Genomic DNA, 57,671 nt, shown 5'->3' on the forward strand with positions numbered 1-57,671 from the left:
CGTACGACCCGCAAATGAGCGCACTGTTCGACAAGAAGGATACGCTGCCCTCTGGCGATTATTTAAGTCAGAACCAGGCACTCAAGCTGGAAAAGGACCAGGCTGAAGACGTGCTGTTCAAGAGCCTGACGGAAGACGCGATACGGCTGATGGATCTGGGCATCTGCGAAATGCCCGATACGTGAAATTCACTTGCCGCGAATCAACTGCCTTAACGCGAAACGGTTGGGATGACAGGCTTCGGCTACGCTGCGCGGCAACGGCAGCGGCTCGTTGTCCAGCCACGCGGCGAGCAGCTCGCCGGACAGCGGCGCGGTGATCAGTCCGCGAGAACCGTGGCCGCTGTTGACGTACAGACCGTCGAGCCACGGGCAGGCGAGGTCCGGCACTTGCCGGGCGTCTTTGCTCAACGCTGCGTAGGTTTGATTGAAGGTTTGCAGATCAGCGAGCGGACCGACAATCGGCAGGTAATCGGGGCTGGTGCAGCGGAAGGCGGCGCGGCCCTCAAGATTCTCCAGTGGCTGCTCGTTGGTGTTGAGGCGGGTCAGCAGGTCGCTGGAAATTTCTTCGAGCATCGCCAGATTGCCTTGGTGCTCGGCACTCGTGGGCGTCAGGTCGTCGCTGTTGAAGTCGAAACTGGCGCCCAGCGTGTGCTCGCCCAGACGCGCCGGGGCGACGTAGCCCTCGGCGCACACCACGGTGGCCAGCGCACGACTGTCTGCAGTCTCAGCCAGACGCGTGATCTGCCCGCGAATACGCTTGAGCGGCAATTCTGCACTCTGGGCAAAACGTTTGATTTCGGCGGCTCCGGCCAGGATCACCACCGGCGCACTGGCGAGCAAACGTTCGCCGTCGAAGGCTTGCCACAGGTCTGCGACTTTGCGCAGTTCCAAAGCTTCGTGATGGCTGAGCAACTCAATGTTGGTGTGGGTCGCCTGGGCCTGACACAACGCCGGCGGATGCACCCAGCCGCCTTCGGGGTAGAACAAGCCGCCGTGGGCCACGCGGACACCGGCGCGGGCCTGGGCTTCAGGTTGCTCCAGCCACTGCAAAAGATCTTCAGGAAACGCCGCCGCCAGTTGCCCGTGGCGCTCGGCTTCCTTGGCATTGAACGCCAGTTGCAGCACGCCGCAGTCATCCCAGTCGCTGCCGCGTTGCAGGCTTTCCAGCAGGCGCCGGGTGTAACCGAAGCCGCTGACGATCAACTGCGACAAGGCAGTGCCATGGGCGGACAGCTTGAGATAGAGCACGCCCTGCGGGTTGCCCGAGGCTTCTTGCGCGACGGCCGCGTGACGCTCCAGCAGACTCACTTGCCAGCCGCGCGCCGCCAGACTCGACGCCGTCGCGCAGCCGGCCAGGCCGGCGCCGATCACCAGCGCCCGGCGCTCACCGCGCAACGGAGCAGGGCGGGCGAACCAGGGTTTCGCCGGCACTGGCGCAGCCACCTCGGCGGGCCAGCCGAGGAACTCGCCACGCAGGATTTCCCACTTGTGGCCGATGCCCGGTGTGCGCTTCATCTTGAACCCGGCAGCGTTGAGCAGACGGCGGACCCAACCGGTGCTGGTGAAGGTGCTGATGGTCGAGCCCGGCGCAGCCAGGCGCGCCAGTTCGACGAACAGCTCGGCAGTCCACATGTCCGGGTTTTTCGCCGGAGCGAAACCATCGAGGAACCATGCGTCGATCTGTGCATCGAGTTGCGGCAGTTGCTCCAGCGCATCGCCGATCAGCAAGGTCAGCGTCACTCGACCTTCGGCCAAAGTAATGCGCTGAAAGCCTTGATGAATCGCCACGTAATGCCTCAGCAACTGATCCGCCAACGGCTTGAGTTCCGGCCACAGCGCCAAGGCCCGACGCAGATCCGCAGGCGCCAGCGGGTACTTCTCGACGCTGACAAAATGCAAGCGCGCGCCGGCCACTGCGTGTTGTTCGAACAGCTGCCAGGCACAGAGAAAATTCAGTCCGGTGCCGAAGCCGGTTTCGCCAATGACCAGACGTCCATCCGCCGGCAGCGCAGCGAAGCGTTCGGCCAAACGGTTCTGCTCAAGAAACACGTAACGGGTTTCCTCCAGCCCCGATTGGTCGGAAAAGTACACGTCATCGAACACCCGCGATCGTGGGCGTCCCTGATCGTCCCAGTCGAGTTGGGCGTGGGGCATTTCGGCTTTCATGGCAGGCTCGGCAAACACAAGGCGGCCATTCTAGCCGATCACGCGCGAGCTGCCTGATCCAGCACAAGACGGGATTTGGGCGTGTCAGGGAAAATTTCAAAAGATCGCAGCCTTCGGCAGCTCCTACAGGGAAACGCATTTGGAGCTGCCGAAGACTGCGATCTGTTCAGGTGCTGCAATCATCCGCTAGTCTTGCTGAACCCTGGAAGGAGCCGTCCCATGTTTGAATCCGCTGAAATCGGTCACGCCATCGACAAAGACACTTATGAGGCGGCGGTCCCTGCGCTGCGTGAAGCCTTGCTGGAAGCGCAGTTCGAGTTGCAGCAGCAGAAGCGCTTTCCGGTGATCATCCTGATCAACGGCATCGAAGGGGCGGGCAAGGGCGAGACGGTCAAGCTGCTCAATGAATGGATGGACCCGCGCCTGATCGAAGTGCGCACCTTCGACCAGCAGACCGATGAAGAACTCGCGCGGCCACCGGCGTGGCGCTACTGGCGCATGCTGCCGGCCAAGGGGCGGATGGGCGTTTTCTTCGGCAACTGGTACAGCCAGATGCTCCAGGGCCGGGTGCACGGACTGTTCAAGGATCCGCGTCTGGATCAGGCCATCGCCGGCGCCGAGCGTCTGGAAAAAATGCTCTGCGATGAAGGCGCACTGATCTTCAAGTTCTGGTTTCACCTGTCCAAGAAGCAGATGAAAGCGCGGCTCAAATCGCTGGCCGACGACCCGTTGCACAGCTGGCGCATCAGTCCGCTGGACTGGCAGCAGTCGCAGACCTACGACAAGTTCGTCAAATACGGCGAGCGGGTGTTGCGCCGCACCAGCCGCGATTACGCGCCGTGGCATGTCATCGAAGGCGTCGATGCCAATTACCGCAGCCTGGCGGTGGGCAAGATTCTCCTCGAAGGCCTGCAAAGTGCGCTCAAGCGCGCCGACGTCAATCCCCACGAAGTCAGTGCCGCGCCGCTGGGCACGCCGGTCGATCAGTTGAACCTGCTCGACAGCCTTGACCTGACCCAGCGTCTGGACAAGAAAGACTATGAAGAACAACTGATCACCGAACAGGCGCGTCTGTCCGGGCTGATGCGCGACAAACGCATGCGCCGCCATGCGCTGGTGGCGGTGTTCGAGGGTAACGACGCGGCGGGCAAGGGCGGGGCGATTCGCCGCGTGGCAGCCGCGCTCGATCCGCGTCAGTACAGCATCGTGCCGATCGCCGCGCCCACCGAAGAAGAGCGCGCGCAACCCTACCTGTGGCGGTTCTGGCGACACCTTCCGGCGCGGGGCAAATTCACCGTATTCGACCGCTCCTGGTACGGGCGGGTGCTGGTCGAGCGGATCGAAGGCTTCTGCACCCCGGCCGACTGGCTGCGCGCCTATGGCGAAATCAATGACTTCGAAGAGCAACTGGCCGATGCCGGCGTCATCGTCGTCAAGTTCTGGCTGGCTATCGACAAGGACACGCAGATGGAGCGCTTTCAGGAGCGCGAAGAGATTTCCTTCAAGCGCTTCAAGATTACCGAGGACGACTGGCGCAATCGGGAAAAGTGGGACGACTATCGCCGGGCGGTCGGCGACATGGTCGATCGCACCAGCACCGAGATCGCGCCGTGGACGCTGGTCGAGGCCAACGACAAACGCTGGGCGCGGGTGAAAGTGTTGCGCACCATCAACCGCGCGCTGGAAGACGCGTTCGAGAAATCCGACAAGAAGGCCAAGAAGCACAAGGACTGAGGCGATGGCCGCGCATACGCCGGGTGAATGATCCTCGCGGTCGGCAAGAAGGTGGACTTATGCTCAGGTCCACTCTCAACCGACAACAACAATGAGGTATGCCATGCGTGAAGTGGTGATCGTCGACAGCGTGCGGACCGGCCTGGCCAAATCCTTTCGCGGCAAGTTCAACCAGACCCGCCCCGATGACATGGCGGCCCACTGCGTCAATGCCCTGCTGACCCGCAACGATATCGACCCGGCCAGCGTCGAGGACTGCATCGTTGGCGCCGGCTCCAACGAGGGCGCGCAGGGCTACAATATCGGCCGCAACGTCGCGGTGCTGTCGCGCCTGGGCACCGGCACCGCCGGCATGACCCTCAACCGTTTCTGCTCCTCGGGCTTGCAGGCCATTGCGATTGCCGCCAACCAGATCGCCTCCGGTTGCAGCGACATCATCGTTGCCGGCGGCGTCGAGTCGATCAGCCTGACCCTGAAAAGCGTCAACACCGATCACCTGATCAACCCGCTGCTCAAGCAACAGACTCCCGGCATCTACTACACCATGGGCCAGACCGCCGAAGTGGTGGCGCGCCGTTACGGCGTCAGCCGCGAGGCCCAGGATCGTTATGCGCTGCAAAGCCAGATGCGTACGGCCCAGGCCCAGGCTGCCGGTCTGTTCGATGATGAAATCGTGCCGATGGCGGTGAAATACCGCGTCGAGGACAAGAACAGCGGTGAAGTGCAGATTGTCGACGGCGTCGTCGAGCGCGACGACTGCAACCGCCCGGACACCACCTACGAAAGCCTTGCCGGTTTGAAACCGGTGTTCGCCGACGACGGTTCGGTGACGGCGGGCAATTCCTCGCAGCTGTCCGACGGTGCCTCGATGACACTGGTGATGAGTCTGGATAAAGCGCTGGAGTTGGGGCTCAAACCGAAAGCGTTTTTCCGTGGTTTCACCGTCGCCGGCTGCGAGCCGGACGAAATGGGCATCGGCCCGGTGTTCTCGGTGCCGAAACTGCTCAAGGCCAAGGGTTTGCAAGTGGCGGATATCGATCTGTGGGAATTGAACGAGGCGTTCGCTTCGCAGTGCCTGTACAGCCGCGACCGGCTGGAGATCGACAACGACAAATACAACGTCAACGGCGGCTCGATTTCCTTCGGCCACCCGTTCGGCATGACCGGCTCGCGTCAGGTCGGGCATCTGATTCGGGAATTGCAGCGGCGCAATTTGCGTTACGGCATCGTCACCATGTGCGTGGGTGGCGGGATGGGGGCGAGCGGGTTGTTTGAGGCGGTGCGCTAAAGGATTGGTTGCCTGTTCAGGCCCCTTCGCGAGCAGGCTCGCTCCCACAGGTGATCGCATTCCCCTGTGGGAGCGAGCCTGCTCGCGAAGGCGCGCCACGGTTCAGCGGCTGGAACCCTGCCGCTGCATCCGCGCTATATAAGCCTGAATCTCCCGCTCGATCACCTGACTGTCATACGGCCCTTCGAGGGTATTTTCCCGGGTGCTGAAATACAGCTCGCCATTGACCCGACACACGCGGTCGCTGCGAAAACGGGTGGCGGGGGCGCTGTCCTCGGCGCGCATGGCGTACATGTCGGTCTCCCTGATCAATGCGTTGAAAAGTCTGCAATCAGCTTATGCCTGAAGCACTTGGCGCGCCTGCCCGGCCGATCAACGGCGGCGTGCCGGTTTACTGCTGCGACCTGCACAGTTTCATTCGCGGCCTGCCGGCAACTGTCCCTGTGTTGTGCGCAGCCGGACGCCTAGAATGAGTGCTCTTGTCAGCAGGCTTTTGGGGTTCGCATGCACATTTCATCGGGGCGCTGGGTGTACGGACTGTTCCTGGCGCTGCTGACCGCGTTTCTGTGGGGCATCCTGCCGATCAAGCTCAAACAGGTATTGCAGGTGATGGACCCGGTCACGGTGACCTGGTTTCGCCTGATGGTGTCCGGTGGCTGCCTGTTCATCTATCTGGCGTCGGTCAAGCGCCTGCCAAGTCGCAAGGTGCTCGGGCCGAAGGGTGGCTGGCTGGTGCTGATGGCGGTACTGGGGCTGGTCGGCAATTACGTGTTGTACCTGATGGGCCTCAACCTGCTCAGCCCCGGCACCGCGCAATTGGTGGTGCAAATGGGCCCGATCATGCTGCTGATCGCCAGTCTGTTCGTGTTCAAGGAGCGCTTCAGCATCGGCCAGGGCATCGGCTTGCTGGTGTTGCTGATCGGCTTTGGCCTGTTCTTCAATCAGCGCCTGGCCGAGCTGCTGACTTCGCTGTCCGACTACACCGCCGGCGTGCTCTTGGTGCTGCTGGCGTCGACGGTCTGGACCTTCTATGCGCTGGGCCAGAAGCAATTGCTGACGGTGTGGAATTCGTTGCAGGTGATGATGGTGATCTATCTGTTCTGCGGGCTATTGCTGACGCCGTGGGTGCATCCGCTTGAAGCGCTGAACCTGAGCCCGTTGCAGGGCTGGCTGTTGCTGGCGTGCTGCATGAACACCTTGATCGCCTACGGCGCATTCGCCGAGGCACTGGCGCACTGGGAAGCATCGCGGGTCAGCGCAACATTGGCGATCACGCCGCTGGTGACATTTGTTGCGGTGGCGATTGCGGCGCGGATCTGGCCGGACTACGTGCATGCCGAGCAGATCAATGCGCTGGGCTATGGCGGGGCGGTGCTGGTGGTGCTGGGCTCGGCGCTGGTAGCGCTGGGGCCATCGTTGATTGCCGGGCTCAGGGCGCGACGGGCCAGGACTGTGCCTGGCTGAAGATCGGCGGCGCCTGAATTCGCGAGCAGGCTCGCTCCCACTTTGCAATGCAATTTTCCTGTGGGAGCGAGCCTGCTCGCGAAGACGGATTTTCAGGCGCTAAATGACTCAGCCCTTGGCGCCAGCCTCGATCATGTTCTCCGGCCGCACCCAGGCATCGAACTCTTCATCAGTCAGATAACCCAGCTGCAACGCAGCCTCACGCAAAGTCAGCCCTTCGCTGTAGGCCTTCTTGGCGATCTCCGCCGACTTGTCATAACCGATGTGCGGGTTCAGCGCGGTCACCAGCATAAGCCCACGTTCCAGATGCTTGGCCATGACCTCGGCATCCGGTTCGAGCCCGGCGATGCAGTGCTGCTGGAAGTTGCTGCAGCCATCACCAAGCAGACGGATCGATTGCAGCAGGTTGTGGATGATCACCGGTTTGAACACGTTCAGCTGCAAGTGCCCCTGACTGGCGGCAAAACCGATGGCCACGTCGTTGCCGAGCACCTGACAGGCGAGCATCGACAGCGCTTCGCACTGGGTCGGGTTGACCTTGCCGGGCATGATCGAGCTGCCCGGTTCGTTGGCCGGCAGCTTCACTTCAGCGAAACCAGCGCGAGGACCTGAGCCCAGCAGACGCAGGTCGTTGGCGATTTTCATCAGCGCCACGGCGAGGGTTTTCAGCGCACCTGACAGCGTTACCAGCGGCTCATGACCGGCCAGCGCGGCGAACTTGTTCGGCGCGGTGACGAACGGCAGACCGGACAGTGCAGCGAGCTCGGCGGCAATCGCCTCACCGAAACCGTGCGGCGAATTCAGCCCCGTGCCGACGGCGGTACCGCCCTGAGCGAGTTCGCAGACCGCCGGCAGCGCGGCACGAATCGCGCGCTCGGCGTAATCCAGTTGCGCTATGAAACCGGACAGTTCCTGACCGAAGGTGATCGGCGTCGCGTCCATCATGTGCGTGCGTCCGGTCTTCACCAGCTTCATATGGCGCGCCGCCAGTTCAGCGAGGCCGCCGGACAGCTCGGCGATCGCCGGCAGCAGTTGTTCCTGCACCGCTTTGGCGGTGGCGATGCTCATGGCAGTGGGGAAGCAGTCGTTGGAACTTTGCGAGCGGTTGACGTGATCGTTCGGGTGCACCGGCGACTTGCCGCCGCGCGGGTTGCCGGCCAGTTCGTTGGCGCGACCGGCGATCACTTCGTTGACGTTCATGTTGCTCTGGGTGCCGCTGCCGGTCTGCCAGACCACCAGCGGGAACTGCTCGTCATGCTCGCCGGCGAGCACTTCATCGGCGGCCTGTTCGATCAGGCGGGCGATGTCGGCAGGCAGGTCGCCGTTGCGGTCGTTGACCCGTGCGGCGGCTTTCTTGATCAGCGCCAGGGCGTGCAGCACCGGTAGCGGCATGCGTTCCTGACCAATGGCGAAGTTGATCAGCGAGCGTTGCGTCTGAGCACCCCAGTAAGCGTCGTCCGGGACCTCGATCTGGCCCAGGCTGTCGGTTTCGATACGGCTCATCGTGCACACTCCTGTTGGTCTGTTGGCGCAATTTAGGCCGGCGTCGGCCCGGGTGGTTCCATCGGCTCGATTGTTGACCGCAAAACCCCGCCAATCAAGCGCGGCAAGGGCCGGGGGTTGAGCCATAGCGATTGTTAGGCGCAGAATGGTCGCCCTTGGGGTTCGACCTCGCTTTGCTTAAAGGAAACTCGATGACTCGTCTTCGCGCCATCTGTACCGCGGTTGCACTGGTTTGCGCCAGCGGCCAGGTGCTTGCCGATACCGCCAGCCACAACGCCAGTGCCGAAGCTTTCCTGACGCTGGCTCACGCTGACAAGCTGGGTACCCCGGTGTACATGCAAGTGCAGCAAATGTTCGCCCAGCGCTTTGAACAGACCAAAGCGCCTGAGTCGAAGAAAGCCGTGCTCGAAACCTACCAGGCCAAGGCCAACGCTGCGCTGGACCAGGCCATCGGCTGGAACAAGCTCAAGCCCGACATGGTCAAGCTCTACACCAGCAACTTCAGCGAATCCGAGCTGAAAGATCTGGTTGCCTTCTACCAGTCGCCACTGGGCAAGAAAGTCCTGGAAAAAATGCCGCAGCTGACCCAGCAGTCGGCGCAGATGACCCAGGGCAAACTGGAAAGCGCGGTGCCAGTGGTCAACAAGCTGCTCGACGACATGACCAAAGAGCTGACCCCGGCCGCGGCGCCAGCCAAGAAGAAGTAAGCGGAGTTCGTGATGACCATGCAACAACGCATCGAATCGACGCTGGCCCTGTTACAGCCTGAGCACCTGCAAGTGCTCGACGAAAGCCACATGCACAGTCGCGGGTCACAGACCCACTACAAGGCGGTGGTGGTCAGCGCGCAGTTCGAAGGCCTGAACCGGGTCAAGCGCCACCAGAAAGTCTACGGCACGCTCGGCGAGCTGATGGGCGAGTTCCATGCGTTGGCGCTGCACACCTACACCCCGCAGGAATGGGCAGAGATCGACGGCGCCCCGGCGTCGCCGACCTGTGCTGGCGGTAGCAAGCACTGATTTTGGATGTGGCGGGATTTTTGTGGTGAGGGGATTTAGCGAAACGTCGCACCGCCCCGTTCGGCTGCGCAGCAGTCGTAAACCCTGTAACCACGGTCCTGGCAGAAGGAACGGGGCTGAATGGGTTTAGGGTTGCTTCGCCACCCAACGGGGATAAATCCCCTCGCCACAGGTTTTGTGTTGTCACAGAAGACTGAGCAAATCCAAAACACATCATGTTTTTGCTAGAATCCGCAACGCGCCGCTTAGCCGGCGCGTTTTTTTTGAATCCGGTTCACCCTTTGCGAGGGTAGCCACCTGGAGAAATACCCATGACACAACCGATTGTCGTGGCGGCACTGTACAAGTTCGTCACCCTCGAAGATTACGTTGACCTGCGCGAGCCACTGCTGCAAGCGATGGTCGACAACGGCATCAAAGGCACGCTGCTGATCGCCGAAGAAGGCATCAACGGCACGGTTTCCGGCAGCCGCGAAGGCATCGACGGCCTGCTCGCCTGGCTCAAGAACGATCCGCGCATGGTCGACATCGACCACAAGGAATCGTACTGCGACGAACAGCCGTTCTATCGCACCAAGGTCAAGCTGAAGAAAGAGATCGTCACCCTTGGCGTCGAAGGCGTCGACCCGAACAAGAAGGTCGGCACCTACGTCGAACCGCAGGACTGGAACGCGCTGATCAGCGACCCGGAAGTGCTGCTGATCGACACGCGCAACGATTACGAAGTGTCGATCGGCACCTTCGAAGGCGCCATCGATCCGAAAACCACCAGTTTTCGCGAGTTTCCCGACTACATCAAAGAACACTTCGACCCGGCCGTGCACAAGAAGGTCGCGATGTTCTGCACCGGCGGCATCCGTTGCGAGAAAGCCTCGAGCTACATGCTCGGCGAAGGTTTCGAAGAGGTTTACCACCTCAAGGGTGGCATCCTGAAGTACCTCGAAGAGGTGCCGCAGGAAGAAACCAAGTGGCGCGGCGACTGCTTCGTCTTCGACAACCGCGTCACCGTGCGTCACGACCTGACGGAAGGCGACTACGATCAATGTCATGCCTGCCGCACGCCGGTCAGCGTTGAAGATCGCGCCTCCGAGCACTACGTCGCCGGCATCAGTTGCCCGCACTGCTGGGACAAGCTCAGCGAGAAAACCCGGCGCAGCGCCATCGATCGGCAAAAGCAGATCGAACTGGCCAAGGCGCGCAACCAGCCGCACCCGATCGGCTACAACTATAAGCAAGCATCCACCGAGGCTTAACCATGTCTGCGCGCCTGCTCTATGTGATGGATCCGATGTGTTCATGGTGCTGGGGTTTTGCTCCGGTGGCCAAGGCACTGGTCGAGCAAGCGCAGGCAGCCGGGGTCGAGCTGCATCTGGTGGTTGGCGGCTTGCGCACCGGCAGCGGCTCGGCGCTGGAGCCGACCACGCGGCGCTATATTCTCGAGCACTGGCAAGCGGTCACCGAGGCCACCGGCCAGCCGTTCAAGTTCGATGGCGCGTTGCCCGACGGTTTTGTCTACGACACCGAGCCTGCCTGTCGCGCGATTGTCACCGCGCGCAGTCTGGCGCCGGATTGCGCGTGGAAACTGGTCGGGATGATCCAGCAGGCGTTTTACGCCGAAGGTCGCGATGTCACCCAGGCCAGCGTGCTGGTCGAACTGGCGGAGCAGGCCGGCGTGCCGCGTATTGAATTCGCGGCGTTGTTCGATCATGCCGATCAGCACAAGGCGACCCAAGCCGATTTCACCTGGGTACAGGATCTGGGCATCGCCGGTTTTCCGACCCTGCTGGCCGAGCGCAACGGGCAACTGGCGCTGCTGACCAACGGCTATCAACCGCTCAGCGAGCTGTCGCCGTTGCTCGGCCGCTGGCTGGAGCGCGCGGCCTGTGTCTGACCGCGTCGATGACACGCCAGCCGTAGAGCGTGTCGACCGGCTGAGCTGGGCTGAAGTCCGGCGTCTGGCACTGCATCACAAGAAATCCCTGTGGATCGCCAACGGCGTAGCCGTGCTGGCGACGCTGTGCAGCGTGCCGATCCCGTTGCTGCTGCCGTTGCTGGTCGACGAAGTGCTGCTCGGCCACGGCGATGCCGCACTGAAAGTCATGAACCATTTTCTGCCGAGCATGTGGCAGCAGGCGGCGGGTTATATCGGCCTGATGCTGGTGGTGACCCTGACCTTGCGTTGCAGCGCCCTGTGTTTTGGCGTGTTGCAGTCGCGGCTGTTCGCGCGCCTGGCCAAGGACATCGTCTACCGCATTCGCGTGCGCCTGATCGAGCGGCTCAAACGCATTTCCCTCGGCGAATACGAAAGCCTCGGCAGCGGCACGGTGACCACGCACCTGGTCACCGATCTGGACACCCTCGACAAATTCGTCGGTGAAACCCTCAGCCGCTTCCTCGTCGCGATGCTGACCCTGGTCGGCACCGCCAGCATCCTCATGTGGATGCACTGGAAGCTGGCGCTGCTGATTCTGCTGTTCAACCCGTTGGTGATATACGCCACGGTGCAGTTGGGCAAGCGCGTCAAACACCTGAAAAAACTCGAGAACGACAGCACCTCGCGCTTCACCCAGGCACTGAGCGAAACTCTCGATGCGATTCAGGAAGTGCGCGCCGGCAACCGCCAGGGCTATTTCCTCGGGCGCCTCGGTTTGCGCGCGCAGGAAGTGCGCAACTACGCAGTCAACTCGCAGTGGAAAACCGACGCCTCGAACCGCGCCAGTGGTTTGCTGTTCCAGTTCGGCATCGACATCTTCCGCGCGGCGGCGATGCTCACCGTGCTGTTTTCCGACCTGTCGATCGGGCAGATGCTCGCGGTGTTCAGTTACCTCTGGTTCATGATTGGCCCGGTCGAACAGCTGCTCAATCTGCAATACGCCTATTACGCAGCGGGCGGCGCGCTGACGCGGATCAATGAACTGCTGGCGCGCGCCGACGAGCCGCAGTATCCCGGCGGCGTCGATCCGTTCAAGGGGCGCGACACCGTCGGCATCGAGGTACAAGGCCTGAGTTTCGGTTATGGCGACGAGTTGGTGCTGGACCAGATGAACCTGTCGATCCTGCCCGGCGAAAAAGTCGCGATCGTCGGCGCCAGCGGCGGCGGCAAAAGTACCTTGGTGCAGTTGCTGCTGGGTCTGTACACGCCAGCGGCCGGGACCATTCGCTTCGGCGGATCGACCCAGCAGGAGATCGGTCTGGAGACCGTGCGCGAGAACGTCGCGGTGGTGCTGCAGCATCCGGCGCTGTTCAACGACAGCGTGCGCGCCAACCTGACCATGGGCCGCATGCGCAGCGACGAAGCCTGCTGGCAGGCGCTGGAAATTGCGCAAATGGCCGCGACCATCCGAGCGCTGCCCGCTGGCCTCGATAGCATCGTTGGTCGCTCCGGCGTGCGTTTGTCCGGAGGTCAGCGCCAGCGTCTGGCGATTGCGCGGATGATTCTCGCTGAGCCGAAAGTAGTCATTCTCGACGAAGCCACTTCGGCCCTCGATGCCGCCACCGAGTACAACCTGCACCAGGCGATGGCGAAATTTCTCCATGGCCGCACCACGCTGATCATTGCCCATCGCCTGTCGGCGGTGAAACAGGCGGACCGCGTGCTGGTGTTCGACGGCGGGCAGATCGCCGAGGACGGCGACCATCGCCAACTGATCGCCGACGGCGGTCTGTACGCCAAGCTCTACGGCAACTTGCAACAGCACTGATCGAAACCCTCGCCGACCTGTCAGAGGTTCTGCGCGCGGTGTAACGCCGCGCCTTGCCTTGAACGAGAACCCCACCTAGTCTCGTCATAGCGAATTCGCCCGGAAGGCGAGCGGGCAGTGCTCATGCAAGGACTCTCATGAAGCAAAAGCAGACTCTGGGAACACCACGGTTGTTGGGTATCGTCTGGCCCTTTATTGCTGTCGTGGTGTTCCAGGCATTACTGGGGGGCGTGAGCCTTTACGTGCTTTCGGCCGTGCGTGGCTACGTCGCTGGCGAAAGCCTGTGGTCCAAGGGCCAGAAAGACGCCATCTATTACCTCAACCTCTACGCCGACAGCCGTGACGAGGCGATCTATCGCAAATACCTGACGGCGATCGCCGTGCCCCAGGGCGGGCACCAATTGCGCCTGGCGCTGGATCGTCAGCCGCCGGATCTGCAAGCGGCGCGCGAAGGCATTCTCAAGGGTGGCAATCATCCAGACGATGTCTCCAGCGTCATCTGGCTGTACCTCAATTTCCGCCACTACAGTTATCTGGAAACCGCGATCGATCGCTGGACGATTGGCGATGCCTATCTCGACCGACTGCACGAAGTCGCGCAGGAGATGCACCAAGGCATTGCGCAGAACCAGGCCAGCCCGGGCGATGTGCAGCGCTGGAAGTTACAGATCTTCGCCATCAACGATGCAGTCACCCCAGCGGCCAAGGCTTTCAGCGATGCCTTGGGCGAAGGCTCGCGGGTGATCATGCGCCTGTTGTTGTTCACCAACCTGGCCACCGCGCTGGGTCTGATCGCGCTGGCGCTGTGGCGCACGCACAAACTGCTCAAGCAGCGCCATGAGTTTGCCCAGGCGCTGCAACTGGAAAAGGATCGCGCGCATATCACTCTGCAGTCGATTGGTGATGGCGTGATCACCACCGACGTCAACGGCGCGATCGATTACATGAACCCGGCCGCCGAGGCCATGACGCACTGGAAGGCCGAGCAGGCGGCAGGGCTGCCGTTGTCGGCGCTGTTCAACCTGCTTGACGACAACGCCCAGACCGAAGGGCTGACGTTGATCGAGCACATTCTCAGTGGCCAGCTCAGCGGCGGCAGCGAACATTCCAAGCTGATCCAGCGTCTGGACGGCAGCACCCTGTCGGTGACCCTGGTCGGCGCGCCGATCCGCAATGCCGGGAATGTCAGCGGCACGGTGCTGGTGCTGCACGACATGACCCAGGAGCGGCAATACATCGCCAATCTGTCCTGGCAAGCGACCCACGATGCCCTGACCGGGCTGGCCAACCGCCGCGAATTCGAATATCGCCTCGAACAGGCCTTGCACAAACTGACGCGCCAGCCCGGGCGGCACGCGCTGATGTTCCTCGATCTCGACCAGTTCAAACTGGTCAACGACACCTGCGGGCACGCGGCGGGCGATGAACTGCTGCGGCACATCTGCACGCTGCTTCAATCAGACTTGCGCGAGGGCGATACCCTGGCGCGACTGGGCGGCGATGAATTCGGGATTTTGCTCGAGAACTGCCCGCCGGACATCGCCGAGAAGATTGCCGAAAGCCTGCGCCAGACCGTGCAGAACCTGCATTTTGTCTGGAAGGGGCGGCCGTTCCTGACCACGGTCAGTATCGGCCTGGTGCATGTCGCGCAGAATCCGACCACCCTCGAAGCCTCCCTGCGTGCGGCGGACATGGCTTGCTACATGGCCAAGGAAAAGGGCCGCAACCGCGTGCAGGTCTACCATGCCGATGATTCCGAACTGTCCATGCGCTTCGGTGAAATGGCTTGGGTGCAACGGCTGCACATGGCGCTGGAAGAAAACCGCTTTTGCCTTTATGCCCAGCAGATCGCGCCACTCAAGCCGCAACCCGGCCAGGCTGGACACATCGAAATTCTCCTGCGTTTGCATGATGAATCCGGGCGGATGATTTTGCCTGACAGCTTCATTCCGGCAGCGGAGCGATATGGTTTGATGACTCAGTTAGATCGCTGGGTAGTTGAAAATGTTTTCAAGGTTATTGCCCAGTGTATTGAACAGGAACATGAACTTCCTTTGGCGATGTGTGCGATTAATCTGTCAGGCATTACTATAGGAGATGACGCGTTTTTGCACTTCCTGCGGGAACAGTTTGTTAACTACGCTATACCGCCTGAAATGATTTGTTTTGAAATTACTGAAACCAGTGCAATCGCAAATCTTGGCAGTGCAATTCGTTTTATCAATGAACTCAAAGGCTTAGGTTGTCACTTTTCTCTGGATGACTTTTGTGCCGGAATGTCTTCATTCGCTTACTTGAAACATTTGCCTGTAGACTTCCTGAAGATCGACGGGAGTTTCGTCAAGGATATGCTGGACGACCCGATTAATCGGGCAATGGTCGAAGTGATCAATCACATCGGCCATGTTATGGGTAAGCAGACAATTGCCGAGTTTGTTGAAACTAACCAGATCGAACAGGCATTGCTTGAAATAGGTGTGGATTACGCTCAGGGGTATGTCATCGAGCGTCCGCAATTATTTACCTGTGACAGTTTGCAAAGTCGCCCTGCCAGACCGCAGCCGTTGTTGTTCAAAGCGCCTGGCACGTTCCGTTGAAGTCTCTCGCCGATCCTTGCCATCACAACTCAAAAGGAGCCGAACAGTGATCGACACATTCAACCGAACCGGACCCCTCATGGAAGCTGCAAGTTATCCTGCCTGGGCGCAACAGCTCATCAAGGATTGCAGCGAGAGCAAGCGCCGGGTTGTCGAACATGAACTTTATCAGCGCATGCGCGACAACAGACTCAGCGCGAAAACCATGCGCCAGTACCTGATCGGCGGCTGGCCGGTGGTCGAGCAGTTTGCCTTGTACATGGCGCAGAACCTCACCAAGACCCGCTTTGCCCGCCATCCCGGCGAAGACATGGCGCGGCGCTGGCTGATGCGCAACATCCGCGTCGAACTCAACCATGCCGACTACTGGATGCACTGGAGCCGCGCCCATGGCGTCAGCCTCGAAGATCTCCAGGCCCAGCAAGTGCCGCCGGAGCTGCATGCTCTGAGTCATTGGTGCTGGCACACCAGCTCGGCGGATTCGCTGATCGTGGCGATTGCCGCGACCAACTATGCGATCGAGGGGGCGACCGGGGAGTGGTCAGCGGTGGTCTGCTCGACCGGGGTCTACGCGGCAGCGTTCCCGGAAGAGGACCGCAAGCGCGCGATGAAGTGGTTGAAGATGCATGCCCAGTACGACGATGCCCACCCGTGGGAAGCGCTGGAAATCATCTGCACCCTGGCCGGCATGAACCCGAGCAAGGCGTTGCAGGCCGAGCTGCGGCAGGCGATCTGCAAGAGTTATGACTACATGTACCTGTTTCTGGAGCGGTGCATGCAGCTGGAGACTTCGGAGCGCTTGCTGGTCAACCGCGAGCGCCGGACCGTAACCGAAAGCTGATCGAACTGTGGGAGCGAGCCTGCTCGCGAAAGCGGTGGGTCATGCAACGAATCGTTGTCTGACCCTCCCTCTTCGCGAGCAGGCTCGCTCCCACAATGATTTTCAGCCAGCCATCGCCAGCCGGTTCCGCCCCTCGCGCTTTGCGACATAGAGCGCACTGTCGGCCCGGCGCAGCAAGCTGTCCGCCGACTCGCCCGGCAGTAACGTCGAGCATCCCAGGCTCACGGTGATCTCGATCAACTGGCCATCGGCAAAGTATTCCTCCGACTGCGTCGCTTGGCGCAAACGCTCGCCGACCATCGCTGCCGCTTCGCGGCCGGTGTTGGACAGCAGGATCAGAAACTCTTCGCCGCCATAACGGAACACCATGTCGACGTTGCGCAGTTGCGCCTTGATCGACGCGGCAATGGCTCTGAGCACCTCATCACCGGCGCCATGCCCGTGGTCATCGTTGACCCGTTTGAAGTGGTCGATGTCGAGCATCAGCACCGACAGCGGTTGCGCATGGCGGCGCGACATGTCGATCTCGCGCTGCAAGGTCTGCTCCATGGCCACCCGATTGCCGGCACCGGTCAATGGGTCGCGCAAGGCACTTTGCGTCGCAGCGCGGTAGAGCAGAGCGTTGCGCATCGGGTACAGCAGGCAGGACAGCAGCGACTCGAGGTCGCCCTGTTCCTTGTCGTTGAAACGCTGATTGCGGCGGAAGACCAACTCGCCCATGTGCTCGCCTTCGTGGCTCAGGGTGTAGCTGACCGAATGGTGGCCGCGTGCACCGAACTCGAGCCGCAAGTCACTGGCCTGATGCACATAGCTCAGGGCGTCCAGTGGCACCAGGCGTTGGATTTCGCGGAAGAACAGGCCAAGTATGCGCTGAGGCTCCAGGCTGGTTTGCAGTTGCAGGCTCATTTGCTGACGCAGTTGCGCCAGGCTGGTCGGGCGCTCGATCAGCGCCGGTAGTTGACCGAAGCCCAGGCGCTGCAATTTGGCACTGTCAAAGTCAATTGCATGGGTCTGGGAAGGAGATTTCATATGGCGTGAGCCCCTAAGCAGTAAGTCTGTCTTACAGGCTGGGTGAGAGCGGCTATGGGCTGCGCGTCGTACTGATCCATCAGTCCCGTAGGACGTTTGGCGTAAGTTTAGTCTGCCGCAAGACGATCAGTCAGCTATCGAAATCGGCGTTTGCCCCATGGCCATCACACGGCATGTTTTGAGGGAATTTAGAGCGAAAGGCGTGCCATTCGGTTCGATTTAATTTAAATCTTTTCGAATCAATGACTTGCTGGCGGATGCCGGGCGGCCGCGCTGGGTTATTGGCGGCTTTGTGACGGTTATGAGCGGCAATGGCTTGCCGCGACAGCATTCTGCCGCGGCAACAAATGCGACGTATGGCGTTATTGGGCGTTGAAAGCCTGGCCATTGACGCCCGCGCTGTCCGGGCCCATCAGGTACAGATACACCGGCATGATCTCTTCCGGTGTCGGGTTGTTCAACGGATTTTCCCCCGGATAAGCCTGCGCGCGCATGCTGGTGCGCGTACCGCCCGGGTTGATGCTGTTGGAGCGTACCGGCGCAACGCCTTCCACTTCATCGGCCAGGGTTTGCATCAGGCCCTCGGTGGCAAATTTCGACACACCGTAAGCGCCCCAGTACGCGCGACCCTTGCGCCCGACGCTGCTGGAGGTGAACACCACCGAAGCATCCTGGGACAGCTTGAGCAACGGCAGCAGGGTGCTGGTCAGCATGAACATCGCGTTGACGTTGACCTGCATGACACGCATGAAGTTTTCGCCGGACAGTTGTTCGATCGGCGTGCGCGGGCCGATGATCGAAGCGTTGTGCAGCAGGCCGTCGAGATGGCCGAACTCGGTTTCGATCATCGCGGCCAGCTCATCATATTGATGGGGCAGGGCGGTCTCGAGGTTGAACGGGATCACCGCCGGTTGCGGGTGGCCCGCTGCTTCGATCTCGTCGTAGACCTCGGTCAGATTGGCTTCGGTCTTGCCCAGCAGCAACACGGTGGCACCGTGGGCGGCATAGGTTTTCGCCGCAGCCGCGCCGATGCCACGGCCGGCACCGGTGACCAGAATGACCCGATCCTTGAGCAATTCAGGGCGAGCGGTGTAATCAAACATAAAAACCTCACAATCCATTTCATGAAGACCTGCTTCACCCCTGTGGCGAGGGGATTTATCCCCGTTCGGCGGCGAAGCCGTCGCAAAACCTGTGTGTCACATCGCCTGGATAACAGCGGGGGGCCGCTTCGCAGCCTAGCGGGGATAAATCCCCTCGCCACACAGGGAGCTTGCAGCAGTCAGGTCGGCCGCTTCGCAGCCTAGCGGGGATAAATCCCCTCGCCACACAGGGAGCTTGCAACAGTCAGGTCAGCAGCTGCACAGCGCGCTGTCGAGTACCTTGCGCAACTCCAGCGGGTGATCCACCACCACGTCCGCGCCCCAGTGCCGTGGGTTGTCATCCGGGTGGATGTAGCCGTAGGTCACCGCAGCGGTTTTGGTGCCGGCATCGCGGCCCGATTCGATATCGCGCAGATCATCGCCGATGAACAGCACGGTCGACGGATCCAGATCAAGCATCTTGCAAGCGAGGATCAGCGGCTCCGGGTCCGGCTTGCTGTTCTTCACATGATCCGGGCAGATCAGCAGCGCCGAACGCTCGGCCAGCCCCAGACGTTGCATGATCGGCTCGGCGAAGCGCACCGGTTTGTTGGTGACCACGCCCCATATCAGGTTGGCCTTTTCGATGTCGGCGAGCAGTTCGCCCATGCCGTCGAACAGTTTGCTGTGCACCGCGCAACCGACCAGATAGCGCTCAAGAAACTCCAGACGAAGTTCTTCGAAGCCCGGCGATTCCGGATCCATCGAAAACGTCACCGCGACCATGGCCTGGGCCCCGCCGGAAATCTCGTCGCGGATGTGCTTGTCGTTGATCGGCGGCAGACCGCGATCGGCGCGCATCGCCTGGCAGATGGCGATGAAGTCCGGCGCGGTGTCGAGCAGGGTGCCGTCCATGTCGAAAAGTACCGCTCTGATGGCCATCGGCTTATTCCTCGCGCAGGGTCTGGATCATGTAGTTGACGTCAACGTCGTTGGCCAGCTTGTAGTGCTTGGTCAGCGGGTTGTAGGTCAGGCCGATGATGTCCTTGACGGTCAGGCCAGCCATGCGGCTCCACGCGCCGAGCTCGGACGGGCGGATGAATTTCTTGAAGTCGTGGGTGCCGCGCGGCAGCAGCTTCATGATGTATTCGGCGCCGATGATCGCGAACAGATACGCCTTCGGGTTGCGGTTGATGGTCGAGAAGAACACCTGGCCGCCCGGCTTGACCATGCGGAAACAGGCGCGGATCACCGAGGATGGATCCGGCACGTGCTCGAGCATCTCCAGGCAGGTGACCACGTCGAACTGCTCGGGCATTTCCTCGGCGAGGGCTTCGGCGGTGATCTGGCGGTATTCGACGCTGACCCCGGATTCCAGCTGATGCAGTTGCGCGACCGCCAGCGGCGCTTCGCCCATGTCGATGCCCATCACCGTGGCGCCGCGCTGGGCCATGGCTTCGCTGAGGATGCCGCCGCCGCAACCGACGTCGAGGACTTTCTTGCCGGCCAGATTGACCCGCTCGTCGATCCAGTTGACCCGCAGCGGGTTGATGTCGTGCAGCGGCTTGAATTCGCTTTCACGGTCCCACCAGCGATGGGCCAGGGCTTCGAATTTGGCGATTTCGGCGTGGTCGACGTTGCTCATGTTCAATTCCTCGAAAAACCTGAAAAGGGCTGTAGCCGCGGATATAGCGCCGCGGTGTTTACGATTCGGTGTGGCCGCTGATGCGCTGGCCCCAGTGGCGGGCGGTCGCGCCCAGCTGTTGTTCGTCCATGCGGGTCAGGCGCCGGTCGTCGAGCAGTTGCTTGCCGGCAACCCACAGGTGTTTCACGCAATCACGGCCGGTGGCATAAATCAGCTGCGACACCGGGTCATACACCGGTTGCTGCGCCAGACCGGACAGGTCGAAAGCGACGATGTCTGCGGTTTTGCCGATCTCCAGCGAACCAACCTGCGCCTCGATCCCCAGCGCACGGGCGCCATTGAGGGTGGCCATGCGCAAGGCGCGATGGGCGTCCAGCGCAGTGGCAGAGCCGGCCACGGCTTTGGCCAGCAGGGCGGCGGTGCGGGTTTCGCCGAGCAGGTCGAGATCATTGTTGCTCGCCGCGCCATCGGTACCGACAGCGACGTTCACCCCAGCCTGCCACAAGCGTTCGACCGGGCAGAAGCCGCTGGCCAGTTTCAGATTGGATTCCGGGCAGTGGATCACGCTGCTGTTGCTTTCTACCAGCAGCGCAAGGTCGTCATCGCTGATTTGGGTCATGTGCACCGCCTGGAAGCGCGGGCCGAGCAGGCCAAGGCGGCCAAGGCGCGCCAGTGGCCGTTCGCCGGTCTGCTCGACGGCCTGCTGCACTTCGAATGCGGTTTCATGCACATGCATATGGATCGAAGCGTCCAGCTCCTCGGCGATCACCCTGATTTTCTCCAGGTTCTCATCACCGACGGTGTAGGGTGCGTGAGGGCCGAAAGTAATCTTGATGCGTTCGTGATGCTTGAGATCCCCGAACAATTCGACGCCCTGACGAATGGCTTCGTCGGCACTGCTGGCGCCGGGGATCGGGAAATCGAGGATCGGAATGGCGATCTGCGCACGGATGCCGCTGTTGTGTACACGCTCGCTGGCGACTTTCGGGAAAAAGTACATGTCAGAGAAGCAGGTGATGCCGCCCTTGATCTGCTCGGCGATGGCCAGATCGGTACCGTCGCGGACGAAGTCCTCATCGACCCATTTACCCTCGGCCGGCCAGATATGATTTTCCAGCCAGGTCATCAGCGGCAGGTCGTCGGCCAGGCCACGGAACAGCGTCATCGCCGCGTGGCCGTGGGCGTTGATCAGTCCCGGCGCCAACAGAACATCCGGCAGTTCACGGATTTCCGTGGCGTTACACTTCAACGCTTCGGCGCGCGGGCCGATAAACACGATGCAACCGTCACGGATGCCCAGGCCGTGCTCCTTGAGCACCACGCCTGCGGGTTCGACGGGGACCAGCCAGGTCGGCAGCAATAACAGGTCGAGCGCAATGGCAGGTTTCGGCATCGAGGGTCGGTTCCAGTGCTTTTGTAAAGGATGGCGAAGTATACCCGAGCGTCTTCGCGGGGGGATCGCTATAATCGGCGGCTTTTGTTCATGAGTGCGGGGTGTGGGATGCGCGATCGACTGTTGGCTGCGGAGAAAGTGAAGGCCATCGATTGGCGTGATGGCGCGCTGCACCTGCTGGATCAGCGTATTTTGCCGTTCGAGGAAACGTGGATCGCCTACACCAGCGCCGCCGGCGTGGCCGAGGCGATTCGCTCGATGGTCGTGCGCGGCGCACCGGCTATTGGCATCAGTGCGGCTTATGGCATCGTCCTCGCGGCGCGGGCGCGGATTGCCGAGGGCGGCGACTGGTACGCGGCGCTGGAAGAGGATTTCGCGCTGTTGGCCGATTCGCGGCCGACCGCGGTCAATCTGTTCTGGGCGCTGGGGCGCATGCACGATCGCCTGGATCGGCTGAAAAGCAACGCCGATCCGCTGGCGGCGCTGGAAGCCGAGGCCATCGCCATTCATGAAAGCGATCGCGAGGCCAACCTGACCATGGCGCAGCTTGGCGTCGACCTGATTCGCAAGCATCAGGGCAACGCTCAAGCCATCCTGACCCATTGCAATACCGGCGCGCTGGCCACCGGCGGGTTCGGTACTGCGCTGGGGGTGATCCGCGCTGCTTATATAGAAGGCATGGTCGAGCGCGTTTACGCCGATGAAACCCGGCCGTGGCTGCAAGGCTCGCGCCTGACCGCGTGGGAGCTGGCCAACGAAGGCATCCCGGTGACCCTGAACGCCGACTCCGCCGCCGCGCACATCATGAAAACCAAAGGCGTGACCTGGGTGATCGTCGGCGCTGACCGCATCACCGCCAATGGCGACGTGGCGAACAAGATCGGCACCTATCAATTGGCAGTCAACGCCATGCACCACGGCGTGCGCTTCATGGTGGTGGCGCCGAGTTCGACCATCGACATGAATCTGGCCAGCGGCGATGACATTCCGATTGAAGAGCGTGATGGCGCCGAACTGCTGGAAGTCGGCGGTAAACGCGTCGGTGCCGATGTTGAAGCGTTCAACCCGGTGTTTGATGTCACCCCGGCGGATCTGATCGATGCGATCGTCACCGAGAAAGGCATCGTCGAACGCCCGGACACCGCGAAAATGGCCCAGCTGATGTGTCGCAAGCGCCTGCATTGATGCGGTGATTCTCAATGTAGGAGCTGCCGAAGGCTGCGATCTTTTGATCTTGCTTTTTACAGGTCAGGATCAAAAGATCGCAGCCTTCGGCAGCTCCTACAGGTGTTTGAGGCCCTAAAAGTCAATAAACATCCCCAAACCAAGCCTCAATTCTGCATTCAACCAAGCTCTGAGCTTCTGTCGTCCCCCTCAAGCCTGTCATCGGTCAACTAACTATGCTCCATGCGCATCTGGGGGATAGGTGCGTGGCGGCCTTTGTGATAACATCCGGCGTTTTCCGAGGCGGCTCCACGGAGCTGTCTTTACTGCGCAAATCCGCGATCCAATGTTGATTTGTCGTAAGTCGGCGCATGGCACTCGGCCGGCACCGACGAGCTTCGTTGCTCCCACATGGATATGACGAAGTTTCACCAGAAAAAGGAATCAGGCTTCTCATGGGCGAACTGGCCAAAGAAATCCTCCCGGTCAATATCGAAGACGAGCTGAAACAGTCCTACCTCGACTACGCAATGAGCGTGATCGTCGGCCGTGCACTGCCGGATGCGCGCGATGGCCTCAAGCCCGTGCACCGTCGCGTACTGTTCGCGATGAGCGAGCTGGGCAACGACTACAACAAGCCGTACAAGAAATCTGCCCGTGTCGTCGGCGACGTGATCGGTAAGTATCACCCGCACGGTGACACTGCCGTATATGACACCATCGTTCGCATGGCCCAGCCTTTCTCCCTGCGCTACCTGCTGGTCGACGGCCAGGGCAACTTCGGTTCGGTCGACGGCGACAACGCTGCGGCCATGCGATACACCGAAGTGCGCATGACCAAGCTGGCGCACGAGCTGCTGGCTGACCTGCACAAGGAAACCGTGGACTGGGTGCCGAACTACGACGGCACCGAACTGATCCCGGCAGTCATGCCGACCCGCGTACCGAACCTGCTGGTCAACGGTTCCAGCGGTATCGCCGTGGGCATGGCGACCAACATTCCGCCGCACAACCTCGGTGAAGTCATCGACGGTTGCCTGGCCCTCATCGACAACCCCGAGCTGACCGTCGATGAGCTGATGCAATACATTCCCGGTCCGGACTTCCCGACGGCTGCGATCATCAACGGTCGCGCCGGCATCATCGAAGCCTACCGCACCGGTCGCGGACGCATTTACATGCGTGCCCGCTCGATCATCGAAGACATCGACAAGGTCGGTGGCCGTCAGCAGATCGTCATCACCGAGCTGCCTTACCAACTGAACAAGGCGCGTCTGATCGAGAAGATCGCCGAGCTGGTAAAAGAGAAGAAGCTCGAAGGCATCACCGAGCTGCGCGACGAGTCCGACAAGGACGGTATGCGCGTCGTGATCGAGCTGCGTCGCGGTGAAGTGCCTGAAGTGATCCTCAACAACCTCTACGCCCAGACCCAGCTGCAATCGGTATTTGGCATCAACATCGTCGCGCTGATCGACGGCCGCCCGCGCATCCTCAACCTCAAGGATCTGCTGGAAGCCTTCGTCCGTCACCGTCGCGAAGTGGTTACCCGTCGTACCGTGTTCGAACTGCGCAAGGCGCGCGAGCGCGGGCACATTCTCGAAGGCCAGGCCGTTGCGCTGTCGAACATCGATCCGGTAATCGCCCTGATCAAGGCTTCGCCAACGCCGTCGGAAGCCAAGGAAGCGCTGATCAGCACGCCTTGGGAATCCTCGGCTGTGGTGGCGATGGTTGAACGCGCCGGTGCCGATTCGTGCCGTCCGGAAAACCTCGATCCGCAATATGGCCTGCGCGAAGGCAAGTACTTCCTCTCGCCAGAACAGGCACAAGCGATTCTGGAACTGCGCCTGCACCGTCTGACCGGTCTGGAGCACGAGAAGCTGCTGGCCGAGTATCAAGAGATCCTCAACCAGATCGGCGAGCTGATCCGCATCCTCAACAGCGCTGTGCGCCTGATGGAAGTGATCCGCGAAGAGCTGGAAGTGATCCGCGCCGAATACGGCGACGTGCGCCGCACCGAAATTCTCGATGCCCGTCTCGACCTGACCCTGGGCGACATGATCCCGGAAGAAGAGCGCGTCGTGACCATCTCCCACGGTGGCTACGCCAAGACCCAGCCGCTGGCTGCGTACCAGGCTCAGCGTCGTGGCGGCAAAGGCAAATCGGCTACCGGCGTCAAGGACGAGGACTACATCGCTCACCTGCTCGTCGCCAACAGCCACACTACGCTGCTGCTGTTCTCCAGCAAGGGCAAGGTGTACTGGCTCAAGACCTACGAGATTCCGGAAGCATCCCGCGCGGCCCGTGGTCGTCCGCTGGTCAACCTGCTGCCGCTGGATGATGGTGAATACATCACCACCATGCTGCCGGTCGAGGAATACACCGAAGGTCACTACATCTTCATGGCCACAGCCAACGGCACGGTGAAGAAGACCCCGCTGGAATCCTTCAGCCGTCAGCGCAGCGTCGGTCTGATCGCGCTGGAGCTGGACGAAGGCGACGTGCTGATCTCTGCAGCCATCACCGATGGCGAGCGCGAAGTGATGCTGTTCTCCGACGGCGGCAAGGTCACCCGTTTCAAAGAGTCCGACGTGCGTGCCATGGGCCGTACCGCTCGCGGCGTACGCGGCATGCGTCTGCCGGAGGGGCAGAAGCTGATTTCCATGCTGATCCCGGAAGAAGGCAGCCAGATCCTCACCGCTTCCGAGCGTGGTTATGGCAAGCGCACCGCGATAACCGAGTTCCCTGAGTACAAGCGTGGCGGTCAGGGCGTGATCGCCATGGTCAGCAACGAGCGTAACGGTCGTCTGGTCGGCGCAGTGCAGGTGCTCGACGGCGAAGAAATCATGCTGATCTCCGATCAGGGCACCCTGGTGCGTACCCGTGTCGACGAAGTGTCGAGCCTGGGTCGTAACACCCAAGGTGTGACGCTGATCAAGCTGGCCAAGGATGAAACCCTGGTCGGCCTGGAGCGGGTTCAGGAGCCTTCGGAAATCGAAGGCGAAGAGCTCGAAGGTGAAGAGGGCGAGGAAATCGCAGGCAGCATCGGGATCGACGAGGCCGCAGACGATCAGCAACTCGACGCCGCAGCAGACGAAGAACCGCAGGAATAAGCGGACAAACGAGGGGGCGGATGAAGATTCGCCCCCTTGTTATTTGTCTGCTACGAATTTTCGACATCATGGAGATCCCCTGTGGGAGCGAGCCTGCTCGCGAAAGCAGGCGCTGCGGTACCTCTGAGGCACCGCGGTGATGCATTCGCGAGCAGGCTCGCTCCCACAGGGTCATGTTGATCGGTAGTGTGATTTATTGCGTGATACCACCAAATCAGAGCGAGATTGGATGTGAGCAAGCGAGCCTATAACTTCTGCGCCGGTCCGGCGGCGCTGCCTGAAGCTGTCCTGCAGCGCGCCCAGGGTGAACTCCTTGATTGGCACGGCAAGGGTCTGTCGGTCATGGAAATGAGCCATCGCAGCGATGAGTTCGTGTCCATCGCCACCCAGGCCGAGCAGGATCTGCGTGACCTGCTGAATATCCCGTCGAACTACAAAGTGCTGTTTCTGCAGGGCGGCGCCAGCCAGCAGTTCGCACAGATCCCGCTGAACCTGTTGCCTGAAGGCGGCTCGGCCGACTACATCGACACCGGTATCTGGTCGCAGAAAGCCATCGAAGAAGCCTCGCGCTATGGCCACGTCAACGTTGCTGCCACTGCCAAGCCTTACGACTATTTCGCCATTCCTGGCCAGAACGAGTGGAACCTGTCGAAAGACGCCGCTTACGTTCACTACGCGCCGAACGAAACCATCGGCGGTCTGGAATTCCAGTGGATCCCGCAAACCGGTGACGTGCCGCTGGTCGCCGACATGTCTTCGGACATCCTCTCGCGCCCGGTCGATATTTCGCGTTTCGGCATGATCTACGCTGGCGCGCAGAAGAACATTGGCCCGAGCGGCATCGTCGTCAACATCATCCGTGAAGACCTGTTGGGCAAGGCCCGCTCGCTGTGCCCGACCATGCTTAATTACAAGGTCGCAGCTGATAACGGTTCGATGTACAACACCCCGCCGACGCTGGCCTGGTACCTGTCCGGTCTGGTGTTCCAATGGCTGAAAGAGCAGGGCGGCGTCGAAGCGATTGCCAAGCTCAACGACGTCAAGCAGCGCACCCTGTACGACTTCATCGATGCCAGCGGCCTCTACAGCAACCCGATCAACAAGTCGGATCGCTCGTGGATGAACGTGCCGTTCCGTCTGGCTGATGATCGTCTGGACAAGCCGTTCCTTGCCGGTGCCGACGAGCGCGGCCTGCTCAACCTCAAGGGCCACCGCTCGGTGGGCGGCATGCGCGCCTCCATCTACAACGCCGTCGACATCAACGCGGTCAACGCGCTGGTGGCCTACATGGCGGAATTCGAGAAGGAACACGGCTGATGTCCGAGCAAGAACTCAAGGCACTGCGCGTTCGCATCGACGCTCTGGACACCAAAGTCCTCGAGCTGATCAGTGAGCGTGCGCGTTGCGCCCAGGAAGTCGCCCGCGTGAAGATGGCCTCGCTGGCCGAAGGCGAAGTGCCGGTGTTCTATCGTCCCGAGCGCGAAGCTCAGGTGCTCAAGCGGGTGATGGAGCGCAATCAGGGGCCGCTGGGCAACGAAGAAATGGCGCGGCTGTTCCGCGAAATCATGTCGTCGTGCCTGGCGCTGGAGCAGCCACTGAAAGTGGCTTATCTCGGTCCTGAAGGCACCTTCACCCAAGCGGCAGCGATGAAGCACTTCGGCCACGCAGTGATCAGCAAGCCGATGGCGGCAATCGACGAAGTGTTCCGTGAAGTGGCGGCCGGTGCGGTGAATTTCGGCGTGGTGCCGGTGGAAAACTCCACCGAAGGCGCGGTCAATCACACGCTGGACAGCTTCCTCGAGCACGACATGGTGATCTGTGGCGAAGTCGAGCTGCGCATCCACCATCATTTGCTGGTCGGCGAAAACACCAAGACCGACAGCATCAGCCGCATCTATTCCCACGCGCAGTCGCTGGCTCAGTGCCGCAAGTGGCTGGACGCGCATTACCCGAATGTCGAACGCGTCGCGGTGTCGAGCAACGCCGAAGCGGCCAAGCGGGTCAAGGGTGAGTGGAATTCGGCAGCGATCGCTGGCGATATGGCGGCGGGGCTGTACGGCCTGACGCGCCTGGCGGAGAAGATCGAAGATCGCCCGGACAACTCGACGCGCTTCCTGATGATCGGTAACCAGGAAGTGCCGCCGACCGGCGACGACAAGACTTCGATCATCGTCTCCATGAGCAACAAGCCCGGCGCGCTTCATGAGCTGCTGGTGCCGTTCCACGACAATGGCATCGACCTGACCCGCATCGAAACCCGTCCGTCGCGCAGCGGCAAATGGACTTACGTGTTCTTCATCGACTTCGTCGGCCACCACCGTGATCCGTTGATCAAAGGTGTGCTGGAAAAGATCAGTCAGGAAGCAGTAGCACTCAAAGTGCTGGGTTCCTACCCGAAAGCAGTTCTCTAAGGGGCGGTAGCAAATGAGTGGCAACTTCCTCGCTCTGGCACAGCCGGGCGTGCAACAACTTTCGCCGTACGTTCCGGGCAAGCCTGTGGACGAACTGGCGCGCGAGCTGGATCTGGATCCGGCAAAAATCGTCAAACTGGCGAGCAACGAAAACCCATTGGGCGCCAGTCCGAAGGCATTGGCGGCGATTCGCGAAGAGCTGGCCGAGCTGACTCGTTATCCGGACGGCAATGGTTTCGCCCTGAAGTCTCTGCTCGCCGAGCAGTGCCGCGTCGAGCTGAATCAGGTCACGCTGGGCAATGGCTCCAACGATATTCTTGAACTGGTTGCGCGTGCCTATCTGGCGCCGGGCCTGAATGCGGTGTTCAGTGAGCACGCGTTCGCTGTGTATCCGATTGCTACCCAAGCTGTCGGTGCGCAGGCCAAAGTCGTTCCAGCCAAAGACTGGGGCCATGACCTGCCGGCGATGCTTGCGGCCATCGATGCCAACACCCGCGTGGTGTTCATTGCCAACCCGAACAACCCGACCGGCACCTGGTTCGGCGCAGAAGCGCTGGACGAATTCCTGCAGGACGTTCCCGAGCATGTGCTGGTAGTCCTCGACGAGGCTTACATCGAGTACGCCGAAGGCAGCGATTTGCCGGACGGTCTCGACTTCCTCGCCGCCTACCCGAACCTGCTGGTGTCGCGCACCTTCTCCAAGGCCTATGGCCTGGCCGCGCTGCGCGTCGGTTATGGCTTGTCGACACCTGTGGTGGCGGACGTGCTGAACCGTGTTCGTCAGCCATTCAACGTCAACAGCCTCGCGTTGGCGGCGGCGTGTGCGGCGCTGAAGGACGAGGAATATCTGGCACAAAGCCGTCAGCTCAACGAATCCGGCATGCAGCAGTTGCAGGCGGGTTTCCGTGAGTTGGGGCTGGGCTGGATCGAGTCCAAAGGCAACTTCATCTGCGTCGATCTCGGCGAGGTCGCGGCGCCGATTTTTCAGGGCTTGCTGCGCGAAGGCGTGATCGTGCGTCCGGTGGCCAATTACGGCATGCCGAACCACCTGCGGGTGACCATCGGTCTGCCGGCGGAAAACAGCCGTTTCCTCGAGGCGCTGCGCAAGGTTCTGGCTCGTGGTTGATGTCACTGCGCTGCAACCTGCTGCACCTATGATCGGTCGCCTCGTGGTGGTCGGTCTGGGGTTGATCGGTGGTTCGTTTGCCAAGGGTTTGCGTGAAAGCGGCCTGTGCCGTGAGGTGGTTGGTGTTGATCTCGACCCGCAATCGCGCAAGCTCGCGGTCGAATTGGGTGTGGTCGATCGCTGCGAAGATGATTTGGCGGCGGCTTGCGTCGGTGCCGATGTGATTCAGCTGGCGGTGCCGATTCTGGCCATGGAAAAACTGCTCGCACGTCTGGCTGTCATGGATCTGGGGCGGGCGATTCTTACGGATGTCGGCAGTGCCAAAGGCAACGTGGTGCGCGCGGCGACCGAGGCGTTCGGCGGCATGCCGGCGCGCTTCGTCCCCGGGCACCCGATTGCCGGTTCCGAGCAGAGCGGGGTGGAAGCCTCGAATGCCGAGCTGTTCCGCCGGCACAAGGTGATCCTGACGCCGCTCGAGCAGACCGATCCTGCCGCGCTGGCGGTGGTCGATCGGCTCTGGCGCGAACTGGGCGCCGATGTCGAGCACATGCAGGTCGAGCGGCACGACGAAGTGCTGGCCGCGACCAGTCATTTGCCGCACCTGCTGGCTTTCGGTCTGGTCGATTCGTTGGCCAAGCGCAATGAAAATCTGGAGATCTTCCGTTACGCTGCCGGTGGTTTTCGCGATTTCACAAGAATCGCCGGAAGCGACCCGGTGATGTGGCACGACATCTTCCTCGCCAACCGCGAGGCTGTCCTGCGCACACTCGATACATTTCGCAGCGACCTCGACGCCTTGCGCGACGCGGTCGATGCAGGGGATGGGCACCAATTGTTGGGCGTTTTCACGCGCGCCCGGGTTGCCCGCGAGCATTTCAGTAAAATCCTGGCCCGCAGGGCCTATGTGGACGCTATGAATTCCAACGATCTGATCTTCCTGGCTCAACCTGGTGGCCGCCTGTCCGGTCGGATTCGCGTACCGGGTGACAAATCGATTTCCCACCGTTCGATCATGCTCGGCTCGCTGGCCGAAGGCGTCACCGAAGTCGAAGGCTTCCTCGAGGGCGAAGACGCCCTGGCGACCTTGCAGGCGTTTCGCGACATGGGCGTGGTCATCGAAGGCCCGCATCACGGCCGCGTGACCATCCACGGTGTCGGCCTGCACGGCCTGAAACCTGCGCCGGGCCCGATCTATCTGGGCAACTCCGGCACCTCGATGCGTCTGCTCTCCGGCCTGCTGGCGGCGCAGAACTTCGACAGCACCTTGACCGGCGATGCTTCGCTGTCCAAGCGTCCGATGAATCGCGTGGCTAATCCTCTGCGAGAAATGGGCGCCGTGATCGAAACCGCTGCCGAAGGTCGTCCACCGATGACCATTCGCGGTGGCCACAAGCTCAAGGGCCTGACCTATACCATGCCGATGGCCAGTGCCCAGGTGAAATCCTGCCTGCTGCTCGCCGGTCTCTACGCCGAAGGAAAGACCACCGTCACCGAACCTGCGCCAACCCGCGATCACACCGAGCGCATGCTGCGTGGTTTCGGCTACCCGGTCAGCGTCGACGGCGCCACGGCTTCGGTCGAGTCCGGCGGCAAGCTCACCGCGACTCACATCGAAGTGCCGGGCGATATCTCGTCGTCGGCATTCTTCCTCGTCGCGGCCTCGATCGCCGAGGGTTCCGAGCTGGTGCTTGAGCACGTCGGCATCAACCCGACCCGTACCGGCGTGATCGATATCCTGCGTCTGATGGGCGCCGATATCACTCTGGAAAACCAGCGTGAGGTCGGTGGTGAGCCAGTGGCTGACTTGCGCGTGCGCGCAGCTAAACTCAAAGGTATCGAGATTCCGGAAGAGCTGGTGCCGCTGGCGATCGACGAATTCCCGGTCCTGTTCGTTGCTGCTGCGTGCGCCGAAGGGCGTACCGTGCTGACCGGCGCCGAAGAGCTGCGGGTCAAGGAATCCGACCGGATTCAGGTCATGGCGGACGGCTTGCTGGCGCTGGGCGTCAAGTGCGAACCGACCCCGGACGGCATCATCATCGACGGCGGCCAGATCGGCGGCGGTGAAGTGCACGGTCACGGCGACCACCGTATCGCCATGGCCTTCAGCGTTGCCTCGTTGCGCGCTACCGCACCGATCCGCATCCATGATTGCGCCAACGTCGCGACCTCGTTCCCCAACTTCCTCGCGCTGTGCGGGCAAGTCGGCATTCGTGTGGCACAAGAGGCTCAGTCGTGAAAAACATTGCACCGGTCATCACCATCGATGGGCCAAGCGGCTCCGGCAAAGGCACGGTCGCCGGGATTCTGGCCAAGCGTCTGGGCTGGAACCTGCTGGATTCCGGTGCGCTTTATCGCTTGCTCGCGTTTGCTGCGCGCAACCATGGCGTCGACCTGACCAATGAAGAGCTGCTGAAGACATTGGCCGCTCATCTGGATGTGCAGTTCATCGCCGCGACCGAAGGTCAGCTGCAGCGGATCATTCTCGAAGGCGACGAAGTCAGCGATGTCATTCGCACCGAAAGTGTCGGTTCCGGCGCCTCGCAAGTGGCTGCGCTGCCCGCCGTGCGGGAGGCGCTGCTGCAGCGCCAACGTGCGTTTCAGGAAGGGCCGGGCCTGGTGGCCGACGGTCGCGACATGGGCACGGTGGTTTTTCCGGATGCACCACTGAAGATTTTCCTCACCGCCAGTGCCGAGGAGCGGGCGCGCCGTCGATATTTGCAGTTGAAGGGCAAAGTCGAGGGTGTTAGTCTGTCGAGTCTGCTAGATGAGATCCGTGCACGCGATGAGCGTGACACCCAGCGCGCAGTAGCCCCGCTCAAGCCGGCGGCCGACGCGATTCAGCTGGATTCAACGGAGCTTTCCATCGATCAGGTGCTTGAACGCATCATGAGCGAGATCGCCATTCGCGATATCGCCGGGTGACCAAGAAGGTCGCAGGGGACCAGTCATAGTCCTGCGGTGCTTCTTTTAAATGAAACTAACCCACACCGTCTGGGGTGTGGAGATGGGCGTTTACTTCGCCCTCATCTACAGGAATTAAAATGAGCGAAAGCTTTGCGGAACTCTTTGAAGAAAGCCTGAAAACCCTGAACCTTCAGGCAGGCTCCATCATCACCGGTGTTATCGTTGATATCGATTACCAGGCTCGCTGGGTAACCGTTCACGCTGGTCTGAAGTCTGAAGCACTCATCCCGCTTGAGCAGTTCTACAACGATGCTGGCGAACTGAACATCAACGTTGGTGATGAAGTTCACGTTGCTCTGGATTCGGTTGAAGACGGCTTTGGCGAAACCAAGCTGTCCCGTGAAAAAGCCAAGCGCGCTGAATGCTGGATCGTTCTGGAAGCAGCCTTCGCAGCCGAGGAAGTGGTCAAGGGCGTTATCAACGGTAAGGTTAAAGGCGGCTTCACTGTCGACGTTAACGGCATCCGTGCGTTCCTGCCAGGTTCCCTGGTTGACGTCCGTCCAGTGCGCGACACCACGCACCTGGAAGGCAAAGAGCTGGAATTCAAGGTCATCAAGCTGGACCAGAAGCGCAACAACGTTGTCGTTTCCCGTCGCAGCGTCCTCGAAGCCGAGAACTCCGCCGAGCGTGAAGCTCTGCTGGAATCCCTGCAGGAAGGCCAGCAAGTCAAAGGTATCGTCAAAAACCTCACCGATTACGGCGCATTCGTCGATCTGGGTGGCGTGGACGGCCTGCTGCACATCACCGACATGGCCTGGAAGCGCATCAAGCATCCTTCCGAGATCGTCAACGTTGGTGACGAAATCGACGTCAAGGTTCTGAAATACGATCGCGAACGCAACCGTGTTTCCCTGGGCCTGAAGCAACTGGGCGAAGATCCATGGGTTGCTATCAAAGCCCGTTACCCAGAAGGCACTCGCGTTACCGCTCGTGTAACCAACCTGACCGACTACGGCTGCTTCGCTGAGCTGGAAGAAGGCGTTGAAGGTCTGGTACACGTTTCGGAAATGGACTGGACCAACAAGAACATCCACCCTTCGAAAGTCGTACAAGTCGGCGACGAAGTGGAAGTCATGGTTCTGGACATCGACGAAGAGCGTCGTCGTATCTCCCTGGGCATCAAGCAGTGCAAGTCGAACCCATGGGAAGACTTCTCTGGCCAGTTCAACAAGGGCGACAAGATCTCCGGCACCATCAAGTCGATCACCGATTTCGGTATCTTCATTGGTCTGGACGGCGGCATCGACGGTCTGGTTCACCTGTCCGACATCTCCTGGAACGAAGTGGGCGAAGAAGCCGTACGTCGTTTCAAGAAGGGCGACGAGCTGGACACCGTTATCCTGTCGGTTGACCCAGAGCGCGAGCGCATCTCCCTGGGCATCAAGCAACTGGAAAGCGATCCGTTCTCCGAGTACGTCTCGGTTAACGACAAGGGCGCTATCGTGACCGGTACCGTGAAAGAAGTTGACGCCAAAGGCGCCATCATCGTTCTGGCCGACGACATCGAAGCTACCCTGAAAGCCTCCGAAATCAGCCGTGACCGCGTTGAAGACGCGCGCAACGTTCTGAAAGAAGGCCAGGAAGTTGAAGCCAAGATCATCAGTGTTGACCGCAAGAGCCGCGTAATCCAGCTCTCGATCAAGTCGAAAGACGACGCTGAAGAGAAAGAAGCCATCCAGAGCCTGAAAGCAGCTCCGGAAGGCGAAGCAGCTGACACCACTATGGCGGCACTGCTGCGTCAAGCAATGGCCAAACAGAACTAAGTTCTGTTTGATCGTAAAAAAGGGCGACTTCGGTCGCCCTTTTTTTGTGCCTGCGATTTGCTCTTTGTACGTCCGTGCATGAAACCAATGCCGACGCCTGCGGGTCTGTTTCTTTAATCGGATCAATCGCCTATTCGCGACTAAGCTTGATCTTGAGCATTAGTCGTCAGGCTTGCCTGGCATAAGGAAGTGGATGAACAAGGTACTTGTTGTTGCAATGGTCTTGGCGCTGGCAGGTTGCACCACCAGTGCGAAAACCCATGCGGTGCGCGGCGTCAGTGGTATCGAGGTCGACTGTTCCGGGCTGGGTTCCGGTTGGGAAAAGTGCCAGAAGCGTGCAGCGAAGGAGTGTAAAGGCAAGGGCTATAAGGTCATCACCCGTTCTGACGATGCCAAAGATGAAGACGAATACCCGTTTGGCTTTAATCCGGCGGGCTTCGTGACCCGGACCATGCTGGTGATGTGTCGTTAGGGCAGCGGCGAGCCGACTCGCCACTGGAGTGCCCTGAAAATGGGCGTTTTGACCCCGGGAAAGATATGTCAATCCCTGGGCTGTTCAAATTCTTCCGGGCATGCTAAAACCTTTCAAGCGCTGATCTAGCTGCTTGAAAAAGAAGGGAAAAATATGACGAAGTCGGAGTTGATCGAACGAATTGTCACCCATCAAGGGCTACTCTCATCCAAGGATGTGGAGCTGGCCATCAAGACCATGCTTGAACAAATGTCTCAGTGCCTCGCCACCGGTGATCGTATCGAGATCCGTGGTTTCGGCAGCTTCTCCCTGCACTACCGCGCACCGCGCGTCGGCCGCAATCCAAAGACCGGCCAGTCGGTAAGTCTGGACGGTAAATTCGTGCCGCATTTCAAGCCGGGCAAGGAATTGCGTGACCGCGTGAACGAAGAAGAGGAGGAGGGCGCTTGATCTTCGCTATTCAAATTCAAGGGGGCGTGGATGCGTAACCTCAAACGCATACTGCTTGGCGTTTTTCTTCTGCTGATGGTTCTGATTGTTCTGGCGTTTGTGCTGGAAAACCAGCAATCGGTTTCGCTTTTGTTTCTGGGTTTTACCGGCCCGCAGTTGCCGGTGTCGGTTGTTGCGGTGTTGGCGTTGCTGATTGGTATGTTGATTGGTCCTGTGTTGGGCTGGTTTCTTGGACGTTCGTCCAGAGCTGCACGCAAGCGACTCGTCTGAGAGCGACAGGCGCACGGCATCTGTCGAAATTGCGCCTCAGCCTGTCTTTATCCATTAGTAAAAGCATCATTAAGCTGTAAAATGCGTCCCTTGTTCGATCGTGCCGTATTGCATGTCGATTCAGACTGACTCTGACGGATGCCAATTAGTGGCTTCTGCATTCATGGATTAGACCGCGCTCTCTGGCAGCGCTGTCCGCAGCTCAAGGGTATCGCTTCGCGTGAAAATTCTAGTTACCGGCGGTGCCGGCTTCATTGGCTCGGCAGTTATTCGTCATATCATCTCCAGCACACGTGATGCAGTCGTTAATGTCGATAAGCTGACTTACGCCGGCAATCTAGAGTCCCTGAAAGACGTTAGTCGGAATTCGCGTTACGCCTTCGAGCGCGTCGATATCTGTGATCGTGATGAAATCGATCGTGTGCTGCGTGAGCATCAACCCGATGCCATCATGCATTTGGCCGCAGAGTCCCACGTAGACCGCTCCATCTCCGGTCCGTCTGAGTTCATCCAGACCAATATCATCGGTACTTACACGCTGCTCGAAGCAGCGCGCCATTACTGGGCTGCGTTGGATGGTGAGCGCAAAGCGAATTTCCGCTTCCATCACATTTCGACCGACGAGGTTTACGGAGATCTCGAAGGTCCGGAAGACCTCTTCACCGAAACCACGGCTTATCAGCCAAGCTCACCCTACTCGGCGAGCAAGGCCAGCTCCGATCATCTGGTTCGGGCCTGGGCACGCACTTATGGCTTGCCTACGCTGGTGACCAACTGCTCGAACAACTATGGGCCATGTCACTTCCCTGAGAAGCTGATCCCGCTAATCATTCTCAATGCACTGGAAGGCAAGCCGCTGCCGGTGTACGGCAAAGGCGATCAGGTTCGCGATTGGTTGTATGTCGAAGATCATGCTCGTGCATTGTACAAGGTCGTGACCGAAGGCATCATCGGTGAGACCTACAATATCGGTGGACACAACGAAAAACAGAACATCGAAGTGGTGCATACCCTGTGTTCGTTGCTCGATGAGTTGCGACCTGATTCGGCCCATCGTCCCCATGCCACACTGATTACCTATGTGCAGGACCGCCCCGGGCATGATCAGCGTTATGCAATCGATGCCAGCAAGATCCAGCGGGAATTGGGTTGGGCGCCTGAAGAGACCTTCGAGACCGGAATTCGCAAGACTGTCGAGTGGTATTTGAACAACGCTGATTGGGTTGAGCACGTGAAGAGCGGCAGCTATCAGCAGTGGATCGATCAGAACTATACGGATCGCTCGAACAACGCATGAAAATTCTGCTGCTGGGCAAGAACGGTCAGGTGGGCTGGGAGCTGCAACGCTCTCTGGCTCCGCTTGGAGAGTTGATTGCACTTGATCGCCATCAGGCCGGTGGATTGAATGGCGATCTGTCGAATCCCGAGGCTCTTCGCGCGACGATTCGGCAGGTGCAGCCCGACGTTATCGTTAACGCTGCTGCTTACACTGAGGTTGATAAAGCCGAATCGGAAACCGAGCTGGCTGGCCGTGTAAACGGCATTGCAACAGGTGTAATGGCTGAAGAAGCCGTCGCCTCCGGTGCCTGGCTGGTTCATTACTCAACCGAATACGTTTTCGATGGCCAAGGCACTACTGCGTGGCGGGAAACGGATGCCGTTGCGCCGGTGAATCATTATGGCTTCAGTAAAGTCGCTGGCGAGCAGGCAATCACTGCATCGGGCTGCAGGCACCTGATCTTCCGTACCAGTTGGGTTTATGGTGCTCGCGGTAACAATTTCGCGAAAACGATGCTGCGGTTGGCCAAGGATCGGGAAACGTTGAGAGTGATCGCAGATCAGATCGGAGCGCCTACCGGTGCAGATCTGATAGCCGACGTAACGGCTCAGGCTCTTCGCCAAGCGCTGCAACAGCCGGAGCTGGCGGGTTTGTACCACCTGGCAGCCGCTGGTGAAGTGTCCTGGCATGGCTACGCAAGCCACGTGATCGCTTTCGCTCAAGCCAATGGTGAATTACTCGCCGTGAAGGCTATCGAGCCAGTCGAAAGCGCTGCCTATCCGACGCCCGCACATCGACCGCTGAACTCGCGTCTGGATACTCAAAAGCTGCGCGCTACTTTTTCTCTACACTTGCCGGATTGGCAAAGTGGTGTAACCCGAATGCTCAGGGAAATTCTGAATAAATGATCAAGACCAATCGTAAAGGCATCATTCTCGCTGGTGGCTCCGGGACACGTTTGCATCCGGTCACGCTGGGGGTGTCCAAGCAGCTGTTGCCTATCTACGACAAACCGATGATTTTCTATCCGTTGTCTGTGCTCATGCTCGCGGGCATACGAGAAATCCTGATCATTTCAACCCCTGAAGACTTGCCCAATTTCCGCAAGTTGCTGGGCGACGGCAGTCTGTATGGCATCGAGTTGAGTTATGCCGAACAGCCGAGCCCGGACGGCCTTGCGCAGGCGTTCATCATCGGCGAATCGTTTATCGGTAGCGACCCTTGCTGCCTGATTCTCGGCGACAATATCTTTTACGGTCAGTACTTCACCGAAAACCTGCGCTCGGCCAACGCTCAGGCCTCGGGCGCGACAGTGTTCGGCTATCACGTGTCCGACCCGGAGCGTTTCGGAGTGGTGGAATTCGATGCCAATGGCTGCGCGCTGAGCATCGAAGAAAAGCCACTGAAGCCGAAATCCAACTACGCCGTGACCGGGTTGTACTTCTACGATAACCAGGTCGTCGAAATCGCCAAGAACATCAAACCGTCGGAGCGGGGCGAGCTGGAAATCACCGATATCAATCGGGCATATCTGGAGCAGAAAACCCTTAACGTAGAAATGTTGGGGCGCGGTTTTGCCTGGCTGGATACCGGTACGCATGACTCGCTCCTGGAAGCCGGGCATTTCGTCCACACCATTGAGCACCGTCAGGGGCTCAAAGTCGCTTGCCTTGAAGAAATTGCCTACCACAACGGCTGGATCAGCGCAGAGCAAGTCGAAGCTCAGGCGCTGCGCCTGAAGAAAACCGGTTACGGGCAATATCTGCAGAAGCTGCTCGATCAGCCAGTACGTTGACGGGCGCGGTTTATCGAGCGCTGTTTGTAGCATTCTGTCGAGGTATCAATTGCGATTGGCGCTGTAGAATGGCAGGCAATTACGCAACGTATTCCGCGCTCGCGAGGGCGCATGTGTCATCGGTCCCGTTGTCTTGAGATCGAGAGGCGGGGCAAGGATTCTGCACTGGGTTTGGTGCAGTTGGATTGCAAACATAATTGAGACTGCTTTCCTGACAATCATTGACGGGAGAGAGGGTTAAGGACTTTGAGCATGGAACTGATTCCCGTAATTTTGTCTGGCGGAGTGGGCAGCCGGTTGTGGCCTGTATCCCGTGAAGCCCATCCCAAGCCCTTCATGGAGTTGCCGGATGGTCAGAATCTGATCCAGAAGACGTTCCTGCGCGCCTCACGGCTGGACGGTGTGGTGGAAGTCCTCACCGTGACCAATCGTGAGCTGCTGTTCAAGACTGAAGATGAATACGGCCTCGTCAACACGGCCAGGCACGCGCAGGGCTTCATTCTCGAGCCGTTCGGGCGCAATACTGCGGCCGCAGTCGCGGCGGCAGCCTTGCAACTGGAGGCCACCCATGGCCCTGATGCGCACATGCTGGTGCTCGCAGCCGATCATTTGATTCAGGACGAAAAAGCCTTTGCCGCGGCGGTGTCCAATGCCGTGGCGCTGGCCACTGAAGGCTGGCTGGTTACGTTTGGCATTCAGCCGACCTATCCGGAAACCGGTTTCGGTTACATCGAAGCGCAGAAAGAGGCGCCGCTCAAAGGCGGGCTGAGGGTCGCCCGGTTTGTCGAGAAGCCTGATCTGCAGACTGCACAGAACTATGTCAGTGCTGGCAACTATTTCTGGAACTCGGGCATGTTCTGTTTCCGTGTAGGCACCGTCCTGGAAGAGCTTCGGCTGCACGCTCCAGACGTTGTCGAGGCGGTCGCGAAGACCATCGAGGTATCTCGCCTGACCTCCTCCAACAAATATCGTTGCCTGGCGCTGGACAGCGAAAGCTTTGCGCAGGTGCCGGATATTTCCATCGACTATGCCTTGATGGAGCGTTCCCAGAAAGTCGCAACCATTCCGTGCGACATCGGCTGGAGTGACATCGGTTCATGGAACGCGGTGAGCGAACTGACGGCCCCGGACGAGAATGGCAACCGCTTCGAAGGCGAAGTGCTGTCCCATGGCTCGCGCAATAATTATGTGAACAGCGAAGGGCGTCTGACCGCGCTGGTCGGTGTGGAAGACCTGTTGGTCATCGACACGCCTGATGCGGTGATGATTGCTCATAAAGATCACGCTCAAGACGTGAAACACATCGTCAATCAGCTCAAGGCGTGCAGCCATACCGTGCATTTGCTGCACCGTACGGTCCACCGTCCATGGGGGACCTACACCACCCTGGAAAACGGCGAACGCTTCAAGATCAAGCGGATTGTCGTAAAGCCCAAGGCGTCGCTGTCGCTGCAGATGCATCATCACCGCAGTGAGCACTGGATCGTCGTCAGCGGGATGGCGGTCGTGGTCAACGACCAGCAGGAACTGATGCTCAACACCAACGAGTCGACGTTCATCCGTGCCGGTCACCAGCATCGCCTCATGAACCCGGGCGTCATTGACCTGGTGCTGATCGAGGTGCAGAGCGGCGATTATCTGGGTGAAGACGATATCGTCCGCTTTGAAGACAATTACGGCCGCGTCGACAAATAACAGCGCGGTGGCAGCCATAGGCCTGACCGGCGATTTTTTACCGGTCGGGCTTATTTGCATGTGACATTGCGCGACTTCACTCCCTATCGATGATTCACAGCTGCGGCATTTACCGGCGGCTGTCTCGGATTCCCAGGCAAGAGATCGAAATGCATACCCCTATCAAGACCCGCTGCTTCAAGGCTTATGACATCCGTGGTGAAGTACCGGTCGATCTGAATGAGGATGTCGCTTACCGGATCGGCCGGGCCATGGTCGTTGAGTTGCAAGCCAAAAGCATCGTGCTGGGGCGCGATATGCGACTGGAAAGTCCGATGCTGGCCGAGGCGATGGCCCGTGGACTGAGAGAGGCAGGTGCCGATGTCATCGACATTGGCCTGTGCGGAACTGAAGAAGTCTATTTCGCCACCAGTGCCTTCAATGCCGATGGTGGCGTAATGATCACGGCGAGTCACAATCCCAAAGGCTATAACGGGATGAAACTCGTCAAGTCGCAGTCACGTCCCATCAGCGGTGACACCGGGCTGAACGCCATCCGTGATCGGGTAGAGAGTGGTGACCTTGGCGCGTTGGCGGATGCCGTAGGTAATGTGCGTGAGGCGTTCGTTAAAAGCCGTTACATCGACCACTTGCTGACTTACATCAACGTGGCGAACCTCAAGCCGCTGAAGATCCTCGCAGACCCTGGCAACGGTGCTGCCGGGCCGGTCCTGCAGGAGTTGATGGGCAAGTTGCCATTCGAATGGACGCTGATCAATGCCGAGCCGGACGGTCACTTCCCCAATGGCGTGCCCAACCCTCTGTTGCCGGAAAATCGCGAGCTGACGCGCCAGGCATTGCTTGAAAATGGCTGCGATGTCGGGTTGGCCTGGGATGGGGATTTCGACCGCTGTTTCTTTTTCGATGAAACAGGCCGGTTTATCGAAGGTTATTACCTGGTCGGTCTGCTGGCGGAAATGCTCCTCAAGCAACACCCGGGCAGCAAGATCATTCATGACCCGAGGCTGACCTGGAACACCATCGAGCAGGTCGAGCAAGCGGGCGGGGTACCGGTGCTGTGCAAGACCGGACATGCCTTTATCAAAGAGCGCATGCGTATCGAGGACGCCATTTATGGCGGCGAAATGAGCGCCCACCACTATTTCCGTGATTTCGCCTATTGTGACAGCGGGATGATCCCCTGGTTGTTGGTCACGGCCCTGATGTCCAGCACTGGCAAGAGCTTGGCGCAACTGGTCGATGAGCGTATTGCCGCTTATCCATGCACCGGCGAGATCAATTATCGCGTTGAAGATGTGCCGGCGATGCTGCACAAAGTCCTGGAGCATTTCCTGCCGCTCAATCCCGCGCTCGACAGGACTGACGGCATCAGCGTGTCGTTTGCCGACTGGCGCTTCAACCTGCGTGGCTCCAACACCGAGCCGCTGTTGCGCCTCAACGTCGAAACCCGTGGCGATCAGGCATTGATGTGGGCGCGTCTGAAAGAGATCGAGTTGTTGATCAAAGGGGCTTGAAGCTTCGCCCGTCTGGTATTCAGCAGCGCCCGTGCTTTGGTGAGCGAAGCACAGCGATGCGGGCGCGGGTTGCGAAATATCATTTCTATAGGTTGCCATTTTGAAAACGGTTTTATTGCTAAGCACGTACCCGATTGCCAGTCCCCGCCACGGCGGACAGGTCCGGGTCGCCAACATCGCCAAGACCTTTCGCGAAAATGGTTGGGATGTAACTCATTTGGCGGTATATGAGCCGGAAGGTTATCCGCCATCTACCCTGGGTGCCAACGATGTCAGCTTTCCGGCTGGCAGCGATTTCAGGAAATACAAGGGCACGTATGTGCCACTGATCAACGATTTGCTGTCCGGGGAATTCGCAGCGTCGGAGCAGGGCGGGTTTGCTGACATTCTCAAGAAACTGCCGCCAGTGATCGACGTCATTCATGTCGAGCAGCCATGGCTATGGCCGCTGGTGCTGAAGATCCGCCAGATGCCGCAATACGCCAATGCGTGCCTCATTTACGGTTCGCAGAACATCGAGGCTCCGCTGAAGCAGGAGATTCTCGACAGCTATGGCATCAAGGGCGCCGAATCGGTGATCGCCGACATCGAGACGCTCGAGCGCAAGGCAACGCTGGAAGCAGATATTGCCGTGGCGGTAACCCAGGCCGATTTCGATATTCTCAAGGGCTGGGGCGCGAAAAGACCGCTGCTGGCGTCCAACGGTATCGCGCCGTGGTCGGCCAGGGCGGAGTTGCTCGTCAGTTGGAAAGAGCGGCTGCCGCAGTCGCCCTGGATTCTCTATGTTGCCAGTGCTCATCCGCCCAACTTCAAGGGTTTCAATGAATGCCTCGGCAGTTCTCTGGCGTGCATTCCTCCGGACAGCAAACTGGTGGTGGTCGGCAGTGTATGTGAGCACCTCGAAACCACACTTCGCGACAGTCGCTGGGGGCAACTGAACCTGTCGCGCCTGCAACTGCTGTACATGCTGCCGGACGAAGATCTGGACGCCGTCAAGACACTTGCGCACGCATTTCTGTTACCGATCCCCCACGGCGGCGGCTCGAATATCAAAACCGCCGAAGCCATTTACTCTGGCAAGTACGTCATCGGAACCGAAGCGGCATTTCGTGGTTTTGAACAGCATCTTCTGCTTCCCGAGATCAGCGTTGCGCGTACGCCACACGAGTTTCATGCGGCAATCCGCGCGCGTCTCACCGGGCCTGCGACGATCAGTGGTGACGGCCCGGACAGAGCATCGCGTGAGCCATTGACGTGGGCTCGGAGTCTGGAATCAATTCCGCGTACAGCGGCAGACGTTATCGTTCAGAAGGCGCAAGCATGACCACTTGGTTTGATGTAACAACCATTCTTGGCTGGCGTCGGCCAGCCGTAGGCATTATTCGTACCGAGGCAGAGGCTGCGGCCCATGCGCTCGAACTGATCGCGGCGGGGGAAGAGGTGAAGTTCTGCTTCTTCAGTCATGCCACCGGATACAGCGCGATCGATGCGGCCGACGTGGCAAAAACCCTGAAGAGAATTTCCGGGGTTCACGCGGCAGCGCCAGGCCGGACAGTTGCCGGCACTACCAATAAACGTTCGATAGAGGCGCGCCTGAAAGAAAAGGCGACCAAGGTACTGAACCGCCTGCCTCCCAAGTTGAGCGGGCGTATCTATCAGTTTTTCCAGCTGCGCCGTACCTCCATCGTGGAAGCGGTGATCGGCGTCCGCCATTTGATTTCGGCCGCACGGGCTTTTTTCAAACCGGCCCAGCGCAGCCATGTATTCAATCCTGCATCACGCAAAGTGCACAGTGGCGGCCATCCCTTTGCCAAAGGTGACAGCTATATATCGGTGGGGCTGGACTGGGACAATAAAGACCTTGTACATCTCTATGAGTTGAAGAAACAGGTCGGTTTGCGCGTCATTCTCTTCTGCTACGACGTGATTCCGGTGAGACTGCCACACTTGTGCGTGGGTGATGTTGCGGCCAAGTTTGCCAATTACTTTGCTGACGTCGCCTGGTGCGCGGACAAGATCCTGTGCATTTCCGAATGCACGCGCAAGGATCTGATCGCGTTGCTCGACGAATTGGGTGCACCGGTTCCTGAAACGGCGGTGGTCAAGTTGGGCTGTCAGCTGTCTCACGAGTTGAGCGACGCCGTCAGCCCTGACGTCGAAACATTATTGAAAGAGCGTTTCGTCCTGTTCGTTTCCACGATCGAGCGCCGCAAGAACCATGAAGTGCTTTACCGCGCCTATACCCGCCTGATCGATAGCGGTGTTCAGGATCTGCCTAAACTGGTCTTCGTCGGAATGCCGGGTTGGGGCGTGGGTGACTTGTTATCGGACATCTCGCTTGATCCGAGAACTCAGGATTACATACGCATTCTCAATAACGTTTCGGACTCAGACCTCATGCACTTGTACCGCAACTGCATGATGACTGCGTTCCCTTCATTGTATGAAGGATGGGGATTGCCTGTTGCCGAAAGTCTGGCTGCCGGCAAGTACTGCCTGGCCTCCAGTGCGGCTTCGATTCCGGAGGTAGGCGGGCAGCTGCTGGACTACCTGGAGCCATGGGACGTGTCGGCTTGGGTGGCTGAACTGCATAAGTATGCGTTCGATCCGCTGGCGCTGGCGGCCAAGGAAGCGGCGATCAAACGTGATTACAAACCCGTTGCCTGGAAAGAGACGGCGCAGTTTGTTTTCGATAGCTTGAAGTAACGATTACAGCATGCGGTGGATCAGGGTCGATCCGCCGCATGCTGGTATTTAGGCAATCGTATTGGTGTTGAACAGATTCAGCGACTTGAGAATCTCGGGCGTACCGAGCAATTCGGGGCTTGCTGACCATTTCTCGATGATGGTCGCAAAATGGTCGACCGCTGAAATGATCACCTTCGCCCGAAGCGCGACAGGCACCGCATGCACAAGTTTATGGGCGTAGTTCTCGGCCGTGAATGTCTCCTGTGCCCACGTTTGCGCCTGCTTGCCGATATCGATCGCCGAGGAGGGGCTGCTGCGCAGTGATAGAAGGATCTTCTTCAGATCTTCTATTTCCCTTTCAGGCGATACCTTCAATACGTACTGATCGGGCAGTTCGCTGTAAAAGCCGGTGTCGGTAACGATGGTGGCTTTACCGTACAGCATCGCTTCGATCGCAGAGGCTGAAGCCGCTTCGAGGCTGGGCCAGCGCAGGCAACTGATAACGTCAGCTTCGCGAATGGCCTCTGACAAAGCGGCGTCATCGACTTCGTTGGAAATAATCAGCTCGACCCCGGCTTTGGCGGCCATTTCGGTCAATTTCCGTTCGACATCCGGAAGGATCGCCCCCACCAGACGGTAACTCACGTTCTTTCGAAGTGAGGCGTTGCTGGCAATGGCCTTGATGCAACTTTCAACGCGTTTGTTGGGGTTGACGTGGCCGATGGTCAACAACCGCAACTTGCGATTGTCATTTTGTACCGGTTGCCCGTCGACAGCCCCAGGAGCATCGTAGGCCAGCGGCGTCACAAAAACCGGACCCGCGCACGCGGCCATTACCCGCTTGCATCCCCAGTTGCTATGGGTAATCACGCCGGTGGCCATCGAACTGATCCATTCGGTCAGCGGTGCGGTTTCTCGCGTCGAGTTGATGAAGGTCGTACTGTCGCTGACGTTGAAGTAGTCGGTGGCGATTCTGCGTCCGTACCACTGCGTCAGGATGTGATGGGCCTCATCGCGCCGTTGCTGCGCCCAACCCCAGAAAAGATGGCCGAGGAAGAAGTCATGCAGGCAGACAATGCCCGGGGCTTTGTGAAGCCAGGCCACGCCACCTTCGTGAAACTCGTAGTTGTCGCCGATCTGGTAGACGAGGCAGTCAGCGTCCGCCACTTCGGTGCCAACCCGCTCTTCATCCGTCCAGGCAATGACAGTGCAACCGAAGTCATGAGCCTCTTTGTCGAGAACATGCGGGCTTTCAGTGCGCACCAGCACAATGTGGTGCTGCTGACTGAGCAGGGCGCGAACCACGAGACGAGTCATCCTTCCGATGGCGGAGGATTTGACGCCGGGGGTAAAAATGACCAGTTTCATTTAAGTAGCGCCTCTATGGTCTCGGGCCAGTTGATGCCCAGGGTATTCCACAGCGCCTCCGCGCCTTCGCCGTATTCGATGGTTCGGGTTTTGCTTTCGAATGCCGCATTCATCGCTTCTGCCAGACTTTCTGCAGTGGGTTCTGCTCGCCATCCGGACTCCTGTGGATTGACCAGGCCCAGAATGCCACCGCTGTCCGTCGTCGTGATCAGTGCTTTGCGCGCAGTGGCGGCTTCCATCGCGACGTAACCCAGGGAGTCTTCATCGAACGGAATGTAAGCAACGGCGAGTGCACGATTGACATAATTGACGTAGGTGGAGCGCGGCAGGAATCCAAGGTCAAGTTTGACGCGATCATGAAGGCCGAATTCATTGATGATCGAATGCAATTGCAGCGTGTCGGCGTGCGACTCGGGAGGCCCGGCAATGACCAGCTTGACCCGTTTGTCGGCTTTGGCAAGTGCTCGCAGCAGCAAATGCTGACGCTTCATGCCGTTGACGCGTCCGCCGGCAAATATGTAATCGTCATATTCACCGCCGGTGAATGCTTCAGGATCGTTTACAGGCGGCAATAACACCTGCGAGTCGAAGCCGTTGTACTTGAACAACCGCTGCCTGGTCACTTCGGAGTTGGTGTAGATGCTGCGGCTCTCCGCGAATGTTTCGTTGTCCGCGTTGATAATGGCGTTGCGAATGTCGGTGCCGCTTTTGTCTGCCGGCAGGTTGGTCTGGCCGACGTCGTAAAGGTCATAGGCCTGACGATACTGGTGCAGCAGCCACAGTGATTTGCGGTGGTGGCGAACCAGGTACGCCGGGAATTTCAAGGCGATGACGTGATCGGTATTGAAGATTTCCAGCGTGCGGGTCAGCAGCATCTGGGAGGGGATGCGCGATGCCGGTTCCCACTGAGCCGGGATGCGCATGACTTCGGCGTCGTGACCGGCCATGAGCAGGTTTCTTTGCAGATTGACCGCCAGTTCTTCGGCGCCGCCCCAGATGAACGGAGCCATGTTGTTCACAATCAGGACTTTCATGCCAACAGACGCTCCAGCACATGTGACCAGGAAATTTTCAAGTCAACCAGGCGCTGCCGGGCATTCTTGCCCATGGCTTCGGTCAGACTTCGATCCCTGTAAAGTTTGTCCATCGCAGCGGCCAGAGACTCTGGAGTCGGCTCGGCGATATAGCCGTTATAGCCATCCTGCACCAATTCCAGAACGCCACCCGAGTCGGTAGTGGTGAGAATCGGCTTTTCCGCGTGACTGGCTTCAAGGCTGGGATAGCCGTAGGAGTCTTCATCGACCGGAAGGTAGGCGGCAGCCAGGCAAACCGACAGCTGCGCAACCTTTTCTTCTTCGGTGATCCAGCGATCATCCAGGGTCACTCGGTCTGAAAGGCCGTACTCTTCGATTTTTTCGCGCAGGGCGATACCGTAGTCAGGACCCGCGCCCGTACCCAGCAACCGCAGGCGGACCGGCGTCGTCGTATAGTTCAGTGCGTCGATCAGCAGGTGTTGGCGCTTGTGATGTTCGAGGCGGCAGATGTAAGCGATTTCATCGTTGTAGCCAGCGCAAAAAAAACGCTCCGACTCGAAGACCGGAGGGTAAAGCACCTCGCTATCGAAGTCGTTGTAGGTCTTGAGGCGCTTGGATACGACCTTCGAATTGGTGAAGATTGCCTTTGCTTCGCCCAGGGCTCTGGTATCGGCATCCACCAGCGCATCGCGAATTGCGCGATGCTTGGCATTGTCCGGGAAATCGCGGTACGGGCTGTCCCACATATCGTAGAACGCACGAATATGATGGATGAACCAGAGGATCTTGTGCGGATGGGGAATCAGGTGCGACTGTGGCCGGAAACATATCACCCGGTCAGCGCTCTGCAGATCGACCCAACGCAACGCCATCATCTGTTGAAACAACAGATCCGGCGCATCCAGTTCGGGCAAGTAGACGACTTCGACCTGATGGCCGGCTGCCGTCAGCGTGGAGGCCAGCCAGTCGACAATATTCCTTCCGCCCCCTCTGATGAAGGGCACGAATGTGGAGCAAAGGGCGATTTTCATCAGTCGGCCAGGACCTCACGCAGGCTGGCTGCAATTCTGATGATGTCATCCTGAGTCAGGTCCTGATGCGTCGGCAAATTGATGCCCCGTCCCGACCACAAGTCTGCAACAGGGTAGGTACTGTCTTCCTTGTACGGTGGCAGCACGTGCATCGGGTAGAAGACCGGGCGGGTTTCGATACCCATGGCATCAAGCTTTTGCATGACTTCGTCACGTTTGTGCTCGTCGCCATCGCTCAGGAAGATGTTGTACATCCAGAAAACCTGTTTGGCCCAGGAGGCCTCGGTCGGCAACACGATTTTGCCAGCAAGCTCGGCCAGCGCTTCGTTGTACCAGCCAGCGAGCCGATCACGATCAGCCAGGGCAGTATCAATGTTTTCCATTTGCGCCAGACCGATCGCTGCCTGAATGTTGGTCATGCGGTAGTTGTAGCCGACCACTGGAAACCAGTAACGACGCTTCGGATCCATACCCTGACCACGGAACAGGCGCAGTTTCGCTGCCAGTTCATCATCGTTGGTGGTAATCATGCCGCCTTCACCGGTGGTGACGATCTTGTTGCCAAAAAAACTGAAGGTTGCGCACGTGCCGAGGCTGCCAACCTTGCTGCCCTTGACCTCGGCGCCATGTGCTTCGGCCGCGTCTTCCACTACCCACAGGTTGTGTTTGCGGGCGATGTCGTTGACGACATCCATCTGCGCAGGGTGACCGTACAGGTGCACCGGGATGATGCCTTTGGTCTTCGCGGTGATCTTGCTTTCGATTGTCTGCGGATCGATGTTCATCGTATCGGCGCACACGTCCACCAATACTGGCGTCGCTCCGCAGTAGCGCACGGCATTGGCAGTGGCAATGTAGGTCACTGTCGGAATGATGACTTCATCGCCCGGTTGCAGGTCGAGCACGACCAATGCGAGGTGCAGTGCAGTGGTGCCGTTGTTGGTCGCGATCGCATGCTTGACGCCGCAGAATGCTGCGAAGCTTTCTTCGAAGGCGCCGATGTATTTGCCGTTCGAGGAAATCCAGTTGGTATCCAGGCAATCCAGCACATACTTACGTTCGTTTCCGGCAAGCTTCGGTTGTGCAACAGAAATACGATTCATGCTTGTTCCTTCAAATTTTGTGTAGAGCTTTGGCTGGCACGCCTACGACTGTGGTTGCCGACCCGATGTTCGAAATGACGACGCTGCCAGCACCTACCATCACCGACTCACCAATATGAACCTCGGGAATGATTTTGCTGCCGACACCGATAAAGCTGAAATTGCCCACATGCACATTGCCCGCCAGCGCGCATTGCGGAGCAATATGGACCGCCTCGCCAATCACGCAATCGTGATCGATAGTGGCGCCGGTATTGACGATGCACAGGTCCGAAATTTTCGCCTCGGCGTTGATAACGGCGCCAGCCATGACGGCGATTCCCCTTCCCAAATTAGCTGAAGGTGAAACCACTGCTGCCGGACTGATCGCATTGATCAGGCCAAACCCTAACTGGGCCGCCTTCGCGGCCAGCTTGTTTCGCACTGAATTGGACCCGATCGCGATGAACGCCTTTTCGTAGCCATCCTTGCGAAGCGCCGCAAGGTGTTCGTCATTTTTAAGTACGGGAACTCCCAGGCAGGTATCCGGACTGTCCGGATTACCTACGCAGTAAGCGACGCTATCGCCTTGGGCTCGCAGCAATTCGATACACACCTTGGCGTGCCCGCCGGCACCGACGACGATCACTTCACTTTTCATGCACCTTCACCTCTGGCTTGTCGAGGAGCGGCCGTGGCCTCGCCCTGAAGCGAATCGACAGCCGGTTGACGGTCGACGCCCGCACATTTCTGTTCGATACGGTCCAGTTGTTGTTGCAGGCTTTCCAGCGAGTGCTGGCCGGAAAAGATTTTTTGCGACAGTCGGGTCTGTATCTTCGCCGAGTTCGCCAGGCGCTGAAATTCGAGAACGATCTGCTGGTGCTGCTGGTACTGAATTTTCTGCAGCTTGGTGAACTCTTCCAGCATTTCCTGGCGGAGGGTGGAGGTGAAGTAGTTGCGCAGGCGGAACAATAGTGGGCGCGTGACCGGTCGGGCCGCTCTGACAAGGCGATGCGCAATACGCACAAGCGCCTGTTTCGTATAGTGGCGTACGATCAGTTTCATGCCTGGCTTGGTCGCTACGACCTCCGCCGGGACATCAGCCCCCGTTTCAATGAGGTTCTTGGCGTGCAGGCGGCTGGAGGCCAGCGTGAAAGCCACTTGTATATCCACGCCGTTGCGCTTAATGCTGTTCATCTGCCTCAAGCTCCGAAATAAGCCGCGGTGACCGTCGCCGGGTCGCCATCCATTTTTATTTTCCCGTGCTCAAGCCACAGCACTCGATTGCAGGTGTGCATGACAAGTTCGCGTGAGTGGCTGGCAATCACCAGGATATTGGTCGATTTCACCAGCTCGTTCATGCGGATTTCGGCTTTGTGCTTGAAGCCTTCATCACCCACCGAAAGCCATTCGTCCATCAACAGGATTTCCGGTTTTATCGTCGTCGAAACCGCAAACGCCAGACGCAAGTGCATCCCTGACGAATAAGTGCGGATCGGCATGTCGACGAAATCACCAAGCTCGGAGAATTCGATGATCTCGTCGAGCTTTTCGGCGATCTCCGACTTGGTCATGCCAAGAATGCCGCCGCGCAGGAAAATGTTTTCGCGGCCGGTCGCTTCCGGATCCGTACCCAGTGATATGTCGATCAACGAGCCGATTTCTCCCTTGATCACGGCGGTGCCGGAGGAAGGTTCGTACACGCTGCTGAGCAAGCGCAGCAGGGTGCTCTTGCCTGCGCCGTTGTGTCCAAGGAGGCCGACCCGATCCCCGTCGCGGAGGGTGAACGTCAGGTCTTCCAGAGCTCTGACAATCACTCGGCCCTGTTGATCCGCACCTAACTGACCGCCGGTAGCCACTTGCATCAGACGCTTTTTCAGCGAGCGCCCGTTCGCGTTATAGATCGGAAAATCTACACAGACATTTTTGAATTCGATCAAGGACATTAGTCGTTCTTCTCAGAGCCAGTATGCGATGCGGCGCTTGTAACGGCCGTAAACCACGAGCGCGAAAGCCCAGCCGACGACGGCCATGCCCAGGGAAACCCACCAGTTGGTGGCGGTGGGCAACTGCCCGATCAGCGGGGATCGAACCACCGACATGACATGGTAGGCCGGGTTCAGATCAAGCAGGTACAGACCTGCCCGTTGCGGCAGCAAGCTTGGCATCCACATGATTGGCGTGAGGTAAAACACGACTTGCAACAAACTTCCGACAATCTGGGGCAGATCACGGTAGCGCGCACACAGAATGCCCAGCAGAAGGGCGATCCAGGTCAAGTTGAGCAGTGCCAGGAAAAAACCCGGAATGCTGATCAGGGCCAACCAGGTCAGCGGTTTGCCGACGGCCAGCAGTACCAGTGGAAAGATCACGATGTTGTGACCCAGAATCAGGATGTTGCGCCAGATCATGCGCATGATGTGGGCAAACAGGGGGATCGGTAATTGCTTGATGATGCCTTCGGCGGCAATGAAGCCGGTGCAGCCTTCGGTGATCACCGTCGACATGAAGCTCCAGAGAATCATGCCGATAGCGAGAAAGGGCAGGAATTCCTGAATCGGAGAATTGAAAATCTGACCGAAAACCACACCGATGGTGGCGATCATGACGCCCATGCTGATAGTCAGCCAGAACGGTCCGAGTGCCGACCTTCTATAGCGCTGTCGAACGTCCTGCCAGCCTAGCATCCCTACTAAAGCGTACCGTCTCGTCGCGGCGATGATGTCCGACACGGCGATACTTACTGAACCATTGCGCATTAATAGCACCAGATTGTTGATCAAAAAAACACGCCATTTTAGGCTTGGGTGCGGGGAGTGTCACTCTTTCTGAGTTATTTCTTTATTGCCTGTCGCACGAGCTGGGGGATTTCGATCGGTAGCAGCAACTTCTTGATTTATATATCCGTGTAGGCGTGGCATGGATCGGGCAGAATGCAATCCTCGACGTGCGGAGGAATGTCATGGGCTGCTGGCATAATGATCCTGTTACGCCTGGCGAACAGCTTTGGTATCGTCGTTCCGAGCCGCATTCTGTATGATCTGCAAGATTTCATGGCTCTTCGACTTAGAGCTCAATGGGCGCACATGACACAACGGAGCCTGGCAAAGGCTCTCTAATGGAGTTTAGAGGATTCGCATGAAAGCTATCGTTACCGGCATTACTGGGCAAGACGGCGCCTATCTGGCGGAACTGCTGCTGGAAAAAGGTTATACGGTGTACGGCACCTACCGTCGAACCAGTTCTGTCAACTTCTGGCGCATTGAGGAGCTGGGTATTGAAAAGCATCCCAATCTGCATCTGGTCGAGTACGACCTGACCGATCTGTCGGCCAGCATCCGTCTGCTTCAGACCACTGAAGCGACTGAGGTTTACAACCTTGCAGCCCAGAGTTTCGTTGGCGTGTCATTCGATCAGCCTCTGACTACCGGTGACATTACCGGCATGGGGTGTGTGAACCTTCTGGAAGCGATCCGGATCGTCAATCCGAAAGTGCGTTTCTACCAGGCGTCGACTTCCGAGATGTTCGGCAAGGTGCAGGCGATTCCACAGATCGAAAGCACACCTTTCTACCCGCGCAGTCCTTACGGCGTTGCCAAACTGTACGCGCACTGGATGACCATCAACTACCGCGAGTCCTACAACATCTTTGCCACCAGCGGCATTTTGTTCAACCACGAGTCGCCACTGCGCGGACGCGAGTTCGTTACCCGCAAGATCACCGACTCCGTGGCGAAGATCAAGCTGGGCCTGCTCGACAAGATGGAACTCGGCAATCTGGACGCCAAGCGTGACTGGGGCTTTGCCAAAGAGTACGTCGAAGGCATGTGGCGCATGCTGCAGGCAGACGAACCGGATACTTTTGTACTCGCGACCAACCGTACCGAAACCGTGCGCGATTTCGTGACCATGGCCTTCAAGGCTGTCGGGATCGATCTGGCCTGGAGCGGTGCGGCTGAAGACGAGAAGGGCACAGACCTGGCGACTGGCAAGGTGTTGGTCACGATCAACCCGAAATTCTATCGTCCTACCGAAGTCGAGCTGTTGATCGGCAACCCTGCCAAAGCCAAAGCGGCGCTGGGCTGGGAGCCAAAAACCACGCTTGAAGAGCTGTGCCGCATGATGGTCGAGGCGGATCTGCGTCGAAATGAGAAAGGGTTTTCGTTCTGATGAGTATTGCCGGTAAACGCGCGTTGATCACAGGTATTCAAGGTTTCACCGGGCGGTACATGGCTGCCGAGCTCAAAGCCGGTGGTTATGAAGTGATAGGGATGGGTACACAACCGTCGGATGAACCTGGCTATTATCAGGTTGATCTGGCTGACGGTTCTGCCTTGCGCGAGTTACTGGCAACTATTCAACCCGACGTGGTAATTCATCTGGCCGCACTCGCCTTTGTGGCTCACGGTGCGGCCGATACGTTCTACCGTGTCAATCTCATCGGCACCCGTCACCTGCTGGAAGCCGTCGCAGCTTGTGGCAAGGTGCCGGACTGCGTGCTGCTGGCAAGCAGTGCCAATGTCTATGGCAATGCTTCGGCGGGGTTGCTCAGTGAATCCACACCGCCAGCGCCGGCCAACGATTACGCAGTCAGCAAACTGGCCATGGAATACATGGCCAGTCTTTGGCATAACCGCTTGCCGATAGTGGTGACACGTCCTTTCAATTACACCGGTGTCGGCCAGGCCGAGAGCTTTCTGCTGCCGAAGATCGTCGCTCATTTCCGGCAGCGTGCGGACAAGATCGAGCTGGGCAACCTTGATGTATCTCGCGACTTCAGCGATGTGCGTGCTGTGGTCAAGGCTTATCGCGGTTTGATCGAGGCGCGGCCTGTTGGCCAGACGGTCAATGTGAGTTCGGGCAAAAGTCATTCCCTGCGTGAAGTGATCGACATGTGTTCGGCTATCACGGGGCATCAGCTTGCAGTCGAAGTGAACCCGGCGTTTGTCCGAGCCAACGAAGTCAAAATTCTGTGCGGCGACAATACCCGTCTTTGTGGGCTGGTTCAGGGCTGGGACACGCCAAGGCTGGAAGAAACTCTGAGCTGGATGCTTGCGGCGGAATAAATGAAGCTAGTTCTTTCAGTTGAGCCGATCCGCTTTCCGCTGACTGGCATCGGTCGCTATACCTATGAACTTGCGCTGAGACTTCAGCAAAGTCCTGAAATTACCGACCTGCAATTTTTTGCCGGTCGACGTTTTCTGCCTGAACTTCCCACCGCTTCCAATGAGTCGGGCAGCGGTTACGGCTTGAAGCGCGCGGTGCAGAAGAACTTTCTGGCGGTGGAAGCTTATCGGTTGTTAATGCCGATGTTGCGCAAGGCTGCCCTGAAAGGGCATGGGGATTTTCTTTACCACAGCCCCAATTATTATCTGCCGCCTTTTGCCGGGCGCAGCGTGGCAACGTTTCACGATCTGTCGCCCTTCACCTGGGCGCATTGTCACGCGCCGCAGTTAGTCCGTTACCTGCAAAAAGAGCTGAAAACCACACTGGTCAGGGCCGATGCTTTGATCACTGATTCGGAATTCACGCGACAGGAACTGGCCAGCTATTTTTCCTGGCCCATCGAACGAATCCATACTGTGCCGCTGGCCAGCTCTCCGGAGTTCTTTCCTCGCGCGCCGCATGAGCTTCGCGATGTGCTTGCACGCCATGGCTTGAAGCCCGATGGCTACACGCTTTTCGTCGGTACGATCGAGCCGCGCAAGAACATCGAGACGTTGCTCGCCGCCTATGGTCGATTGCCCCTTGCATCGCGAACCCGTTGGCCGTTGATCCTTACTGGGTATCACGGTTGGCGCAACGACGCGATTCACGAGAAGCTCGAAAGCGCCAGGCGTGAAGGCTGGGCGCATTATCTCGGATTCGTTCCCAGTGCAGACTTGCCCCTGCTGTTTGCCGGTGCACGTCTGTTCGCGTTTCCGTCGCTTTATGAAGGTTTCGGTCTACCGGTTCTGGAAGCCATGAGCTCCGGGGTGCCGGTGGTCTGCTCCAATAGTTCCTCGCTGCCTGAGGTGGCGGGTGATGCTGCGCTGATGTGCGCCGCGCTGGACGTTGAAGCGCTGACCGGTCTTATCGAGCGCGGGCTGACCGATCAATGTTGGCGCGATGCCGCCGTCATCAAGGGAATGAAGCACGCGCAAGGCTTTTCCTGGGAGCGTTGTGCTCGAGAAACCCTGCAGGTCTACCAAAAGGTTATCGACGCCAAATGATCAAGGTTCTGCACTTCTTCAAAACCTATTACCCGGAAACGATGGGCGGGATCGAGCAGGTCATTTTCCAGATAGCCCAAGGCGGCGCGGAACACGGGTTTTCCTCCGAAGTGCTGTACCTCAGTGAGCGGGGCGCTGCTCGTAATGAACCAGTGGGTAATCACCTGACCCATCGCTCCAGGCTGGATATGCATGTTGCCTCGACGGGATTCTCTCTGTCCGCGTTCAAGGACTTTTCGCAGTTGGCCAAAGAGGCTGATGTGGTGCATTACCACTTCCCTTGGCCTTATATGGACCTAGCCCATTTTGCGACTCGGCATGGCAAACCCTCGGTACTCAGTTATCACTCCGATATCGTCAAGCAAAAGACACTGCTCAAGTTGTATCAGCCACTGATGAACCGCTTTCTCTCCAGCGTGGATTGTATCGTGGCGTCTTCACCTAACTACGCGCAAAGCAGTCCGGTGCTGTCACGGTTCCGCGACAAGGTCGAAATCATTCCTTATGGGTTGGACAGGGCTACCTATCCGGTCGTCCCCGAAACCAGGCTTGATTTCTGGCGGAGCCGGGTAGGTTCGAAGTTCTTCCTGTTCGTCGGTGCCTTGCGATATTACAAGGGCCTCGATTACCTGCTGGATGCGGCAAAGATCAGCGGATTGCCAGTGGTGATCCTCGGGGGTGGGCATCAGGAGTCCGAACTAAAAGAGCAGGCTACGCGGCTCGGCCTTGCCAATGTGCATTTTCTGGGAGGCTTGGGTGATGAGGACAAGGCTGCGCTGTTGACGCTGTGTTATGCCTTTGTATTTCCATCACACTTGCGTTCGGAGTCATTTGGCATCTCGCTGCTTGAGGCGGCGATGTACGGCAAACCGCTCATTTCCTGTGAAATCGGCTCGGGTACAACCTTTATCAATATCGCTGGTGAAACCGGTCTCGTGGTCGCTCCGCGCAGCTCTGACGGATTGGCTGAGGCAATGAATCGGCTTTGGCATGACACCCCGTTGGCTCTGCAGATGGGGCGTCAAGCAATGCAGCGATATAAAAGCGTGTTTGCAGCTGAAAACATGGTGAAGGCCTACGCCGCTGTCTACCGCAAAGTCATCAAGGCTAGTGCTTCCGCGCCCCGCGTGATTGAGCGCTGACTGTCTGTCAGATAGCAGCATCACAGGCGTCCAGGATTTTCTAACGCCTGTTTCCGCTATTGGCTTCAGCTCAATGTTGTCTGGAGATGTGGATTCCTTCCAGAATTGCGGACAATCCGAAATAGTTGTCATCGGTCAATGAGCTGAACTCGATGACGTTGGGGCCGTGGTGCAGTACGCCTTGATCAATCACTGCCTTGAATTTGCCCATTTCGCCCCACGAAAGAATAACGGGTGAACCATTGATCGATATCGCCATGCTGTTCATGATCGCATTGTTTAGTAGCAGACTGAATCTGCCCTCGAGAACGTATTGCCGACCATCTTTCGGAGCGAACCTGAATATCAGGCTGGACTGCTTTTCGCTCTTCCAGGCTGATGGCTGGTGATGAAAGTATTTCACATCCCAACTCGTTTCGCGCCAGCCTGACCCTTGAGTTGGAAGTTCCATGCTCCACCATTTCCCGAATGACCACCGATAGTCATCGTTGACGACCATGTCCTTGAAGCGGATGAAGTGAGTCTTTTTATTCATTACATCAACGATGCTTTGATAGCGGTCGGGCAGCACGTTCGCAGGCATTACTGGCTTAGTGATGTTGGATGCATCTGTGGAGGACTCAGCCTGCGTTTGCCTGCCGATCTCTACAGTGACGATATCCGATTTTGCAATGATAAGGCTCTTCGGCTGGGTTGTAGTCGGAAAGCCAGGGCCACTAACCGACGTTGGATATTCGAACGTCCAACCGTTATCGCCCTGGATGCATCGACCTTTTCTTTGTACGGCGTCGGTCTGCTGCCATTCGCCGCTGGGCATGTGACAGACCTGAATGTTTGAGACGGGTTTGCCGTAAAGGTATGAAAGCGAACCGTTAAGGCCGTCGGCGATAAACATCCATGTATGGTTGAGCTGATTGCCGTAATCAAGAATCAGCATTGTCCTGTTGTTGAGTTGCCCGTCGAAGTGATTGGCAATGTCTTTCAGGATACCCATCTGTTTTTTTGAGATTTCAACGTAGTGGTGAAACTGATAAAGCTGAAATGAAATGCCAGTGACAAACAGAAAACCTATGCAGGCATTGGTAAGCGGTCTGGAGAGACTTAAGCCGGTGTTGATGACCGCGAGCCACAGCAGAACTGCGCCCGGCGTGGCGAACAGAAACGTCCGCTGATTTATGACGAGGTGCGCGCCGGAAAGTAAAAACGGAGCATAACCTAGCAGCAGTAGCGCCAATCCCGATAGCGCGAGCCGCGCATTCATTGACAGATCGGCAAAGCGCGCTGGTCCAGCCGGTTGAGCGTAACGCTTGGCGAGAAGGATGATGAGGAGAGTCAACAGCAGGCTGCTGGTGATCAGATAACCGTAGTTAACAAATTCCAGAACGGTGATTCTGGCGGCATCAAACCAGCCACCAAGGCTACTGCGCATCAGTCCAACGCTGAACAGCTTGGGAAAGTTGGCGGTCAGGGTAGATACGAGATCCTTCCCGGCCAGACTGCTTTGATAGCTTTTCACCAGGGGCGCGGTATGTATGACGTAAGCCAGATAAACGCCCACGCCGAGCAGCCAGATTCCGTGGTTAGTTGCCTTGTGCAGCACTTGTTGCAGTGCGCGCTTCATGCCTACTTTTGAATAA

Annotated in this window: 50 protein-coding genes (2 of these 50 cut by a window edge); 33 read left to right on the top strand and 17 right to left on the bottom strand. The window is 58.8% G+C overall.

Annotated elements, in window-relative coordinates:
• Positions 1–185, top strand: partial view of an NEL-type E3 ubiquitin ligase domain-containing protein gene (locus tag AB4N47_RS04465; RefSeq protein ID WP_341639333.1) — the 3' end only. The gene continues 4,642 nt to the left of window position 1, outside the view; only the last 185 of its 4,827 coding nucleotides appear in the window; its start codon lies beyond the left edge, outside the window; its stop codon occupies positions 183–185.
• Positions 186–188: 3 nt separating this feature from the next.
• Here the strand turns inward: AB4N47_RS04465 and mnmC are convergent, their stop codons facing one another.
• Positions 189–2,168, bottom strand: coding sequence for a bifunctional tRNA (5-methylaminomethyl-2-thiouridine)(34)-methyltransferase MnmC2/FAD-dependent 5-carboxymethylaminomethyl-2-thiouridine(34) oxidoreductase MnmC1 (mnmC, locus tag AB4N47_RS04470; protein WP_341639334.1), 1,980 nt, complete (start codon positions 2,166–2,168; stop codon positions 189–191).
• Between the two features lie 219 nt (positions 2,169–2,387).
• Here mnmC and pap point away from each other — a divergent pair, with 219 nt between their 5' ends.
• Positions 2,388–3,902 carry a polyphosphate:AMP phosphotransferase gene (pap, locus tag AB4N47_RS04475; protein ID WP_016770941.1) on the top strand — a complete coding sequence of 505 codons (1,515 nt, stop codon included), beginning with the start codon at positions 2,388–2,390 and terminating at the stop codon, positions 3,900–3,902.
• 103 nt (positions 3,903–4,005) lie between these two features.
• Positions 4,006–5,190 carry a thiolase family protein gene (locus AB4N47_RS04480; RefSeq protein WP_341639335.1) on the top strand — a complete coding sequence of 395 codons (1,185 nt, stop codon included), beginning with the start codon at positions 4,006–4,008 and terminating at the stop codon, positions 5,188–5,190.
• A 102-nt stretch (positions 5,191–5,292) separates the two neighbouring features.
• On the opposite strand, the gene AB4N47_RS04485 is transcribed toward AB4N47_RS04480, so the two are convergent.
• Positions 5,293–5,484, bottom strand: a complete 192-nt coding sequence (locus AB4N47_RS04485; RefSeq protein WP_122603652.1) for a DUF6316 family protein — start codon at positions 5,482–5,484, stop codon at positions 5,293–5,295.
• A gap of 210 nt (positions 5,485–5,694) precedes the next feature.
• Between AB4N47_RS04485 and AB4N47_RS04490 the strand changes: the two genes are divergently transcribed.
• Positions 5,695–6,654 carry a DMT family transporter gene (locus AB4N47_RS04490; RefSeq protein ID WP_341639336.1) on the top strand — a complete coding sequence of 320 codons (960 nt, stop codon included), beginning with the start codon at positions 5,695–5,697 and terminating at the stop codon, positions 6,652–6,654.
• Positions 6,655–6,762: 108 nt separating this feature from the next.
• On the opposite strand, the gene AB4N47_RS04495 is transcribed toward AB4N47_RS04490, so the two are convergent.
• Positions 6,763–8,157, bottom strand: coding sequence for a class II fumarate hydratase (locus tag AB4N47_RS04495; protein ID WP_016770937.1), 1,395 nt, complete (start codon positions 8,155–8,157; stop codon positions 6,763–6,765).
• A 191-nt stretch (positions 8,158–8,348) separates the two neighbouring features.
• On the opposite strand from AB4N47_RS04495, the gene AB4N47_RS04500 reads away from it, so the two are divergent.
• The 7 genes from AB4N47_RS04500 to AB4N47_RS04530 all read left to right on the top strand — a co-directional run bounded on the left by AB4N47_RS04500 (position 8,349) and on the right by AB4N47_RS04530 (position 16,315).
• Positions 8,349–8,864 (top strand): DUF2059 domain-containing protein, encoded by a 516-nt coding sequence (locus AB4N47_RS04500; RefSeq protein WP_016770936.1) that lies wholly within the window; start codon positions 8,349–8,351, stop codon positions 8,862–8,864.
• A gap of 12 nt (positions 8,865–8,876) precedes the next feature.
• Entirely contained in the window at positions 8,877–9,176 is a 300-nt protein-coding gene (locus AB4N47_RS04505) for a BolA family protein (protein WP_016770935.1), read from the top strand.
• A gap of 311 nt (positions 9,177–9,487) precedes the next feature.
• On the top strand, positions 9,488–10,429 hold the full coding sequence (trhO, locus tag AB4N47_RS04510) for an oxygen-dependent tRNA uridine(34) hydroxylase TrhO (protein WP_016770934.1): 942 nt from the start codon (positions 9,488–9,490) through the stop codon (positions 10,427–10,429).
• Positions 10,430–10,464: 35 nt separating this feature from the next.
• Positions 10,465–11,067 carry a DsbA family protein gene (locus AB4N47_RS04515; RefSeq protein WP_323165124.1) on the top strand — a complete coding sequence of 201 codons (603 nt, stop codon included), beginning with the start codon at positions 10,465–10,467 and terminating at the stop codon, positions 11,065–11,067.
• The gene (locus tag AB4N47_RS04520; protein WP_341639337.1) at positions 11,060–12,877 is read left to right on the top strand and encodes an ABC transporter ATP-binding protein; all 1,818 of its coding nucleotides are present in this window, start codon (positions 11,060–11,062) and stop codon (positions 12,875–12,877) included. Before AB4N47_RS04515 ends, AB4N47_RS04520 begins: the two co-directional genes overlap by 8 nt.
• Before the next feature lie 137 nt (positions 12,878–13,014).
• Positions 13,015–15,474 carry an EAL domain-containing protein gene (locus AB4N47_RS04525; RefSeq protein WP_341639338.1) on the top strand — a complete coding sequence of 820 codons (2,460 nt, stop codon included), beginning with the start codon at positions 13,015–13,017 and terminating at the stop codon, positions 15,472–15,474.
• A gap of 79 nt (positions 15,475–15,553) precedes the next feature.
• Complete coding sequence (locus tag AB4N47_RS04530) at positions 15,554–16,315, top strand: TenA family transcriptional regulator (protein ID WP_166554491.1); 762 nt, start codon at positions 15,554–15,556, stop codon at positions 16,313–16,315.
• Between the two features lie 102 nt (positions 16,316–16,417).
• Here the strand turns inward: AB4N47_RS04530 and AB4N47_RS04535 are convergent, their stop codons facing one another.
• The 5 genes from AB4N47_RS04535 to AB4N47_RS04555 all read right to left on the bottom strand — a co-directional run bounded on the left by AB4N47_RS04535 (position 16,418) and on the right by AB4N47_RS04555 (position 21,464).
• Positions 16,418–17,344 carry a GGDEF domain-containing protein gene (locus AB4N47_RS04535; protein ID WP_024013877.1) on the bottom strand — a complete coding sequence of 309 codons (927 nt, stop codon included), beginning with the start codon at positions 17,342–17,344 and terminating at the stop codon, positions 16,418–16,420.
• A gap of 362 nt (positions 17,345–17,706) precedes the next feature.
• Positions 17,707–18,447 (bottom strand): YciK family oxidoreductase, encoded by a 741-nt coding sequence (locus AB4N47_RS04540; RefSeq protein WP_024013876.1) that lies wholly within the window; start codon positions 18,445–18,447, stop codon positions 17,707–17,709.
• 249 nt (positions 18,448–18,696) lie between these two features.
• Positions 18,697–19,368 carry an N-acetylmuramic acid 6-phosphate phosphatase MupP gene (gene mupP, locus AB4N47_RS04545; RefSeq protein WP_460154424.1) on the bottom strand — a complete coding sequence of 224 codons (672 nt, stop codon included), beginning with the start codon at positions 19,366–19,368 and terminating at the stop codon, positions 18,697–18,699.
• A gap of 4 nt (positions 19,369–19,372) precedes the next feature.
• Positions 19,373–20,071, bottom strand: coding sequence for a bifunctional 2-polyprenyl-6-hydroxyphenol methylase/3-demethylubiquinol 3-O-methyltransferase UbiG (ubiG, locus tag AB4N47_RS04550; protein WP_007908399.1), 699 nt, complete (start codon positions 20,069–20,071; stop codon positions 19,373–19,375).
• 58 nt (positions 20,072–20,129) lie between these two features.
• A complete protein-coding gene (locus tag AB4N47_RS04555; protein ID WP_341639339.1) occupies positions 20,130–21,464 on the bottom strand; it encodes a TRZ/ATZ family hydrolase in 1,335 nt (444 codons plus the stop codon).
• Positions 21,465–21,572: 108 nt separating this feature from the next.
• Between AB4N47_RS04555 and mtnA the strand changes: the two genes are divergently transcribed.
• The 18 genes from mtnA (at position 21,573) to AB4N47_RS04645 (ending at position 44,183) form a co-directional block, all read left to right on the top strand.
• On the top strand, positions 21,573–22,649 hold the full coding sequence (gene mtnA, locus AB4N47_RS04560; protein WP_016770927.1) for an S-methyl-5-thioribose-1-phosphate isomerase: 1,077 nt from the start codon (positions 21,573–21,575) through the stop codon (positions 22,647–22,649).
• A 434-nt stretch (positions 22,650–23,083) separates the two neighbouring features.
• The gene (gene gyrA / locus AB4N47_RS04565) at positions 23,084–25,738 is read left to right on the top strand and encodes a DNA gyrase subunit A (protein ID WP_341639340.1); all 2,655 of its coding nucleotides are present in this window, start codon (positions 23,084–23,086) and stop codon (positions 25,736–25,738) included.
• A 231-nt stretch (positions 25,739–25,969) separates the two neighbouring features.
• On the top strand, positions 25,970–27,055 hold the full coding sequence (gene serC / locus AB4N47_RS04570) for a 3-phosphoserine/phosphohydroxythreonine transaminase (RefSeq protein ID WP_341639341.1): 1,086 nt from the start codon (positions 25,970–25,972) through the stop codon (positions 27,053–27,055).
• A complete protein-coding gene (gene pheA, locus AB4N47_RS04575) occupies positions 27,055–28,149 on the top strand; it encodes a prephenate dehydratase (protein WP_016770924.1) in 1,095 nt (364 codons plus the stop codon). The genes serC and pheA overlap by 1 nt, the downstream gene beginning before the upstream one ends.
• A gap of 13 nt (positions 28,150–28,162) precedes the next feature.
• Complete coding sequence (gene hisC / locus AB4N47_RS04580) at positions 28,163–29,275, top strand: histidinol-phosphate transaminase (RefSeq protein ID WP_336342149.1); 1,113 nt, start codon at positions 28,163–28,165, stop codon at positions 29,273–29,275.
• Positions 29,276–29,303: 28 nt separating this feature from the next.
• Positions 29,304–31,511, top strand: a complete 2,208-nt coding sequence (locus tag AB4N47_RS04585) for a bifunctional prephenate dehydrogenase/3-phosphoshikimate 1-carboxyvinyltransferase (protein WP_341639420.1) — start codon at positions 29,304–29,306, stop codon at positions 31,509–31,511.
• Positions 31,508–32,197: a (d)CMP kinase gene (gene cmk / locus AB4N47_RS04590; RefSeq protein ID WP_341639342.1), complete on the top strand. Its 690-nt coding sequence runs from the start codon at positions 31,508–31,510 to the stop codon at positions 32,195–32,197. The genes AB4N47_RS04585 and cmk overlap by 4 nt, the downstream gene beginning before the upstream one ends.
• Positions 32,198–32,316: 119 nt before the next feature.
• Positions 32,317–34,002, top strand: a complete 1,686-nt coding sequence (gene rpsA / locus AB4N47_RS04595; RefSeq protein ID WP_016770920.1) for a 30S ribosomal protein S1 — start codon at positions 32,317–32,319, stop codon at positions 34,000–34,002.
• Positions 34,003–34,195: 193 nt separating this feature from the next.
• Positions 34,196–34,474: a hypothetical protein gene (locus AB4N47_RS04600; protein ID WP_341639343.1), complete on the top strand. Its 279-nt coding sequence runs from the start codon at positions 34,196–34,198 to the stop codon at positions 34,472–34,474.
• 153 nt (positions 34,475–34,627) lie between these two features.
• Entirely contained in the window at positions 34,628–34,924 is a 297-nt protein-coding gene (gene ihfB / locus AB4N47_RS04605; RefSeq protein ID WP_007950920.1) for an integration host factor subunit beta, read from the top strand.
• A gap of 30 nt (positions 34,925–34,954) precedes the next feature.
• Positions 34,955–35,194 (top strand): lipopolysaccharide assembly protein LapA domain-containing protein, encoded by a 240-nt coding sequence (locus AB4N47_RS04610; RefSeq protein WP_341639344.1) that lies wholly within the window; start codon positions 34,955–34,957, stop codon positions 35,192–35,194.
• Between the two features lie 220 nt (positions 35,195–35,414).
• A complete protein-coding gene (gene rfbB, locus AB4N47_RS04615; protein ID WP_341639345.1) occupies positions 35,415–36,491 on the top strand; it encodes a dTDP-glucose 4,6-dehydratase in 1,077 nt (358 codons plus the stop codon).
• Positions 36,488–37,381, top strand: coding sequence for a dTDP-4-dehydrorhamnose reductase (rfbD, locus tag AB4N47_RS04620; protein WP_341639346.1), 894 nt, complete (start codon positions 36,488–36,490; stop codon positions 37,379–37,381). Before rfbB ends, rfbD begins: the two co-directional genes overlap by 4 nt.
• The gene (gene rfbA, locus AB4N47_RS04625; protein WP_341639347.1) at positions 37,378–38,268 is read left to right on the top strand and encodes a glucose-1-phosphate thymidylyltransferase RfbA; all 891 of its coding nucleotides are present in this window, start codon (positions 37,378–37,380) and stop codon (positions 38,266–38,268) included. The genes rfbD and rfbA overlap by 4 nt, the downstream gene beginning before the upstream one ends.
• Before the next feature lie 252 nt (positions 38,269–38,520).
• Positions 38,521–39,963, top strand: coding sequence for a mannose-1-phosphate guanylyltransferase/mannose-6-phosphate isomerase (locus tag AB4N47_RS04630; RefSeq protein WP_341639348.1), 1,443 nt, complete (start codon positions 38,521–38,523; stop codon positions 39,961–39,963).
• A 149-nt stretch (positions 39,964–40,112) separates the two neighbouring features.
• The gene (locus tag AB4N47_RS04635) at positions 40,113–41,477 is read left to right on the top strand and encodes a phosphohexomutase domain-containing protein (RefSeq protein WP_460154425.1); all 1,365 of its coding nucleotides are present in this window, start codon (positions 40,113–40,115) and stop codon (positions 41,475–41,477) included.
• Between the two features lie 217 nt (positions 41,478–41,694).
• Positions 41,695–42,801 (top strand): glycosyltransferase family protein, encoded by a 1,107-nt coding sequence (locus AB4N47_RS04640; protein ID WP_341639350.1) that lies wholly within the window; start codon positions 41,695–41,697, stop codon positions 42,799–42,801.
• Positions 42,798–44,183: a glycosyltransferase family 4 protein gene (locus tag AB4N47_RS04645; protein WP_341639351.1), complete on the top strand. Its 1,386-nt coding sequence runs from the start codon at positions 42,798–42,800 to the stop codon at positions 44,181–44,183. The genes AB4N47_RS04640 and AB4N47_RS04645 overlap by 4 nt, the downstream gene beginning before the upstream one ends.
• Before the next feature lie 48 nt (positions 44,184–44,231).
• On the opposite strand, the gene AB4N47_RS04650 is transcribed toward AB4N47_RS04645, so the two are convergent.
• The 8 genes from AB4N47_RS04650 to AB4N47_RS04685 are packed head-to-tail and all read right to left on the bottom strand — an operon-like array spanning position 44,232 to position 51,463.
• The gene (locus AB4N47_RS04650; RefSeq protein ID WP_341639352.1) at positions 44,232–45,533 is read right to left on the bottom strand and encodes a glycosyltransferase; all 1,302 of its coding nucleotides are present in this window, start codon (positions 45,531–45,533) and stop codon (positions 44,232–44,234) included.
• Positions 45,530–46,567 carry a glycosyltransferase family 4 protein gene (locus AB4N47_RS04655; protein ID WP_042607929.1) on the bottom strand — a complete coding sequence of 346 codons (1,038 nt, stop codon included), beginning with the start codon at positions 46,565–46,567 and terminating at the stop codon, positions 45,530–45,532. Before AB4N47_RS04655 ends, AB4N47_RS04650 begins: the two co-directional genes overlap by 4 nt.
• Positions 46,564–47,598, bottom strand: coding sequence for a glycosyltransferase family 4 protein (locus AB4N47_RS04660; protein WP_310405685.1), 1,035 nt, complete (start codon positions 47,596–47,598; stop codon positions 46,564–46,566). Before AB4N47_RS04660 ends, AB4N47_RS04655 begins: the two co-directional genes overlap by 4 nt.
• Positions 47,598–48,701, bottom strand: coding sequence for a DegT/DnrJ/EryC1/StrS family aminotransferase (locus AB4N47_RS04665; protein WP_341639354.1), 1,104 nt, complete (start codon positions 48,699–48,701; stop codon positions 47,598–47,600). Before AB4N47_RS04665 ends, AB4N47_RS04660 begins: the two co-directional genes overlap by 1 nt.
• A gap of 10 nt (positions 48,702–48,711) precedes the next feature.
• Positions 48,712–49,341, bottom strand: coding sequence for an acetyltransferase (locus AB4N47_RS04670; protein ID WP_341639355.1), 630 nt, complete (start codon positions 49,339–49,341; stop codon positions 48,712–48,714).
• Positions 49,338–49,877 carry a hypothetical protein gene (locus tag AB4N47_RS04675; RefSeq protein WP_341639356.1) on the bottom strand — a complete coding sequence of 180 codons (540 nt, stop codon included), beginning with the start codon at positions 49,875–49,877 and terminating at the stop codon, positions 49,338–49,340. Before AB4N47_RS04675 ends, AB4N47_RS04670 begins: the two co-directional genes overlap by 4 nt.
• Positions 49,878–49,882: 5 nt before the next feature.
• The gene (locus AB4N47_RS04680) at positions 49,883–50,626 is read right to left on the bottom strand and encodes an ABC transporter ATP-binding protein (RefSeq protein ID WP_039760008.1); all 744 of its coding nucleotides are present in this window, start codon (positions 50,624–50,626) and stop codon (positions 49,883–49,885) included.
• A 12-nt stretch (positions 50,627–50,638) separates the two neighbouring features.
• Positions 50,639–51,463 carry an ABC transporter permease gene (locus AB4N47_RS04685; protein WP_227972800.1) on the bottom strand — a complete coding sequence of 275 codons (825 nt, stop codon included), beginning with the start codon at positions 51,461–51,463 and terminating at the stop codon, positions 50,639–50,641.
• 355 nt (positions 51,464–51,818) lie between these two features.
• On the opposite strand from AB4N47_RS04685, the gene gmd reads away from it, so the two are divergent.
• Genes gmd through AB4N47_RS04705 form a run of 4 tightly spaced genes read left to right on the top strand, consistent with a single transcriptional unit; the run spans position 51,819 to position 56,034 of the window.
• Positions 51,819–52,850, top strand: a complete 1,032-nt coding sequence (gene gmd / locus AB4N47_RS04690) for a GDP-mannose 4,6-dehydratase (RefSeq protein WP_039760002.1) — start codon at positions 51,819–51,821, stop codon at positions 52,848–52,850.
• Entirely contained in the window at positions 52,850–53,746 is an 897-nt protein-coding gene (locus AB4N47_RS04695; RefSeq protein ID WP_341639357.1) for a GDP-mannose 4,6-dehydratase, read from the top strand. Before gmd ends, AB4N47_RS04695 begins: the two co-directional genes overlap by 1 nt.
• Positions 53,747–54,892 (top strand): glycosyltransferase family 4 protein, encoded by a 1,146-nt coding sequence (locus tag AB4N47_RS04700; protein WP_341639358.1) that lies wholly within the window; start codon positions 53,747–53,749, stop codon positions 54,890–54,892.
• A complete protein-coding gene (locus tag AB4N47_RS04705) occupies positions 54,889–56,034 on the top strand; it encodes a glycosyltransferase family 4 protein (protein ID WP_341639359.1) in 1,146 nt (381 codons plus the stop codon). Before AB4N47_RS04700 ends, AB4N47_RS04705 begins: the two co-directional genes overlap by 4 nt.
• A gap of 70 nt (positions 56,035–56,104) precedes the next feature.
• Here the strand turns inward: AB4N47_RS04705 and AB4N47_RS04710 are convergent, their stop codons facing one another.
• A protein-coding gene (locus tag AB4N47_RS04710) for a hypothetical protein (protein WP_341639360.1) crosses the window boundary here: on the bottom strand, positions 56,105–57,671 show its 3' portion. 635 nt of this gene lie beyond the right edge of the window; 1,567 of the gene's 2,202 nt are visible here — the last part of the coding sequence; its start codon lies beyond the right edge, outside the window; it ends in the stop codon at positions 56,105–56,107.

The organism is Pseudomonas sp. S3_G06, assembly GCF_054667565.1.

Excerpts from the sequence above, each read along its gene's own strand:
- mnmC (WP_341639334.1), bottom strand. The coding sequence starts at position 2,168 with ATGAAAGCCGAAATGCCCCACGCCCAACTCGACTGGGACGATCAGGGA.
- pap (WP_016770941.1), top strand. The coding sequence starts at position 2,388 with ATGTTTGAATCCGCTGAAATCGGTCACGCCATCGACAAAGACACTTAT.
- AB4N47_RS04480 (WP_341639335.1), top strand. The coding sequence starts at position 4,006 with ATGCGTGAAGTGGTGATCGTCGACAGCGTGCGGACCGGCCTGGCCAAA.
- AB4N47_RS04485 (WP_122603652.1), bottom strand. The coding sequence starts at position 5,484 with ATGTACGCCATGCGCGCCGAGGACAGCGCCCCCGCCACCCGTTTTCGC.
- AB4N47_RS04490 (WP_341639336.1), top strand. The coding sequence starts at position 5,695 with ATGCACATTTCATCGGGGCGCTGGGTGTACGGACTGTTCCTGGCGCTG.
- AB4N47_RS04495 (WP_016770937.1), bottom strand. The coding sequence starts at position 8,157 with ATGAGCCGTATCGAAACCGACAGCCTGGGCCAGATCGAGGTCCCGGAC.
- AB4N47_RS04500 (WP_016770936.1), top strand. The coding sequence starts at position 8,349 with ATGACTCGTCTTCGCGCCATCTGTACCGCGGTTGCACTGGTTTGCGCC.
- AB4N47_RS04505 (WP_016770935.1), top strand. The coding sequence starts at position 8,877 with ATGACCATGCAACAACGCATCGAATCGACGCTGGCCCTGTTACAGCCT.
- trhO (WP_016770934.1), top strand. The coding sequence starts at position 9,488 with ATGACACAACCGATTGTCGTGGCGGCACTGTACAAGTTCGTCACCCTC.
- AB4N47_RS04515 (WP_323165124.1), top strand. The coding sequence starts at position 10,465 with ATGTGTTCATGGTGCTGGGGTTTTGCTCCGGTGGCCAAGGCACTGGTC.
- AB4N47_RS04525 (WP_341639338.1), top strand. The coding sequence starts at position 13,015 with ATGAAGCAAAAGCAGACTCTGGGAACACCACGGTTGTTGGGTATCGTC.
- AB4N47_RS04530 (WP_166554491.1), top strand. The coding sequence starts at position 15,554 with ATGGAAGCTGCAAGTTATCCTGCCTGGGCGCAACAGCTCATCAAGGAT.
- AB4N47_RS04535 (WP_024013877.1), bottom strand. The coding sequence starts at position 17,344 with ATGAAATCTCCTTCCCAGACCCATGCAATTGACTTTGACAGTGCCAAA.
- AB4N47_RS04540 (WP_024013876.1), bottom strand. The coding sequence starts at position 18,447 with ATGTTTGATTACACCGCTCGCCCTGAATTGCTCAAGGATCGGGTCATT.
- mupP (WP_460154424.1), bottom strand. The coding sequence starts at position 19,368 with ATGGCCATCAGAGCGGTACTTTTCGACATGGACGGCACCCTGCTCGAC.
- ubiG (WP_007908399.1), bottom strand. The coding sequence starts at position 20,071 with ATGAGCAACGTCGACCACGCCGAAATCGCCAAATTCGAAGCCCTGGCC.
- AB4N47_RS04555 (WP_341639339.1), bottom strand. The coding sequence starts at position 21,464 with ATGCCGAAACCTGCCATTGCGCTCGACCTGTTATTGCTGCCGACCTGG.
- mtnA (WP_016770927.1), top strand. The coding sequence starts at position 21,573 with ATGCGCGATCGACTGTTGGCTGCGGAGAAAGTGAAGGCCATCGATTGG.
- gyrA (WP_341639340.1), top strand. The coding sequence starts at position 23,084 with ATGGGCGAACTGGCCAAAGAAATCCTCCCGGTCAATATCGAAGACGAG.
- pheA (WP_016770924.1), top strand. The coding sequence starts at position 27,055 with ATGTCCGAGCAAGAACTCAAGGCACTGCGCGTTCGCATCGACGCTCTG.
- hisC (WP_336342149.1), top strand. The coding sequence starts at position 28,163 with ATGAGTGGCAACTTCCTCGCTCTGGCACAGCCGGGCGTGCAACAACTT.
- AB4N47_RS04585 (WP_341639420.1), top strand. The coding sequence starts at position 29,304 with ATGATCGGTCGCCTCGTGGTGGTCGGTCTGGGGTTGATCGGTGGTTCG.
- rpsA (WP_016770920.1), top strand. The coding sequence starts at position 32,317 with ATGAGCGAAAGCTTTGCGGAACTCTTTGAAGAAAGCCTGAAAACCCTG.
- AB4N47_RS04600 (WP_341639343.1), top strand. The coding sequence starts at position 34,196 with ATGAACAAGGTACTTGTTGTTGCAATGGTCTTGGCGCTGGCAGGTTGC.
- ihfB (WP_007950920.1), top strand. The coding sequence starts at position 34,628 with ATGACGAAGTCGGAGTTGATCGAACGAATTGTCACCCATCAAGGGCTA.
- AB4N47_RS04610 (WP_341639344.1), top strand. The coding sequence starts at position 34,955 with ATGCGTAACCTCAAACGCATACTGCTTGGCGTTTTTCTTCTGCTGATG.
- rfbD (WP_341639346.1), top strand. The coding sequence starts at position 36,488 with ATGAAAATTCTGCTGCTGGGCAAGAACGGTCAGGTGGGCTGGGAGCTG.
- rfbA (WP_341639347.1), top strand. The coding sequence starts at position 37,378 with ATGATCAAGACCAATCGTAAAGGCATCATTCTCGCTGGTGGCTCCGGG.
- AB4N47_RS04630 (WP_341639348.1), top strand. The coding sequence starts at position 38,521 with ATGGAACTGATTCCCGTAATTTTGTCTGGCGGAGTGGGCAGCCGGTTG.
- AB4N47_RS04635 (WP_460154425.1), top strand. The coding sequence starts at position 40,113 with ATGCATACCCCTATCAAGACCCGCTGCTTCAAGGCTTATGACATCCGT.
- AB4N47_RS04645 (WP_341639351.1), top strand. The coding sequence starts at position 42,798 with ATGACCACTTGGTTTGATGTAACAACCATTCTTGGCTGGCGTCGGCCA.
- AB4N47_RS04650 (WP_341639352.1), bottom strand. The coding sequence starts at position 45,533 with ATGAAACTGGTCATTTTTACCCCCGGCGTCAAATCCTCCGCCATCGGA.
- AB4N47_RS04655 (WP_042607929.1), bottom strand. The coding sequence starts at position 46,567 with ATGAAAGTCCTGATTGTGAACAACATGGCTCCGTTCATCTGGGGCGGC.
- AB4N47_RS04660 (WP_310405685.1), bottom strand. The coding sequence starts at position 47,598 with ATGAAAATCGCCCTTTGCTCCACATTCGTGCCCTTCATCAGAGGGGGC.
- AB4N47_RS04665 (WP_341639354.1), bottom strand. The coding sequence starts at position 48,701 with ATGAATCGTATTTCTGTTGCACAACCGAAGCTTGCCGGAAACGAACGT.
- AB4N47_RS04670 (WP_341639355.1), bottom strand. The coding sequence starts at position 49,341 with ATGAAAAGTGAAGTGATCGTCGTCGGTGCCGGCGGGCACGCCAAGGTG.
- AB4N47_RS04675 (WP_341639356.1), bottom strand. The coding sequence starts at position 49,877 with ATGAACAGCATTAAGCGCAACGGCGTGGATATACAAGTGGCTTTCACG.
- AB4N47_RS04680 (WP_039760008.1), bottom strand. The coding sequence starts at position 50,626 with ATGTCCTTGATCGAATTCAAAAATGTCTGTGTAGATTTTCCGATCTAT.
- gmd (WP_039760002.1), top strand. The coding sequence starts at position 51,819 with ATGAAAGCTATCGTTACCGGCATTACTGGGCAAGACGGCGCCTATCTG.
- AB4N47_RS04695 (WP_341639357.1), top strand. The coding sequence starts at position 52,850 with ATGAGTATTGCCGGTAAACGCGCGTTGATCACAGGTATTCAAGGTTTC.
- AB4N47_RS04700 (WP_341639358.1), top strand. The coding sequence starts at position 53,747 with ATGAAGCTAGTTCTTTCAGTTGAGCCGATCCGCTTTCCGCTGACTGGC.
- AB4N47_RS04705 (WP_341639359.1), top strand. The coding sequence starts at position 54,889 with ATGATCAAGGTTCTGCACTTCTTCAAAACCTATTACCCGGAAACGATG.